Annotated in this window: 33 protein-coding genes (2 of these 33 cut by a window edge); 26 read left to right on the top strand and 7 right to left on the bottom strand. The window is 49.5% G+C overall.

Annotated elements, in window-relative coordinates:
* The 13 genes from PREMU_RS13935 to PREMU_RS13875 all read left to right on the top strand — a co-directional run.
* Nucleotides 1–215, top strand: the 3' portion of a protein-coding gene (locus PREMU_RS13935) for a beta-ketoacyl synthase N-terminal-like domain-containing protein (protein WP_007576273.1). 1,486 nt of this gene lie to the left of the window's left edge; only the last 215 of its 1,701 coding nucleotides appear in the window; its start codon lies off the left edge, out of view; it ends in the stop codon at nucleotides 213–215.
* 1 nt (nucleotide 216) lies between these two features.
* A complete protein-coding gene (locus tag PREMU_RS13930) occupies nucleotides 217–474 on the top strand; it encodes a phosphopantetheine-binding protein (RefSeq protein WP_007576271.1) in 258 nt (85 codons plus the stop codon).
* Nucleotides 475–2,241, top strand: a complete 1,767-nt coding sequence (locus tag PREMU_RS13925; protein ID WP_007576268.1) for a beta-ketoacyl-[acyl-carrier-protein] synthase family protein — start codon at nucleotides 475–477, stop codon at nucleotides 2,239–2,241.
* A complete protein-coding gene (locus tag PREMU_RS13920; protein ID WP_040559145.1) occupies nucleotides 2,241–2,594 on the top strand; it encodes an EamA family transporter in 354 nt (117 codons plus the stop codon). The genes PREMU_RS13925 and PREMU_RS13920 overlap by 1 nt, the downstream gene beginning before the upstream one ends.
* Nucleotides 2,595–2,624: 30 nt before the next feature.
* Entirely contained in the window at nucleotides 2,625–3,248 is a 624-nt protein-coding gene (gene lolA2, locus PREMU_RS13915; RefSeq protein WP_040558487.1) for a flexirubin biosynthesis/transport protein LolA2, read from the top strand.
* Nucleotides 3,223–3,672: a hypothetical protein gene (locus tag PREMU_RS13910; RefSeq protein ID WP_007576263.1), complete on the top strand. Its 450-nt coding sequence runs from the start codon at nucleotides 3,223–3,225 to the stop codon at nucleotides 3,670–3,672. Before lolA2 ends, PREMU_RS13910 begins: the two co-directional genes overlap by 26 nt.
* Nucleotides 3,647–5,164, top strand: coding sequence for a 1-acyl-sn-glycerol-3-phosphate acyltransferase (locus PREMU_RS13905; RefSeq protein WP_007576262.1), 1,518 nt, complete (start codon nucleotides 3,647–3,649; stop codon nucleotides 5,162–5,164). The genes PREMU_RS13910 and PREMU_RS13905 overlap by 26 nt, the downstream gene beginning before the upstream one ends.
* A 15-nt stretch (nucleotides 5,165–5,179) precedes the next feature.
* Complete coding sequence (locus PREMU_RS13900) at nucleotides 5,180–6,037, top strand: alpha/beta hydrolase (RefSeq protein ID WP_007576260.1); 858 nt, start codon at nucleotides 5,180–5,182, stop codon at nucleotides 6,035–6,037.
* A gap of 4 nt (nucleotides 6,038–6,041) precedes the next feature.
* Entirely contained in the window at nucleotides 6,042–7,178 is a 1,137-nt protein-coding gene (locus tag PREMU_RS13895; protein WP_007576258.1) for a 1-acyl-sn-glycerol-3-phosphate acyltransferase, read from the top strand.
* A complete protein-coding gene (locus PREMU_RS13890) occupies nucleotides 7,175–9,985 on the top strand; it encodes an MMPL family transporter (protein WP_007576256.1) in 2,811 nt (936 codons plus the stop codon). The genes PREMU_RS13895 and PREMU_RS13890 overlap by 4 nt, the downstream gene beginning before the upstream one ends.
* Nucleotides 9,982–10,212 carry an acyl carrier protein gene (locus tag PREMU_RS13885; protein ID WP_007576254.1) on the top strand — a complete coding sequence of 77 codons (231 nt, stop codon included), beginning with the start codon at nucleotides 9,982–9,984 and terminating at the stop codon, nucleotides 10,210–10,212. The genes PREMU_RS13890 and PREMU_RS13885 overlap by 4 nt, the downstream gene beginning before the upstream one ends.
* Before the next feature lie 8 nt (nucleotides 10,213–10,220).
* The gene (locus PREMU_RS13880) at nucleotides 10,221–11,576 is read left to right on the top strand and encodes a class I adenylate-forming enzyme family protein (protein WP_007576252.1); all 1,356 of its coding nucleotides are present in this window, start codon (nucleotides 10,221–10,223) and stop codon (nucleotides 11,574–11,576) included.
* A gap of 154 nt (nucleotides 11,577–11,730) precedes the next feature.
* Nucleotides 11,731–15,135, top strand: a complete 3,405-nt coding sequence (locus PREMU_RS13875; protein ID WP_007576251.1) for a trifunctional glycoside hydrolase family 18/polysaccharide deacetylase/glycosyltransferase family 2 protein — start codon at nucleotides 11,731–11,733, stop codon at nucleotides 15,133–15,135.
* 187 nt (nucleotides 15,136–15,322) lie between these two features.
* Here the strand turns inward: PREMU_RS13875 and PREMU_RS13870 are convergent, their stop codons facing one another.
* The 4 genes from PREMU_RS13870 to PREMU_RS15905 form a co-directional block, all read right to left on the bottom strand.
* Nucleotides 15,323–16,204 carry a discoidin domain-containing protein gene (locus PREMU_RS13870; protein WP_007576248.1) on the bottom strand — a complete coding sequence of 294 codons (882 nt, stop codon included), beginning with the start codon at nucleotides 16,202–16,204 and terminating at the stop codon, nucleotides 15,323–15,325.
* A 28-nt stretch (nucleotides 16,205–16,232) separates the two neighbouring features.
* Nucleotides 16,233–18,209 carry a RagB/SusD family nutrient uptake outer membrane protein gene (locus PREMU_RS13865; RefSeq protein ID WP_007576246.1) on the bottom strand — a complete coding sequence of 659 codons (1,977 nt, stop codon included), beginning with the start codon at nucleotides 18,207–18,209 and terminating at the stop codon, nucleotides 16,233–16,235.
* 8 nt (nucleotides 18,210–18,217) lie between these two features.
* Nucleotides 18,218–21,397, bottom strand: coding sequence for a SusC/RagA family TonB-linked outer membrane protein (locus PREMU_RS13860; protein ID WP_007576245.1), 3,180 nt, complete (start codon nucleotides 21,395–21,397; stop codon nucleotides 18,218–18,220).
* A 191-nt stretch (nucleotides 21,398–21,588) separates the two neighbouring features.
* Nucleotides 21,589–21,861 carry a glycoside hydrolase domain-containing protein gene (locus PREMU_RS15905; protein WP_336433294.1) on the bottom strand — a complete coding sequence of 91 codons (273 nt, stop codon included), beginning with the start codon at nucleotides 21,859–21,861 and terminating at the stop codon, nucleotides 21,589–21,591.
* A 337-nt stretch (nucleotides 21,862–22,198) separates the two neighbouring features.
* Between PREMU_RS15905 and PREMU_RS13855 the strand changes: the two genes are divergently transcribed.
* The 9 genes from PREMU_RS13855 to PREMU_RS13815 all read left to right on the top strand — a co-directional run bounded on the left by PREMU_RS13855 (nucleotide 22,199) and on the right by PREMU_RS13815 (nucleotide 44,620).
* Entirely contained in the window at nucleotides 22,199–25,972 is a 3,774-nt protein-coding gene (locus tag PREMU_RS13855; protein ID WP_007576243.1) for a TIM-barrel domain-containing protein, read from the top strand.
* Between the two features lie 319 nt (nucleotides 25,973–26,291).
* Entirely contained in the window at nucleotides 26,292–27,776 is a 1,485-nt protein-coding gene (locus PREMU_RS13850) for a hypothetical protein (RefSeq protein WP_007576241.1), read from the top strand.
* Between the two features lie 27 nt (nucleotides 27,777–27,803).
* Nucleotides 27,804–30,911 carry a SusC/RagA family TonB-linked outer membrane protein gene (locus tag PREMU_RS13845; RefSeq protein WP_007576240.1) on the top strand — a complete coding sequence of 1,036 codons (3,108 nt, stop codon included), beginning with the start codon at nucleotides 27,804–27,806 and terminating at the stop codon, nucleotides 30,909–30,911.
* Between the two features lie 40 nt (nucleotides 30,912–30,951).
* The gene (locus PREMU_RS13840; protein WP_007576238.1) at nucleotides 30,952–32,988 is read left to right on the top strand and encodes a RagB/SusD family nutrient uptake outer membrane protein; all 2,037 of its coding nucleotides are present in this window, start codon (nucleotides 30,952–30,954) and stop codon (nucleotides 32,986–32,988) included.
* A 35-nt stretch (nucleotides 32,989–33,023) separates the two neighbouring features.
* Nucleotides 33,024–34,091, top strand: a complete 1,068-nt coding sequence (locus PREMU_RS13835; RefSeq protein ID WP_007576236.1) for a BT_3044 domain-containing protein — start codon at nucleotides 33,024–33,026, stop codon at nucleotides 34,089–34,091.
* Between the two features lie 33 nt (nucleotides 34,092–34,124).
* Entirely contained in the window at nucleotides 34,125–35,939 is a 1,815-nt protein-coding gene (locus tag PREMU_RS13830; RefSeq protein WP_007576232.1) for a BACON domain-containing protein, read from the top strand.
* A 116-nt stretch (nucleotides 35,940–36,055) separates the two neighbouring features.
* Nucleotides 36,056–39,244: a M60 family metallopeptidase gene (locus PREMU_RS13825; protein WP_007576230.1), complete on the top strand. Its 3,189-nt coding sequence runs from the start codon at nucleotides 36,056–36,058 to the stop codon at nucleotides 39,242–39,244.
* Nucleotides 39,245–39,805: 561 nt separating this feature from the next.
* The gene (locus PREMU_RS13820) at nucleotides 39,806–41,113 is read left to right on the top strand and encodes a hypothetical protein (RefSeq protein WP_007576229.1); all 1,308 of its coding nucleotides are present in this window, start codon (nucleotides 39,806–39,808) and stop codon (nucleotides 41,111–41,113) included.
* 171 nt (nucleotides 41,114–41,284) lie between these two features.
* Nucleotides 41,285–44,620 (top strand): glycoside hydrolase family 95 protein, encoded by a 3,336-nt coding sequence (locus PREMU_RS13815; RefSeq protein ID WP_007576227.1) that lies wholly within the window; start codon nucleotides 41,285–41,287, stop codon nucleotides 44,618–44,620.
* A 409-nt stretch (nucleotides 44,621–45,029) separates the two neighbouring features.
* Here PREMU_RS13815 and PREMU_RS13810 read toward each other — a convergent pair whose 3' ends face one another.
* Both PREMU_RS13810 and PREMU_RS13805 read right to left on the bottom strand, forming a co-directional pair.
* Complete coding sequence (locus PREMU_RS13810) at nucleotides 45,030–46,514, bottom strand: sulfatase family protein (RefSeq protein WP_050796472.1); 1,485 nt, start codon at nucleotides 46,512–46,514, stop codon at nucleotides 45,030–45,032.
* Between the two features lie 189 nt (nucleotides 46,515–46,703).
* Complete coding sequence (locus PREMU_RS13805) at nucleotides 46,704–50,717, bottom strand: glycoside hydrolase family 2 TIM barrel-domain containing protein (RefSeq protein WP_007576224.1); 4,014 nt, start codon at nucleotides 50,715–50,717, stop codon at nucleotides 46,704–46,706.
* Between the two features lie 349 nt (nucleotides 50,718–51,066).
* Between PREMU_RS13805 and PREMU_RS13800 the strand changes: the two genes are divergently transcribed.
* From PREMU_RS13800 to PREMU_RS13785, 4 genes are all read left to right on the top strand, one after another.
* Nucleotides 51,067–52,281, top strand: a complete 1,215-nt coding sequence (locus PREMU_RS13800) for an MFS transporter (protein ID WP_040558485.1) — start codon at nucleotides 51,067–51,069, stop codon at nucleotides 52,279–52,281.
* Nucleotides 52,282–52,357: 76 nt separating this feature from the next.
* Complete coding sequence (locus tag PREMU_RS13795) at nucleotides 52,358–53,458, top strand: phosphotransferase enzyme family protein (RefSeq protein ID WP_007576221.1); 1,101 nt, start codon at nucleotides 52,358–52,360, stop codon at nucleotides 53,456–53,458.
* Between the two features lie 34 nt (nucleotides 53,459–53,492).
* Nucleotides 53,493–55,382, top strand: a complete 1,890-nt coding sequence (locus PREMU_RS13790) for a beta-N-acetylglucosaminidase domain-containing protein (RefSeq protein ID WP_007576220.1) — start codon at nucleotides 53,493–53,495, stop codon at nucleotides 55,380–55,382.
* 77 nt (nucleotides 55,383–55,459) lie between these two features.
* On the top strand, nucleotides 55,460–57,031 hold the full coding sequence (locus tag PREMU_RS13785; protein ID WP_007576219.1) for a Gfo/Idh/MocA family protein: 1,572 nt from the start codon (nucleotides 55,460–55,462) through the stop codon (nucleotides 57,029–57,031).
* Nucleotides 57,032–57,046: 15 nt separating this feature from the next.
* On the opposite strand, the gene PREMU_RS13780 is transcribed toward PREMU_RS13785, so the two are convergent.
* Nucleotides 57,047–57,671, bottom strand: the 3' portion of a protein-coding gene (locus PREMU_RS13780; protein ID WP_007576218.1) for a carbohydrate-binding family 9-like protein. It continues 32 nt past the right edge of the window; 625 of the gene's 657 nt are visible here — the last part of the coding sequence; the start codon falls outside the window, past its right edge; its stop codon occupies nucleotides 57,047–57,049.

Raw genomic sequence — 57,671 nt, 5'->3', positions numbered from 1 at the left:
CAAATATCGTGACGGGAGAGGTGGCCATCCGCAACCATTACCATGGTGAGACGGCTTACTACAGCATTCCTGAGAAAGATGATGCGCTGATAGGGCAGATCGTACGCTCAGCCTTCCTGGATACCGCAACCAGAAGCGTGATAGGAGGATGGCTCGAATGTGGAGCGGAAGACGAATTTGAAGCAGACATTTATTTAATTGAACATAATAGCTGATATGGAAGAGCTGATAGAAGAAATAAAGAAAGAGATTATCGAAGCGCTGAACCTTGAGGATATGCATCCGGAAGACATAGATGCCGACGCACCTCTGTTCAGCGAAGGCCTTGGGTTGGACTCGATAGACGCCTTGGAGCTCATCGTCCTCATGGAGAAACGCTATGGCATCCGGCTGGCGAACGCTTCGGAGGGAAAGGCTATTTTCAAGAGTGTACGCACTATGGCCGAATACGTGAGTAAAAACCGGAGAAAGTAGATGGGCAGCCGTATCGTCATTACTGGTGAGGGCATTGTCTGTGCCATCGGCACCGACAAGAACACTGTAGCTGCTGCACTCCGCGCCAACCACGGGGGCATCGGGCAGATGCGCTTCCTGGACTCTGTCCTTCAGGAGTTGCCGGTGGGAGAGGTGAAGCTCTCCAATGGCGATTTAAAGACTCGGCTCGGCATACCGGTGACAGACACTATAAGCCGCACCGCACTCTTAGGTATAGAGGCTGTGAGACAGGCTCTTGATCAGGCCCGCCTGCCAAAAGTGAAAGCTTTACGCACCGTACTGATATCGGGAACTACCGTGGCAGGGATGGACATCACCGAACAACGTTTTGCTTCGATGATAAATGGCAGTGAGGACGATGAGTGTCTCAAGCATCACCAGTGTGGCAGCTGCACCGCTGACATCGCCGGTTACTTCAGCGTTTTCAGCGACTTCACGACCTTCTCTACGGCCTGTTCCTCAGCTGCCAACGCCCTTATTCTTGGTGCAGAGATGCTGAAGGCGGGCGATGCCGATATCGTTGTGGCTGGGGGCACGGAGGCACTTTCCAAGTTTCACCTTAATGGTTTCAATGCGCTGATGATTCTTGATCACCAGGCGTGCAGGCCCTTTGATGCTGACAGAGCTGGGCTTAACTTAGGTGAGGGCGCAGCCTACGTTGTGTTGGAGCGTGAGGAAGCGGCGTTGAGGCGTGGCGCTACAGTGGACGCATGGCTTGCCGGTTATGGCAATGCGTGCGATGCCTATCACCAGACGGCATCGTCGCCCGATGACTTGGGTGCGCAGCTTTCCATGCGGAAGGCACTGACAATGGCGCAACTGCGTGCTGAGGATATACAGTGGGTGCATGCCCACGGGACGGGAACACCCAACAACGATGCCAGCGAGACAGTGGCTATCCGCAAGGTCTTTGCCGGTGCAGAACCGTTGGTGTCGAGCACGAAAGGCTTTACCGGACACACGACGAGCGCTTCGGGAGCCGTCTCGACAGTGATCAGCATTCTCGCCATGCAAGGAAATTTTGTGCCTGCCAATAAGGGATTCCACTCGGTTATGGCTAATGGCTTTTTCCCTACAATGGGACTCTCCGGCATTTGCCTTGACCATGTGATGGTCAACTCGTTTGGCTTTGGCGGCAACGACTCCACACTCATTCTCTCAAGTCAATCCTGTGGTGAGGATGTTGTGGCAATGCGCGGAGACGAGGAAATAGAGGTGGCGGCAAGTGTAGTTAGCAAGGGCGTGGCGGCTTTGGACGACATCAAGAAGTTTGTCAAGCCTATGGAGGTCCGACGTATGGGCAAACTGATGAAGAGTACGCTGCTCACGTCACTTCAGGCCCTTGCTGCCGCGGGACTTGACGAACCCGAAGCCATCATCACGGGCACAGAGTGGGGATGTCTGGAATACAGCGAGCGGCTGTTGCAACAGTTGACAGACGACGAGGATACGCTGAAACCGACCTATTTCATGCAGAGCACTCATAACACGCTCAGTAGCCTGATTGCCATTCATCTTCGTTGTCACGGCTTCAACAGCACCTTCTCACAAGGCGGAGAGTCGATGGAATGGGCAACCTATCAGGCACGTTTGCTGTTGCGTCTGGGCCGGTGCCGGTCGGTCTTGGTGGGGTGCCACGACGAGAGCACACCGTTGTTCAACATCCTTCTGCAGCGCATGGGGCAGCCCGCACGGCCCGACGTATGCTCAGAAGTACAAGTACTGCGATTGAACGAAAGAAGATGATGTGGAGAGTTCTACCCCTTGCGATTGCCCAAAGCGCTTTATTGGCAGGTGGTCAGGTGTTTCTGAAGTATGCCTTGATGAGGATGAAGTCCTTTGAATGGACGTGGGCTTTCTGGGGAAGTATGCTGACCAATTGGCAGTTTGCTGCTTGTGGACTTTGTTTTCTGTTGGCCTCACTGCTGTGGATGTACATGTTGAAGGTGTTTCCGCTGAGCGTGGCCTACCCGTTAGGCTCGTTGAGTTATGTGTTCGGTATGGTGGCCGCCATCTTGTGCTTTCATGAGACGGTGTCGGTTTACAGATGGATGGGAGTGGCATTGATTATGGCGGGATGCTGCCTTATCGTAAAATAAGAGATGGTGATCAGTTGATAGAAGGATAAAATGAGAAGATATATTTTGATGATAGGGCTGTTGTGGCTGTCGCTGACGGCCGTTCTCGCCCAGAATTATACGGAGCCGGAGGTGCGTCAGCGCATCAACGCCGCAGCTGCGCAAATGAAGAGCCTACAGGCCGACTTTGTGCAGACCAAGACATTGAAGATGCTCAGGAGTCAGATGGTGTCGCATGGACGAATGGCCTACAGCAGGCCCGACAAACTGAGATGGGAGTACACGTCGCCTTATCGCTATGTGTTTATTCTCAACGGGAATACAGTTTGGATGAAGAACACGCAGGGAAGCAATACGATTGACGTGGCCCAGAGCAAATTGTTTAAGGAGATCACACGCATCATGATGAGTAGTGTCATGGGGACCTGCGTATCCAACAGCCGCGATTTCTCTGTGTCTCTGCAAGGTGAAGGCGACAGTTGGAAAGCCATTCTGATGCCCAAAAAGAACCCGATGAAGCAGATGTTCAAAACCATTGTCATCTATTTTGATATGCGGAAATCACTTGTCAGCGGTGTGAAGATGATTGACAAGAATGGTGACGCTACCTCTATAGTCCTGAAAAACCAGGAAGTAAACACACCTGTCCATGCAAAGAACTTTAGCTTACATTAGTCTGCTGCTCTGTCTTTTTCTGTCGCAAGGCGCCGACGCCCAACATTCCTTTCCGACTCATGACGGCGACAGGCAGCTCTACAATGCATTCATTGAGACGCCGAAGGGACAACTCACGGGGCTCTGCATGCTCTTGCAGGACGAGGACTCCATCAAGGGAGCCATCGTCAACGAGTTTGGTGTGTCGGCGCTCGATTTCGTTTACAGCATCAAAGATGATCAGTTGAGACTGCGCGATGTCATGGCTATGATGGACAAATGGTATATCAGAAAGGTGTTGGAGGCTGACTTGAAGCACGTACTGCATGCTCTGAAACAAGGACAAACCCAATGGATGGATGAGAGGTACAAGATTAAATATACATTTACCCCAATAGACAACTCTCAGGACCAAGACAATGACGGTACAGAACTTCCCGACTGATCAAGAAGCGGTCAGACAGGCTTTGCACGACAGAGCCATTTGCATCATCATCCCTACATATAATAATGTGGGGACGATTGACTGTGTGGTCAGAAAGGCACTGGACTATTGTGGCGATGTCTATGTGGTGGACGATGGCAGCGATGACGGTACAAGCGAGGCTCTTGCAGCTATAGATGGTATTCGGCTGGTCGCCTATCGGCGCAACCGCGGCAAGGGTTACGCCTTGAAACAAGGCTTCCGTCAGGCGCTCAGCGATGGCTTTGCCTATGCCATTACGATGGATGCCGATGGCCAGCACTTAGCGAAGGATATCCCTGCATTCTTAGAAGCCAACAAAAAATGGCCGGGGACGCTTATCTTGGGAAGAAGGAACATCAGCGGTGCAGACCGTCCGCCGGGCAGCTCTTTTGCCAATAAGTTCTCCAATTTCTGGTTCTTCGTCGAGACACTGCATGCTTTACCCGACACGCAGACAGGCTTTCGTCTTTACCCTTTGAAGAAGCTTTATGGTTATCGGATGCTGACTTCGCGCTACGAGGCCGAGCTGGAACTCCTCGTTTTCGCATCGTGGCATGGCATAAAGATACACGCCATCCCCATCGATGTCTATTATCCGCCCAGGGAAGAACGTGTCAGTCATTTCCGCCCTGTGGTGGATTTCCTTCGCATCACCATCCTCAACACAGTGCTTTGCTGTCTGGCTGTTGTCTATGGCTTGCCACTTTGGGTGTTCAGAAAGGTGGCGACGCTTTTCCGTACAGTGTTGTCGGCCACGTTTTTCTCCATCATGATGTTCGTCTTCATCACTCCGTGGGTATGGCTCTACGTGAAATGCGGGGGAATGACTGAGAAGAAAAAGTGGCATCTGCACATGCTCATCTATCGGGTGGCGCGGTTGATCACACTTCGCATAGGGGTGCCTGGGGCCCGTCTTTCTTATCAAATCGATAAGAATGTAGACTTCAATCGTCCTTCCATTCTGATTTGTAACCATCAGTCACACTTCGATTTGATCTACCTTCTCTCCCTTACTCCGAAGGTCATCTTCTTAACTAACAACTGGGTTTGGCACAATCCGTTCTATGGTTTTCTGATTAGGCATGCCGAGTATTACCCTGTTACGGAGGGCATAGAAGAGCTTCTGCCAAGGTTCCGCTCATTGGTGGAGAGAGGCTATAACATTGCCATCTTCCCTGAAGGGACCCGTTCGCGGGATGGGAAGATAGGAGTATTCCATAAAGGTGCGTTCTTTGTAGCAGAACAATTAGGCATTGACATTGTCCCAATGTTTCTTTATGGTACTGGCAGAGTGTTGAAAAAGAAAACATATCACATGGAGAAGAGTCCCGTCTATGTTGAAGTGAACCGGCCTTACACGCAGGAAGAATTGAAGAAAATAGGGGATGTGCGGCTGCAGACCAAGCGTTTCCGGAAGTTGTATATCCGGCATTTTAGGGAGATTTCTGACCGCATGGAGCAGGACGTCTGATTAAATGGATAGCACATGACTGTAGATAAGAAGATAGTAACCATCATTTTCATCCTGCTTACCTCTATGTCCTGGTGTAGGGCGCAAGTCAATATATGGGAGAATACCAACGTGCGACATCGCGTAGAGCTCACTCCTTATCTGGTGAAGAAGCCTTCTTCGCCAGCCGTTATCATTTGTCCTGGAGGCAGTTATTTCTGGCACGATATGGAGAATGAGGGCAGTAAGACAGCGCGTTGGCTCAACGGGCAGGGCATCTCGGCGTTTGTCTTGCGTTACCGGACGGCTTATGTGCCGGCCTTCGTCACTCATTTCCGACTCCTGTTCAGAGGCAATCGCCATCCCGACGCGCTCAACGACTTGCGGCAATCAATGAGGTATGTTCGTTCCCATGCTTCACAATTTCGGATTGACAGTACCAAAATCGGTGTCATGGGCTTCTCGGCAGGGGGACACTTGGCGATGTGTTCAGTGGAGTTGTTACCAAGGAAGGAGTGGCCAGCTTTCGTCGTATCGGTCTATCCTGTGGTGAGTTTTGTAGATCCTTGCGTCCACAAACGGTCGCGTCGGGGGTTGCTTGGAGACAGCAGGACATGTAACAAGACTCTTTGCGAGGCTCTCTCCATGGAGCGGCATGTGCCTCAGGGCTGTCCCCCTGTGTTCTTGATCAATTGCAAGGACGACCCTATTGTTCATCCTCACAATGCGGAATTGCTGGATTCAGCGCTCACCACGAAAGGCGTGCCGCACGTCTATATTCAGTATCACACCGGCGGTCATGGCTTCGGGGCGTCTGAAGAGAAGGGCTCAGTGGAGTCGAGGCAATGGAAGAATGCGTTGATAGGTTGGCTGAAAACAATAAAAATCTTATAAGATGATGAACCATACAGAGTTTGATGATATACGTCCATACACTGACTCGGAGATACCGGCGGCGATGAATCGAATCGCGGGCAATGCTTCTTTTCCCTTTCTTGCCTTGTATGTCTATCCGGAGAGCGACCTGGAGGAGGTGCGTCAGAAGATCAGGTCTTATCATGATATTAAGAGCTTCCAGACAGAGACGATGCGCGTGATGAACGAGCAGGTCATCCGTCATTCCATCAGCGACTTATCCTGTGAGGGCATAGGGCGCGTCTCTAAGGATGAGAGCTATCTCTATGTCTCCAATCATCGCGACATCATGCTGGACGCGAGCCTGTTCCAGTATTACCTTTTCAAGAACGGTTTCGACACCACGGAGATCACTTTTGGCGCTAACCTGATGCAGAACCCGCTGATGGTAGACATCGGTAAAAGTAACAAGATGTTTCGGGTGGAGCGTCCAGGCGGCAGTTTTCGGGAGTTTTACAACAAGTCGGTGCATTTGTCGCGCTATATCCGCTACGTTATCTGTGAGAAACATCAGTCTGTCTGGATTGCACAGCGCAACGGACGTACAAAGGACGGGATGGACAGGACCGACCAGGGCATCGTTAAAATGTTTTGCATGAGTGAACAAGACGACAAGTTCCGTGCTATTTCCGATCTCCATATCACTCCCGTGGCTGTATCTTACGAGTGGGAGCCCTGTGATATTCTGAAGACTTTGGAACTCTACGAGTCCCAGTTTGCCAGGTACACCAAGAAGCCAGGGGAAGACCTTAACAGCATTCTCACTGGGATGTTTCAACGGAAGGGACGTGTTCATTTTGAGATTTGCGAGCCGTTGACAGAGGTGGAGCTGCGTGCTTGTGAAGAAATGACGAATAATGAGTATCACAAAGCCGTGGCCCACCTGATTGACCGGCGTATCGTGGAGGCCTATCGCCTTTATCCCAACAACTACATTGCTTATGATCTGCGATACGGCACCCAGCGGTTCAACAACAAGTACAAGGAGACTGAAAAGGTGGAATTTATGCGCCATTTCGACCAGTTAAACCGATATGACACTTGTGACATTGACCGATTGAAAGATATTTTCCTTGGCATTTATGCCAATCCGATCATCAACAAAGGCAGTATGCGATGACGAGACTCGTTTTGAGGATATTCGATTATTTCAGCATGCACAGAGGCAGGATGCTTCTTGTGCTGTTGCTGACAGTGCCTTTGTTGTGCATGCTGGTCTCCCGGATACATTTCAAAGAGGATATTTCCGATTTCCTTCCTCTTGGCAGCCGTAATCAGGAAGCCATGGCAATCTATCGTCAACTGTCCGGTGCCGACCGCATTCTTGTGCTTGTGGGTGGAAAAGACGATGCGAAGGCTGACCCTGACAGTATCGTTCAGGCTGTTGATGATTTTGTAGAAGCGGTACGGAAACACACAAACTTGAAAGCCGATGCCATTAGCTCACAGGTGGATATGGATCGTATGGCTCAGGCTGCCTCGTTTGTTTATGACAATGTTCCCTATTTTCTGACTCACGACGACTATGCCAGCATGGAGCGGAAACTAAGGAGTCGCCACTTCATCAAAGACCAATTGGCACTCGACAAGCAACTGTTGCTCTTACCTTCAGGCAGCTTTCTCTCTGACAATATGGGTAGGGATCCGCTGCATCTCTTCACGCCTGTGGTGCGGAAATTATCGTCACAGACCAGTCAGTTGGGCTATGAGCTCTACGATGACCATATCTTCATGCCCGATATGAAGCGTGCGCTTGTCATGATAACATCACCCTACGGCTCCAGTGAGACGGAGCACAACTATGCATTGGTTGGTCAATTAGAGAAAATCGTGGCGCAGACCGAGCACGATCATGCCACCATCTCCGTCCGTCTCACCGGTGGGCCAGTTATTGCTGTAGGCAATGCGCAGCGCATCAAGGCCGACAGCACGGTTTCGGTCACCATTGCGGTCGTGCTGATCTTGTTGATTCTCATTGTTTCATTCCGCAATGCGTGGAATATTGCACTTATCGCCGTGTCCATAGCATGGGGTTGGCTCTTCGCCTTGGCGGGGCTGTCGGCCATCAACAGCAATATGTCGGTCATTGTGGTAGGTATCTCGTCGGTGATCCTCGGCATCGCCATCAACTATCCTCTTCATCTCATTGCCCATCTCTCCCATACGTCGGACGTACGCAAAGCACTCAGGGAAATACTGATGCCGCTGCTTATTGGCAATATCACGACGATAGGTGCCTTCCTCGCTTTGGTACCCTTGAAATCGGTAGCCTTACGTGATTTAGGTCTCTTTGCCTCGTTTTTGCTCATGGGTACCATCCTTTTCGTGCTTATTTTTCTGCCGCATATCGTGCGCCATACGCAGCCGCAGCAGCGCGTTTTCCTCGGCAAATTGGGTGCCTGGCGGCCTGATAGGTATCCCAAACTCATTGTTGCCATAGCTGTGCTGACGGTTATCTTTGCGGTTTTCAGTTTCAGAGTGGGATTCGATGCGAATCTCTCGCACATGAATTACATGTCTGCCGAACAGCGTCATGACCTGGATTATCTGGCGCGGCAACGGAAGAATGCGACAAAGGACAAGGAGATCTACATTGTTTCGAGTGGTAAAACACTCGATGCCGCGCTGTCAGCCGACGATGCCATCCAAGGACAGCTCGCCCAACTGTGCAAGGCGGGAGCCTCTGTTTCAGGTGTCGGGCAATTTCTTTGTTCCCGGCGCGAACAGCGCGAACGGTTGAAAGCCTGGCAGATTTTTATTGGTAAATATGGAAAGCAGATAGCGGCCGCTTTGTCAGTTGAGGCTTCACGGCAAGGCTTTACGGCAGAATCCTTCTCCAAATTCAAAGCCATTCTTTCGCGAGATTATCCGTTGCGGGCACCATCCTACTTCAAAACATGGCAGGAAGCGGTGTTGCCCAATGGCATTGTTTATGACAAGACCATGGCAACTTACAACATTGTCAGTGTCGTTTCATTGCCTAAGACAGGCACTTCCAATGCATTAGCCCAGATTGGCCGACACATTGATGATGCCTCGCATTATCATTTCGAGATAGGTCAGCTTAACAGTGTCATTGCCAACAGCCTCTCCGATAATTTCAATTACATCGGATACGCATGCGGTCTCATAGTCTTCTTCTTTCTTTGGTTCTCTTTTGGCAACATCGAGTTGGCTGCCCTGTCGTTCCTTCCCATGGCTGTGAGTTGGGTGTGGATATTGGGAATCATGGGCCTGACGGGCACGGAGTTCAACATTGTGAACATCATTCTTGCCACGTTTATTTTTGGACAGGGTGACGACTACACCATTTTCATGACTGAAGGCTGTCAGTATGAATACGCCTACGGCCGGAAGATGCTGGCTTCCTATAAGCATAGCATTCTCCTCTCTGCACTCATCATGTTCATCGGTATGGGTGCGCTGATCATCGCGCGCCATCCCGCTCTCCATTCTTTAGCGGTGGTGACGGTCATCGGAATGTTCTCTGTGGTGTTGATGGCATGGATCCTTCCGCCCTTCATTTTTCGTTGGTTGGTCAGCAAGAGGGGTGTATTGCGAAACCGTCCGCTCACGCTGAAGTCGCTCATCTTTCCGAAACGTTATCCCCAGGTGTGCAGTCCAGGTGAGGCGATGGAGTATTATATCTCCTACGTCAAGGACGCTTATTATTATTGTGGCAGTGATGTCGTGAGAACCGTCAGGCAGTCATTGCGCCACTATTCTGCTCTTGTCCATGCTGATACTGTCGGACAGCTGAGCGTTGACGCAGGCTCTTATGGAGCCGTGGCGTTGGCAGCGGCCTTGATGTACCCCAATAAGACTATTATGGCGGAGGTTGACAACGAGGATGACGCAGCCGTATGCAGGCAGATAGCATGCAGAATCGCAAAAAACATTAAAGTAGAGAAACAACCCCAATCATGAAAGAAGAGATAAAGAAAATGTTGGAGGACATACTCCCTCTTGTGGACTTTGATTCCGACTTTTTGTTTTCAGAACTCGACTCCTTAGGCATTACCGCAATCCTGATGACGCTGTCGAAGGCTTACGATGTGGACTTGGAGCCGACAGATGTCACTCCGAGGAACTTCCGTAACCTTGACAGTCTTGTTGCCTTAGTCAAGTCCAAGCAGTCTGTCAATGGTAAATAACCGCGCTTATGTCGTTGTCTAAGACCCTTGAGGAAGCCATCCGCGAACATGCTTCCGTCTTGCCCGGCAAGACCGCCATTGTCTGTGAGAATCATCGCATCACGTATTCGGGACTCTGGGCTGAGATGTGCCGGCGGCGCGACGAGCTCTTATCGGGTGGATTGGGACATGGCCAGCTGCATATCTTCAGGGCCTTGCCGACCCCCGATTTCCTATACACCTATCTCTCTGTACACCTCTTGGGAGGCGTCGCTGTTCCGGTGGACAAGGACCTGACGGATGAGCTTTTCTCTGCTCTGCGACATTCTCTGGCGGGCAAGGCGCTGCCATGGTCTGCCGCTTCGCCTTTGGAGAATATTGCCGACGTGCTGTTCACCACTGGCTCCACGGGGGCACAGAAGGGCGTCATGGAGAGTTACCGCGCCCTCCTTGCCAATGCCGACAATCTCATTCAGGCACAAGGCTATGGCCCGGAAACCATATTTGTAATATGTGGACCGCTCAATCACTTAGGCTGCCTGTCCAAATTGTGGTCTACACTCATGGTAGGCGGTACGCTCATCCTGCTGGATGGTATGAAGGATATGACGCGTTTCTTTGAGGTACTCGGTTTCCCGGGCGGGCGCCTGGCCGTCTTTATGGTTCCTTCAAGCATACGGATGATGTTGATGCTGGGTAGAAAGCAGTTGTCTCTCCTATCAGAGAACATTGATTTCATAGAGACGGGCGGAGCCACCTTGGCGCAGAAAGACATGGAAGAGCTCTGTGACTTGTTGCCTCACGCGCGGTTGTATAACACTTACGCCTCTACGGAGACGGGCATCGTCTGCACTTACAATTTTAACCATGAGCCTTATGTGGCAGGGTGTGTGGGCAAGCCGATGGTCCACTCTTCAGTGATGATCGCTGACGATCACACTATCGCTTGTCAGGGTGCGACGCTGATGAGCGGTTACCTTGACGATGAACGGCTTACGGCTTCAGTGTTGAGAGACGGCACCTTATACACGCAAGATCTCGGAAAGATAGACTCTGAAGGTAACCTCTACATGCTGGGCCGCAACAATGACGTCATCAACACCGGCGGCTATAAAGTGTCACCGCAGGAGGTGGAAAATGTCGTAGCCTCGTTCCCTGGCATTATGGATTGCATTTGCTTGAGAGACTTATCTCCCCTTTTTGGCGAGACCGTCAAGCTGTGTTATGTCGTGGAGGAGGGGGCAACGGTCAATAAGAGAGATCTGGCACGCTTTATCGCGTCACGGCTCGAAACTTATAAGGTGCCGCGTGTCTTTGAGCAAGTGGATGCTATCCATCATACTTTCAACGGGAAGCCTGACCGGAAATACTATGCTGAGTTATAGCTTTTTAATCTCCCGTTAATCATTTTTACACAATGTTACAACGGCGGCCATCAGATAATCGTTTACCTTTGCACCGCAATTAGAGCAGTATTAGTGAACGGCTCTTGCAGTCATTCTTTTTTGTTATGTAAAAAGATTGTAGAGAAAAAGATTTATGGATAAGCAAGTGTTCCAGACCGATAGCCGTCGGAGGTGGATGCGGTTTAAATGGACGATGCGTTTCTTCGCGACTCTCGTTGCCTTGTTGCTCATTGTTTTTATTACGATGTTCTTTATGGAAGGCAGTCCAAACATGCCTTTCCGTCACGATTATCGTGGCGTGATGTCGGGTTCCAAGCCTTTCATGCGCGACATCAAACTGACAAAGACCTACCGTTCTCTCCGCGACAATTTCGTGGAGCGACATATGCACAACACTTACCTGGAGCACTTTGAGAAGAGCCACCGCTTTGTCGGACACGGGAAAGGGCTAACGCAGAAGTTCATCAACGAATGGACAGACCCGCGCATGGGCGTTCGCGCGGCATGGTTTGTCAACTGGGACCCGCATGCCCTGCGCTCATTGAAGCAGAACATGAGGAATCTGAATCTGGTGATTCCGGAGTGGCTTTTCATCAATCCCAAGACGTGTGAGTTGGAAATAAGGGTTGATAAGAAAGCCCTTGCCCTCATGCGTAAGTCGGGTATTCCCATCATGCCCATGCTGACCAACAACTACAAGAACGGCTTCCGGTCGGAGGGCATCGGCCGCATCATGAGGAATCCAGCCCTGCGCAAACGGTTCATCAACAGCATGCTCGTCGTCTGTCATCGCTTCCGCTTCCAGGGTGTCAACATCGACTTGGAGGACTTGACCATCAACGACAACGCACAGCTCACCAACTTCGTCAAGGAGCTTTCACAGCTTTTCCACGATAACGGCATGTATATCACCCAGGACATCCAGCCGTTTAATGACGACTACGATGTGCAGCCGTTGGCGAAGTACAACGACTACCTCTTCCTCATGGCCTATGATGAGCACAACACCGACAGCCGGCCTGGCGACATCGCTTCGCAGCACTGGGTGGAGCGTGCAACCGATTGGGCGGCGAAAAACATCCCCAACGACAAGCTCGTTCTCGGTCTCGCCGCTTACGGATACGACTGGCCGGATGGCGACAATGCAAGCACAGTGTCGTTCGATCAAACCATTGCCTCAGCGCTTGACGCAGGGGCTGACATCCACTTCAATGACGATTCGTACAATCTCTCTTACTCCTACTATGACGACGACAACCTGCTGCATCAAGTCTATTTTACGGATGCGGCGACGCTGTTCAACATGATGCGTTTCGGTGTGACCTATCATCTTGCCGGCTTCAGCGTGTGGCGTCTCGGCACCGAAGATCACCGGCTGTGGAATTTCTATGGCAAGGACCTGGCTTGGGAGCAAGTGAAGAAATGGAACATGAACAAGATGATGCGCCTGGTGGGTTACGACGATGTTAACTTTGTTGGCACGGGCGAGGTCATGGATGTGGAGTCGGAACCGAAGGAAGGTAAAGTCAGTCTGGCGATGGATCCCAATGACGCTATCATCACTGAGGAGAAATACCTGGGGCTGCCCTCTACTTACACGATCACGAAGTTGGGCCATTGCGGTCCCAAGGATTTGCTGCTCACCTTTGACGACGGTCCCGACTATCGGTGGACACCGCGTGTGCTCAGCACGTTGAAGAAATATCATGCGCCAGCCGCTTTCTTCATGGTAGGCTTGCAGATGGAGAAGAACCTGCCCCTTGTTCGCAGGGTCTACGATGAGGGCTACACCATAGGCAACCACACCTTCACCCACCATAACATGATTGAGAACTCGGACGCCCGCACCTATGCTGAGCTCAAGCTGACGCGCATGCTCTTGGAGAGCGTCACCGGACAGAGTACCATTCTCTTCCGTGCGCCTTACAATGCCGATGCCGATCCTACGCAACATGAGGAGATCGAACCGATGATCCTTGCCAGCCGCCGCGACTATCTCTTTGTGGGTGAAGAGGTCGACCCTAACGACTGGGAACTCGGCGTGTCAGCTGACCAGATCTATCATCGTGTCATTGACGGTGTGCACCGTGGCGACGGCCACATCATCCTGCTTCACGATGCCGGCGGCGTAACCCGCAAGCCTACTTTGGCAGCACTGCCGCGCATCATCCGCACCTTGCAGCACGAAGGCTACCATTTCATCTCTCTGGAGAAATATCTCGGTATGAGCCGTTCTCAGCTCATGCCGCCTGTACCTAAAGGCAAGACTTATTATGCCATGCAAGCCAACCTCACGCTGGCCGAGATCATCTATCACCTGAGCGATTTCCTTACCGCGCTGTTTGTGGTCTTTATCGTACTTGGCTTCCTGCGCCTCGGGTTCATGTACTACCTCATGGTGATGGAAAAGCGTAAAGAGCGTCGCCGTCATTACACGACGCTCACAGAGGACAACGCGCCAAAGGTCTCTATCATCGTCCCCGCCTACAACGAGGAAGTCAATGCCGTGCGTACGGTGGAGACCTTGCTCAAGGAGGACTATCCAAACTTCGACATCTACTTCGTCGATGACGGCAGCAAGGATCACACTCTGGACCGTATTCACGAGGCTTTTGACGGCAATGAGAAGGTGCACATCCTCGGCAAGCCCAATGGGGGCAAGGCTTCGGCACTGAACTATGGCATAGCCCGCACCTCGTCGGACTATGTGGTGTGCATTGATGCCGACACACAGCTGCGCCCCGATGCCGTGAGCAAACTCATGCAGCACTTCCTTGCTGACGGCGAACACCGCATCGGCGCCGTGGCAGGAAACGTGAAAGTGGGCAACCAGTGCAACATGCTTACGCGCTGGCAGGCTATCGAGTACACCACCAGCCAGAACTTTGACCGCATGGCCTACTCTTACATCAATGCCATCACTGTGGTGCCTGGGGCCATCGGCGCCTTCCGCAAGGAGGCCATCGAGAAAGCCGGTGGCCTCACCAATGATACCCTTGCCGAGGACTGCGACCTGACCATGCGCATCATCGAGAGCGGATATGTCATTGAAAACGAAAACTTCGCCGTGGCTATGACCGAGGCGCCGGAGAACGTGGCGCAGTTTGTCAAGCAGCGTGTGCGCTGGTGCTTTGGCGTGATGCAAACTTTCTGGAAGCACCGGGCATCACTCTTCAATCCGAAAAAACACGGTTTCGGACTGTGGGCCATGCCCAACATGCTGGTGTTCCAATACATCATCCCCACCTTCTCACCGTTGGCAGACATCATGATGTTTGTGGGGCTTTTCTCGGGCAACGCCTTGCAGATCCTGACCTATTACCTGATTTTTCTCGCCGTGGATGCCAGCGTGAGCATCATGGCTTATCTTTTTGAGCACGAACGGCTGTGGGTGCTGTTGTGGATCATTCCGCAGCGCTTTTTCTACCGCTGGATCATGTACTACGTGCTCTTCAAGAGTTATCTCAAAGCCATCAAGGGTGAGCTGCAGCAATGGGGCGTACTCAAGCGTACTGGCGACGTAAAGAGCCTTGCCTGACATATATAAAAAACGCGACTGCCTCTACACTGTAATCGCATCGCGTCTACAGTGTAAAGGCAATGCGATTACAGTGTAAAGGCGATGCGATTACGGCGTAGAGGCGATGCGATTACGGCGTAGAGGCAATGAATAAAAAAAGTGTATCATTTTCGATGATACACCTTCTTTTTTTCGTTGACGGTTATTACTTCTCGTTTTCAGGGTCGTAGATAGTCGTCTTCACTTCTTTCACGGAAAGCTCTGCGAGTGCTACCCATTGACTTCCTGATGTTGACGAGTCAATTCGGAGCCAGAGATAACGGAAAGGTTCAGCACTCACGATATGCGGCGAGTCGTAAGAGGCGGCCTTATCACCAGGTAGCCCTGTCAGTACATTTAATTGAAATGCTTTTGTCAGTGCATCGGTTGACTTATTGAACTCACTGGATCCTAAAACTGTAATCTGCTTTGGATTGTCCTTGTTGTTATTGTTACGGCAGACGTAGCTGAACATGACGCCCGTTACTTCTTTCTTGAGGTCCACCACTATGTAATGGGGGAAAGGCGAAGGACTTGACCAACTCATGTGGAAGAAACTGTTGTTATTTCCGTCAACGAGATTTCTGATGGGTCCTTCCGATGTTTCCTGATCATCGGTCCACAAGTCATCAGCCGTGAGGGTGATGGCATCGCCCAATCCTGCGTCTTTCACAGTAGGCAGCACGGCACCGGCCTGTGCGCTGACCGTGAACGGCGCGGTCTCGCCTCCGTCGTTACTGACAAAGGAGAACTGATAGTCCAACCTGCCATACTTGGCGTAGAGCCCATCGATAACGATAGAGTCAGCATAAGAACTGGCGTTCTTCACCACTTCGCCCTTTTTGGGATCGTTGTATTTCACCTTTACATAGTAGTAGTCAGGATGTGAAGGTTTTGTCCAATGGAAGACTACTTCTCCGGGCCTGGCAGTTGAAGTGATGGTGGTTTGGTCAATGATTGAGCTGGGCACTGTCTTGTCGTCGCTTGAGCATGATGAGAATCCTGCAAGGAGCGCAACAGCCAGCAAACTGTATATGGTCTTTTTCATTGTTGTTTTGAATTAATTACCTTTCTGATCAGTAGCCTGGATTCTGGACGATATGCACATTCTTGTTGATATCGGCCGAAGGTATCGGCATGAGATAATTGGAAGGAGATGCGAATTTACGCTCAAAGATGACGGTCTTCACCTTTGCGAAGTCAGTCAGCGTGGTAGCGTCAATGTCCATGCCTTGGGCTTTTACATTGAAGTATTTCTCTGCGAGAAGCCAGCGTCTCATATCCCAGAAGTTTTGATTCTCAAGGTAGAACTCGTTCATACGCTCGTTGCGAACAATCTCACGCAGCCCATCTTGTGTGGTGGCCTTTGATGGGTCTTTTGAGTAATTGCCCCATGCATCTTCTACGGTAGGAATGCCTGCACGTTCGCGCACCTTGTTGATATATTCACGGGCTGTGGAAAGGTCACCCGTCTCCACACAACACTCGGCATAGCCTAAATAAAGCTCCGCCAGGCGGATAACAGGCCATGGACGCTCATGGTAGTCGCCTAAGCCACTGGCATTCTTTGCGATGTCTGGATCCACAAACTTTTTATTGAGGAAGCCCGTAGGCGCATAGTTGTTGGAGCGGAGATTGTTGAGATCCTTACCCCTGCTGCAGTTTCCGCCGACGACAAAGCTCGTGATGAGCTCGCCATGAGTGCCATCAGAGAACTTCCTGTAATCGGCATCATCTCTGTAGGCGCCGTTGTTGCTGGAACTGAGAATCTCGTAAAACCCGTTTTGAAAGTCAATCCAGGCATAGAAACGGGGTTCACGGTCAAGGTCGAAACGCATGGTCTGACGCCCCAGGCATGCCTCATTCATATGTGTCGAATCCACTTTTACAAGATTCCAGGGGTGTGAGAAGTCGAGCGTCTTGTCCTCATCCATGGGCAGTCCATTCTTTGTATAGAAACGGCTCATCATGGCAATGGTGGGTGAGATGCCATTCCAGGAGTTGTTTCCATTCTTCCAGTTGAAAGGCATGCTTTTGTTTTGGAGACCGTAGTTGCCCTCACCACGTGAGTCGGCCAGGATGACTTCGCAATTGGAGCCGGCTTTTTCGCCTTCCTGTTCATAGTCGGTAGAGATATAGCGCAAGGCTCGTACGTGTGGGTCTGCCGGATAACCATTGGTGGAAATCTTATAATCGCCCCGTTTATACAAGTGGTAGCCGGCTGCCTCAGCCGCTGTAATGGCCTCTTTATAGGCATCGCGTGCCTTTACCCATTTGTTCGCATCGTAGGTGAGAGGCATGAGTGGTTTGCCCTCTTTGTCCTTGAAATCAGCATAAAACTTACTGTTGCCGTTGAACAATGGTGATGCGGCGTAGAGCAGTGTCTTGGCCTTCATGGCCTTGGCTGCCACGCTTGTGGCCAGACCAAACTCATTCGACTGCGTACCGATACGCGTTGCTGGAAGACCCTTTGCAGCCTCGTCGAAATAGTTGCAGATGGAATCCACACACACATCGTAGTCTGTTCGGGGAAGATAGTCCTTCGGATTGGTCATGGCATCGGGCTTTGTGGTAACTAAGATAATGGGGCCATAGCAACGTGTAAGCAGAAAATCGTAATAACCTAAAAGAAACTTTACCTGTGCCTTGTAGTCAGCCCTGTCTTTGGCCTCCAGCTCTGCGAAGTTGCCGCTCTTGTTGAGCTCCTCCTGGAAAGAGAGACACTGGCGGATGCCTTGGTATAAGGTGTTCCAGTAGGAGATGACCGGATCGGAGGCGGTATAATTGCCTTTGGGAAAGGCCGCGAAAGTTTCGTGCTCAAATGCTGTAACTACTTCATCACCCGTGAGCAGGTCAAGGGAGCTTGTACCGCTATTTGGCTGTGGCAGATAGCCATAGCAGGAGTATAGGTAGTTGAGTGCTGCCTGACGGTCTTTGGCCATGTCAGACTCAGATGCGTACTCCTTGGGCACGACATCAAGATAGTTACATGATGTCATCGTGAGGCCGGCAAGGAAGAAGCAGCCTATAATCAATTTATGTATTCTTTTCATGTCTGGAGTTAATTAATAGTGATTTGACAACCTACGTTGACGGTGAGCTGGGTGGGATATTTCGAAGTATAGTTGCCACCTCCCATCTCAGGATCCCACAGCTTGAACGGTGAGAAGGTGAGCAGATTGGTACCGTTGGCGTAGACGCGGATATTCTTGAAGCTATATCCGATCTCTGCATTCTTCAGTTTGAGAAAGCGTCCATTGCGCAGCCAGTAGGAAGACGAGGCTGTGTTGTTATTGTTGAAAGTTTCAGTCAGTCTTGGGAATGCCGCGTTGGGGTCTTGGTTGTCGGGGCTCCATCTGTCATCAGCGACAAACTGCAGTACGCCGCGGTGGGTCGATGTTCCAAAGGGCTGGATGTCTCTTAGAATCAGCGCCACGTTGCCACGGCCCTGGAAAAAGAAGGAAAAGTCCCATTTCTTATAAGAGACAGATGGCCCGAAGCCATAGATGAGCCTTGGTTCAGTGACACCCAGAGGTACCTGATCGTCGCTCGTGATTTTACCATCATATTTACCCTCAGCATCGGGTTGGTCCACATATTTGATGTCGCCCGGTGCAATGGTAATGTTGCCAAGGGTTGATACGGGGCCGTTGGTGACGTCGGCGTCGTCAATAAAGAGCCCGTTGGAAATGTAGCCCCATGCGGTCTTTACGTTTTTACCTTTGTACTTCATGGCTTCGCGCGTACCGGGTGCCTCGTCATAAACGGTTATCTTATTGTTGTTATAGGTCAGCGTGCCTTGGAACTGGATGGCGAGATCTTTGTTGATTGCCTTGTTGTAGCTCACCGCCAGGTCGACACCATGGTTGACTACTTCAGCAAGGTTGCCGTAGATCTTTGTGTTGGCTGTCCCAAGATAGTTAGGAATCGACAGCTTCTGCTGGAAGATGTTGGAGCGGCGCTCACGGAACCAGTCAAAAGTAATGCTTAGCGCATTGAATAGCTGTATGTCGAATCCGAGGTCGAGCTTGTGTCCCACTTCCCATGATACGTCATTGTTCCCAAGGCGAGTCCAGCCAGGTCCTGAATAGGAGACCTTGTTTCCTGGTATGCCAGTGGTGAAACTGCCGTTGCCTGTAAGAGTGATCACCTGCTGATAGATGAATCGCTCATATCCATACTGATCGTTGCCCACAAGGCCGTAAGTACCGCGGAGTTTGAAGTTGGAGATCACGTTTTGCAGAGGCTTCCAGTAGTTCTCCTCACTCATCACGTAGCCCAGACCAATCGAAGGGAAGAAGCCCCACCGGTGGCCTTTGGCAAACTGTTCGGAGCCATTGTATCCGGCATTGAACTCTACGAGATAACGATGGAGATAGTCGTAAGTGGCGCGTGCAGCAAAGCCCATCTTTCGAGAAGGAAGAGAGCCTAACAGATTAGTGAGGTCGTTGCCGTACCTGTTCGATTCATACTGGTTGATGTTCCACAGCAGCATTCCCGACACGGTATGGTTGCCGAAGGCGCGGTTGTAGTCGAAATAGGCCTGACCATAGTAGCGGCGGTCTCCGGCATTGGAGCCGGAATTGCTCAATACTGGCTGTTGGGGGTCGCCTACAGGCACGGTGGTATAGGTGTAGGAGCCGTCACTGTTCCTGGTATAGCCTTGCATGGTGTAGCGGTTGTAGTTCATGCCACGATAGTTGGAGCTCTTCGACCAGTTCTTGAACGAAGCCATTGCATGGAAAGCAAGGCCTTTGGTGATGAAGTCAAGCTTTTGATCGAAGTTGAGATTCGCCGTGATGGTACTGGCAAATGTGTCTTGATAGCCGTTGACAAGCTGTGCCAGCGGGTTCGAGCTGCCGCCGTTGCCAATCTGCTTAAAGCCCCAGTGCAGCCATCCGTCGTTACTCAGATCCTCATACATGATTGGGAAGAGCACGGGATTGGCTGCAATTACCTGCGAATAGATGCTGTTCATCGTGCTGCTGATATCGGTGTTGCCAGTCATTGGCCCGTGCATATTGTCAAGACCTGCATACAGGTGCAAGGCGATCTTCGATGACTTCGACATGTTGAAGTCGATGTTGTTTTGGAAAGCCAGTCGTGTATAATTGATGTTATTGTTGAACGAGAAGAAGTCCCTACTTCTGTTTTTCAGCATGCCTGTCTCGTGGCTGAGGTTGAGGTTCATGAAGTAGACGATTTTCTTCGTACCGCCACGGATGTTCATGTTGGCTTTCTGGTTGAAGGCTGTGTTTCTGAATATCTCCTTGTACCAGTCAACATCAGGAAAAACATAAGGGTTGACATGGTTGCGGGTGTTGGCTATCTGCTCGTCGGTATAGAGCGTGGAGCCTGTTCCTTCGTTTTTCACAGCCTCGTTGTATAGCTGCATAAATTCTGCGCCTTTAACAAATTTCGGCTTGGAAGTAGGCACGGTGACATTGCCTTCCACGCGGAAGGTGAGTTTTGGTTTCTCCAGGTCAGCACCGCTCTTGGTGGTGATGATCAGTACGCCGTTAGCACCTCGTGTACCGTACATGGCTGTAGCAGACGCATCTTTCAAGATGGAGAAGCTCTCGATGACATCCGGATCGAGGTGGTTAAGGTCGTCTTGAGAGATCTCCATGCCATCCATGACGATGAGCGGATTAGTGGCACCGCTGATCGTGGAGATACCACGAATGTAGAAGTTGGAGCCATTGGAGCCGGGCATACCGCTGCTCTGCGTAGCAATGACACCGGCCAGGCGGCCTGCGAAAGCATTGGAAATGTTTGATCCAGGTACGCGCAGGCCCTCCGGCTTCACCTGCTGAATGGATCCTACCACCGTCTCTTTCTTCTGTGTTGCACCGAAAGCAGTAACCACGACATCATTCAGCGTCTTGGTATCCTCTTTCATCTCCACAGACAAGACACGCTTGCCTTTCAGGGGCACTTCTTTCTTCTGGTAACCGATGTAGGTGAAGACCAGCACATCATTGTCACTGGCGACTTTCATGGAGAACTGACCGTTGACGTCAGTAGTTCCCATCAACTTTGGATTGCTCTTCGACACGATGGTAGCACCGATGACTGGCTGGCCCGTCTCGTCAAGCACCACACCCGTGACGGTATGTTCCTGATTAATGACCTGATAGGACGCAGTCTCAGGAGCTCCTTCGGCAGCCAAGGTAGTGATTGGCAAGCATGATGACATAGCTATACCCGCACTGCCCAACAAGTGAACGATTTTTTGCATACTTCTTTAGATTTAAGTGCTTTTTTGGTTTTAGATTAGAAACTGCTTCAAAATTAATGATATCGGATTATATAATCAAATATTATACTTATGAATGCCATCTTGTTAACTATATTTAGTATTTAAGTTTAAAGTGCACTATAATATAATAATGTGTATATGATAAAGGATACGTCATTTCTGTCTTTCTCCTATCGCTTGCTATCATCACGCAGCCTGGTGATGACAGCTGACCAGATGACGCAATAGGTGTCACCGGCGGGGAAGAGACGGTAGCGGGAGTCGGTGAGCGGATGGTTATCCCAGTTCATCCACGACCAATGCAAGTAGCCGTCGAGGCCTTTGGAAAGGCAATAGAGTGGGAGAAAGGCGGCATCGGAGGGCTTACTGTTGGTGAAGAGATTGGGCTCTACTTCCGTGCAGCAGGTGTAGCATGTCGAGACGAAGCCTTCTGACTTGCGCAGGGCGAGGTCTTCCGGAGAGAACGACTGGCCCCCCGCGCATAGAGGAAGATATTATGGCATCGCGTCTACAGTGTAATGGCGATGCGATTACAGTGTAAAGGCAATGCGTCTACAGTGTAAAGGCGATGCGATTACAGTGTAAAGGCAACATGGACTAAATAGTTACGCTGTGAGCTCTACAATTTAGAAAATTAATAATAATTTCATTGGCTTTAAAGAAAAATATATGTAACTTTGCGGTTATAAACCATCGTTGATAAAATTTACTATTCTACTTGATACAATTATCAAGCGCTTTTGAGTTATTCATAATATGAGAACGAAGAATCCTTTCAGCATGTTATTCTCATTCTTACTTTTGTCGTCAGGGGGCATAATGGCTGCCAACCCAGTTCCTGTGACGGGCATGCGGCAGATCAATCCCACGACTGTGGAGGTCATCTACGGCAATGGCCAGACAGCGACTCTGGACTTTTACGGCAAGAATGTCTTCCGCATTTTCCAGGATCCCCATGGCGGAATCATCCGCGATCCCAAGAGCAATCCGCCCGCCAAGATTCTTGTCGACAGTCCTCGTCAGGATGCTGGCGAGCTGCGACTCTCACATGACGGACAATCTGTGACGGTAGCCACGGCAGAGGTCAGCGTCAGCTTCGACCGCCATACGGGCCTGATGACCGTCACTGACCTGAGAAATGGCAAGGTGGTGGCAGAGCAGAGTAGGGCGGTGGACTTCCAGAACGGCAGGACCACACTGAGTCTGCGCAACCACGACGGGGAGTATTTCTATGGTGGCGGCGTGCAGAACGGAAGATTCTCCCATCGCGGACGGCGCATAGAGATTGTCAATACCAACAGTTGGACCGACGGTGGCGTGGCCTCGCCCGCACCTTTCTATTGGTCAACAATGGGCTATGCAGCCATGCCCTACACCTTCCAGCCAGGCGAATACGACTTTGGAAGCGAGGACAAGGCATCGGTCACTCTCACTCACGACACGTCACATCTGGATCTCTTCCTGATGGTGGACAGCACGCCCACGTCACTGCTGCGCGATTATTACCAGCTCACGGGCAATCCCGTGCTGCTGCCAAAGTTCGCTTTCTATGAGGGACATCTCAATGCCTACAACCGTGATTATTGGAAGGAGACGACCGATAAAAAAGGCATCCTCTTCGAGGATGGCAAGCGCTATGCGGAGAGCCAGAAAGACAATGGCGGCATCAAGGAGAGCCTCAACGGTGAGAAAAACAACTATCAGTTCTCCGCCCGCGCCGTGGTGGACCGCTACAAACACAACGACATGCCCTTGGGCTGGGTGTTGCCCAACGACGGTTATGGAGCCGGATACGGCCAGACCACGACACTCGACGGCAACATCGCCAACCTGAAAAGCTTCGGCGACTATGCCCGTAAGAACGGCGTAGAGATAGGGCTTTGGACGCAGTCGAACCTCCATCCCATCGATACCATCCCGGTCTTGCTTCAGCGCGACATTGTCAAGGAAGTGCGCGATGCCGGCGTGCGTGTGCTCAAGACCGATGTGGCGTGGGTCGGCGACGGCTATTCGTTTGGTCTCAATGGCATTGCCGATGTAGCGGGCATCATGCCTTATTATGGCAATAACGCTCGGCCTTTCATCATCACACTTGACGGATGGGCCGGCACACAGCGCTATGGCGGTGTGTGGACCGGTGACCAGACGGGCGGAGAGTGGGAATACATCCGCTTTCACATTCCTACCTATATAGGTGCAGGACTGTCCGGACTGGGCAACATCACGAGTGATATGGACGGAATCTTCGGCGGAAAGAACCCTATCGTCAACATTCGGGACTTCCAATGGAAGACCTTCACGCCCATGCAGCTCAACATGGACGGGTGGGGGGCTAATCCGAAATATCCTTCAGCCCTCGGCGAGCCGGCCACAAGCATCAACCGTTCTTATCTGAAGCTCAAGTCGGCGCTCCTGCCTTACACCTATTCGTGTGCCCATGAGGCCGTGACTGACAAGCCGCTGATCCGTGCCATGTTTTTAGACGACGCGTCCGATTTCACCCATGGTATCGCTACACGCTATCAGTACATGTATGGCCCGTCGTTTCTTGTGGCTCCCATATATCAGAATACGGCGGCCGACAAAGAAGGAAACGACATCCGGAACGGCATCTATCTGCCGGCCGGTATATGGTATGACTTTTTCTCCGGCGACACCTACGAGGGAGGACGCATCCTCAACGATGTTGCCGCTCCGTTATGGAAACTGCCGCTCTTTGTCAAGGCCGGCGCCATCATTCCGATGGTCAATGCCAATAACAACCCTTCGCAGATTGATCGCTCACGCCGCGTCTTCGAGCTCTATCCTAAAGGACAGTCTTCGTTTACGCTTTATGACGACGACGGTACGACAGAAAACTATCTCAAAGGAGACTCGGCCACGACCCGTATCACATCAGATCTAAACGGGAAGAGAGAGCTCACCGTCCGCGTTGAGAAGACACAGGGCAGGTTTAAAGGACAGGTTCTTCAGCAGGCGACAGAGCTGTTCATCAACTGCAACGGCCGTCCGGACAAGGTGACGGCTACGATGGGCGGCAAGAAAGTCACACTCAGGGAAGCTGCCTCCGGTGACAATACCTGGACTTTTGAAGTCGCGCCGGAGCTCAACCGCTTCTCTACTCCGGGCTCTCCAAGTGCCTCTGTCAGCATCAAGAAGAATGCCAGAATCGTTGTCAGGATAGCTCCGACGGATATTGCGGCCAATGAAGTGGTGGTCAACGTGAAAGGATTTGAACAGCTCAGAAAAGACAATGGATTGAAAAAGAGCCGTGGAAGTTTGGCGGCTCCGCAGCTCCTCAAGGCTGACGTGCAGCCCTATTCGGTCACGCCGAAATGGAAACGCGTGGACAATGCCGACTATTACGAGGTGGCATTCCAAGGGCAGATCTATTCGACGATTCGCGGCGAGGAGCAGCTGTTCGGCGACCTGACGCCCGCCACTGACTATGATTTCAAGGTGCGTGCCGTCAATGCTGACGGTGCCGGCGAATGGACTCCGCTGCACGTGCGCACGGCTGTCAATCCGCTAGAGTTTGCCATTCATGGACTCACAGCCACGTCGACAGCACGCGACATGGACGGCTTCGGCATCAAGCATCTCTTCGATTTTGCTACGACGGGCGACATCTGGCACACCTATTATTATAGTAAGGCGGTGCCGTTTGAATTTACCATCGATCTGCACAGCATCAATACGCTGGACAAACTGCAGTATTACCCACGCGCCAATGCCGGCAACGGGACGATTACACGTGCTGACATTCAGGTGAGTCGTGATGGAAAGACCTGGACTGACATGGGCGAACAGACCTGGGAAAGGGATGCCACGGTGAAGGAAGTGGTACTCACCGCCCATCCGGTGGCCCGCTATGTGAAGGTCAAGGTGCAGGAAGCTGTCGGTGGCTTCGGTTCCGGTCGTGAGCTCTATGTCTTTAAGGTGCCGGGTACGAAGACGCTGATACCTGGGGATATCAACAATGACGGGAAGGTGGACGACAATGATCTGACCTCCTACATGAACTATACGGGCCTGAAGAAAGGCGATGCCGACTTCGATGGCTATATCTCCGGCGGAGACATTAACAGCAACGGGCTCATCGATGCCTACGATATCTCCAATGTCACGACGAAGCTCGACGGTGGCGTCTATGATGACGGCAACAATGCTAAGCTGGCAGGTAGATTCTCCTATGAGTACGACAAGAAGGTGTACAAGGCAGGCGATGATGTCACCATCTTGGTGAAAGGCAAAGCCATGCAGGCTGTCAACGCGTTCAACTTTGTGCTTCCCTACCGTCCGCAGGATATGCGCTTCGTTAAGGTGGATGCCGTAGCGGCGAAGGAAATGAGAAATATGACTTATGACCGTCATCACAGTGATGGCTCTCAGGCACTTTATCCTACCTTTGCCAATGTGGGCAACCAGACTGTGATCAGTGGTGACGAGACACTCTGCGTGCTTCATTTCAAAGCTTTGCGTACCTTCACGGTGAAGCAGCAGGCAGCCAAGGGCATGATAGTAGATAAGTATCTGAACGAACTTGATTTCTGATCTATAAAGATGGCCGGCACAAGATGCCGACCATATAGTCAGTGTATATTGTTATATTTCCATTATTATAACAAGACCGAACGGACATTAATATCACATCTTCTCTTTGTTTTCGACTTGTTGAAAAGTACGCTATAAAATTAAACAAAATATTTATATTATATTTTCTTACCCCTTATAATTAACGTTTAGTGTTAATTATTGTCAAGAGATACGTTAAACTTAATTTGATTGTAATAGTATTATAAATAAAATAATTAATTTTGTAGAAACATATCAAAATAATTAAACTTCAACTTAAATACTAACATTGATCTATATGAAGAGTAAAAAAATTTTTTTAGGTTTGGCCTTGTTAGGATCCTTGACATGGATGTCATGCTCAGACAAGAATTCTGATTCGGGCAGGGTTGCTTTCGATCCTTCGAAAGCTATTGTAATAGAGGATTTCTATCCTGACAGTGGTGGTATAGCAACCCCCATGATTATCACAGGTTCGAATTTCGGCTCTGATACGACAGGGTTGAAGCTATGGTATGTAGACGAAGATGGAGTGAGGCATAAGGGTGGTCTCGTGTCATCCAATGGTGAGAGGTTGTATGCTTATGTGCCATCTGGTCTCACTTACAAGCGTAATATTAAATTGGAAGTAACACGTGATATCAACGGAGACACCATCTTTGGAAGAGCAGGCCGCGACTTCCGTTATATTACTCAGACGGCTGTGACAACGATTGTCGGTATGCAGACGACCGATGCGCACGCTACAAAGTGCGATAAGCTGCTTTCATCCAGTCTTTCAGCCCCGGGTTATCTCTGCGTGGACGATGAGGACAATATCTTTATTGTGGAGCATCGTTTTGATGATGGTTCTACAGGCTATATGGACTGTCGTAACGAAAAGAATGAGAATGTAAAGGGAATCGTTCTACGCGCAGATACCAAAAAGGATGAGCTAACGCTTTTGCAGGAGAATGGTTGGAACTCTTCAAAGATTAATGCCCCAGCCTATTCTACGGAGCCCGGCTTCGAGGGTATGTATGTGCCTGATGATGGCGGACGTGTTTACTGGTCTTTGATGAAAGGAAACGATTATGCTGTGAAGAAGACACAGTTTATCAATCCTGAGGGCTATTCCACCCTGGATGACAAGAACTACAAGTTCTGTTTCGTCATCAATAAAAACGATCACATGCTTTATACCGTGATGTATCATGGAGAGTTGCTGCGCATCAATCCTAAGACGCGCAGGGCTGAGCTTCTGCTTAAGAAGGTCGGAAAAGATAATGGTAAGAGCGGAGACGGAGGCGGTAACGATAGCTATTGTGCTTTCAGTCCCATCCAGCCTAACCGTTTGTTCATCTCTTTTTCCGATTGTCATGAAATATGGTATGTGGATGTCGACCAGCTTTCAGACAAAGACTCTCTTACCTATCACGGAGAACCTTATGCCGGCATAGCAGCTTACGGATCTGTCAACTATACCGAGGGTAAAGGATGGGAAGACGGCTCTCTCAAGAATGCAAAGTTCAACTATCCTCGTCAGATTTGCTTCACTAAGGATGGACGACTCTATATCGCTGATTCTCAGAACCACTGCATTCGTAGCATCGATACAACGCAAGGAGCTAATGCAAGGGTCACAACACCCATCGGTGTCCCTGGAAGTAGTGGTTATGCTGACGGAGGTGTTGAACTGGCTAAGTTTAATATACCAATGGGCGTTGCGGTGAGCTCTGATGGGGAAAAAGTCTATATCGCTGATATGAAGAATCAAGTCATCCGAGAATTGAGTATTAAGTAACCTATTTTTTTCAACTAACTATTATTTATGAGAAGAATATTATATGTCTTGTTTCTCTTACTTGCGTTCATGACTTACAGTGCGCATGCTTATTCTCAGAGCGCTCAAACCAGACAATTCTTTGTAGCCGGTACCGTCTTTGATGATACTGGTGAGCCGTGTGTAGGTGCCACGATTCGTATTAAGAACGTTCCGGGTAATGGCACTGTGACGGACCTTGATGGAAAATTCAAGATGAAGGTAGCTCCCGGAGCCACGCTTCAGTGTGAGTATCTCGGTATGGAAACGCAGACGGTGACGATCCTAAAGGATGAGCCTGCTCTTCAGATCCATTTCAAGTCGAGTAAAGGTAAGGATATTGATGAAGTCGTTGTTACAGGTCTTACTTCCCAAAAGAAGGTCTCTGTCGTAGGAGCAGTGTCAACAATTGATATGGACGAACTCCGTACGCCTGGTACTTCTCTCGTCAACATGATTGGTGGTCGTATGCCCGGTGTCATTACAATGCAGACTTCTGGTGAACCTGGACAGAACCTGTCCAACTTCTGGGTACGTGGTGTCTCTACCTTTGGTGCTGGAGCCAGTGCCTTGGTACTCATCGATGGTATTGAGGGTAGTCTGAATGACATTGACGTTGATGACGTGGAAAGCATCTCTGTGCTGAAGGATGCTGCTGCTACTGCCGTTTACGGTGTGCGTGGTGCCAATGGTGTGGTGCTTGTCACAACAAAGAAAGGTAGTAAGGATAAGATTCAGATTACTGCCCGTGCTACGGTTAAGCTCTCGCATATCAAGCGTTTGCCAGAGTATGTCAATTCCTATGACTATGCTAAACTCGCCAATGAAGCTCGTGCCGTGTCCGGTGAGTCAGACCTCTATACGCCTATCCAGCTCGACATCATCCAGAACAATCTCGATCCTGAGCTCTATCCAAATGTTAACTGGATTGACCAAATCATGAAGAAGAACTCTCTGCAGGAGAACTACTACGCCAGCGCTCGTGGTGGTGGTGATGTGGCTCAGTACTTCGTCTCTATCGGTTATCAGCATGAGGGTGCCGCTTACAAGCAGCAGGAGAACCAGTTCCATAAACCCCTGTCTTATGACCTCTTGACCTATCGTGCAAATATCAACATGAATCTCACTAAGAATAGTGAGCTCTATTTCGGCGTTGACGGAAATGTGTCCAACTATACCACTCCCGGTGGCAAAACAACCAATCAGGTGTGGTCTGACGTGCTTCAGCTCAATCCGTTGATGTTCCCTGTTACATACGCCGACGGCACACTGCCAACCTACGGTCAGAATGACCTTGTGTCTCCTTTCGCAGCCCTTAACTATCAGGGTTACAATTCTCAGGATAAGACACGTAACATGATTACGCTCAAGTTCACACAGCGGTTCACAGGATTTCTTAAGGGGCTCGTGGGGTCTGTACAGGTAATGAATGACCGCACTTCCAACTTCAATGAGCGACGTCTGGTCACTCCAGACTACTATCGTGCTACAGGACGTTCGTCTACGGGTGAGCTTATTAAGACTTTGCGTCAGAAACAGACGGATATGAGGTATTCAAGCTCTGATGTCACATGGCGTAAATACTATCTCGAAGCTAAGCTCGACTATAATAAGAAATTAGGATTCCACAATATTGGTGCCCTCCTCTTTTATTATATGGAAGACCAGAAGCAGTCAGACTGGGGTAGCTCTGATCAACTCGGTATCTCCGCTATTCCTAAGCGACGTCAGAACCTCTCCGGTCGTCTTTCTTACGGATACAACGATACATACTTTCTTGATGCCAACTTCGGTTATACAGGTTCAGACCTCTTTCCTAAGGGAGAACGTTTCGGTTTCTTCCCGTCTATCGCTCTTGGTTGGGTGCCGACATCTTATAAATGGGTACAGGAGACGTTGCCGTTCATCAGTTTTTTCAAGATCCGTGGCTCTTATGGTCTTGCCGGTAACGATAACATCTCGAATACACGTTTCCCGTATCTGACCATTATCAACAATAGAGCAGGTACGACATGGGGTTACAACGGCAGCGGCATTATTGAGACACAACAAGGTGCAAATAATCTCAAATGGGAGGTAGCTAAGAAGTTTGATATAGGTGTTGATGCTAACTTCTTCAATGACGCAGTGAAACTGACGGTGGACTTCTTCCGTGATACGCGTGACCATATCTTCCAGAGACGAGTCACACTGCCAGAATGGGCTGGTATGGTCACTTATCCGTATTCCAATGTCGGCCGTATGCACTCTTTTGGTTCAGATGGCAACTTCTCTTTTTACCATAAGATTAACAGAAACATGGACTTCACTATTCGTGCCAACTACACTTGGTCGCAGAACATCATCGATTACTACGAAGAGAACAAGTTGGCTTACGACTATCAGAGCCAAACAGGTATGCCTTATGGAATACTCCGTGGTTATATCGCAGAGGGACTCTTCAAGGACAAGGTGGATATAGCAACAAGTGCAGACCAATCGTCTTATCTCGGTACCGTCCGTCCCGGTGACATTAAGTATCGTGATGTCAATGGTGATGGCATCATCAACAGTGATGATAAGGTGCCATTGTCCTATTCAAATAATGTGCCGCGTGTGATGTATGGCTTCGGTGGTGAGTTCAACTATAAGGACTTCACATTGAGCTTGCTCTTCAAAGGCAATGCCGGCGTGAAATATTACCGTGTAGGCATGGGCTATGATGCCGGTTGGATTCCGTTCTATAATGGTGAGATGGGTAATGTGCTTAAGATGGTCAACAATCCCAAGAACCGCTGGACACCCGCTTGGTACTCCGGCGATCCCTCAACAGAGAACCCCAATGCTATGTTCCCGCGTCTGTCTTATGGCAGTAATACAAACAACGGTCAGCTCTCTACTTTCTGGCGTGAGGATGGTTCCTTCCTGCGCTTCCAAGAGCTGAACTTCCGTTATGTCTTCCGTCATCGCAAATGGTTGAAGGCTTGCGGATTGTCCTCTCTCGAGACCGACTTCGTCATCAATAATCTCTTCACGATTGACAGTGTGAAGTATTTCGACCCTGAGCAGGCTTGGTACAACGGTGCGGCTTACCCAATCCCGACGACCTACTCACTCCAGCTTTACTTCCGCTTCTGATGATCGTCATTTATGAACGATATAATAATAAGAAAACAGAATGAAAAAACATATTTTCCTTGTTGGAGCTGTTGCTACGCTGTTTACGGGCCTCTTTGCTACCTCCTCTTGTAGCTTCCTCGACCAGGACGACAACTTCAACGCCATTTTCAAGGAGGACTCCATCTTCCATTCCGCACAGAATGCCAATGGCTACCTCTATTATACGCCGACGATGTTTCCTGATCCCGGTAACATCTGGGGTAGCTCGTGGACCCCCGGTGAGACGGCATCAGACGAGATCTGTGTCCGTTGGCAGACCTCAGAATTCTGGGGTGCACAGTTCACTGTGGGTAATGTCAATTCTGAGAACGTGCCAAATTGGAGTCTGTGGTATCAGATGTACAAGGTCATCAACCGTTGCAACCGAATGTTAGCTAATGTCGACAAAGTCGGAGACATGAAAGAGGGTGACCGTACTGAGTACAAGGCTATGGTGCATTTCCTTCGCGGATATGCTTATTATAACTTATTGATGAACTGGGGCCCGTGTCTGATCGTCGGTGATGAGATTGTGTCTACTTCAGAGGGTGCAGAGTATTACGATCGTGAGCGTTCAACGATGGACGAATCGATCGACTATATCTGCAATGAGTTTGCTCAGTCGCTCAAGGGTCTGAAGAAACCTCAGGATCAGTCGACCGCTTATTTCGGAAGACCGACCAAAGGCACAGCCTTGGCTTTGATTGCCCGTCTGCGCCTTATCCAGGCTTCTCCTACGTTCAACGGAGGAATCTATGCCAAGCGTTGTTTCGGCTCTTGGCAGCGTAAGAGTGATGGTACTTACTATGTCAATCAGACCTACGATCCTAAGCGCTGGGCTGTCGCTGCCGCCGCTGCTCAGCAAGTTATAGACATGGGTTATTACAGACTGCATACCGTGGAGAAGAATAAAGACAATCCTTACCCGCTCGATGAGAGTGTTCCTACCGCTGCTTTCCCTGATGGAGCCGGCGATATCGACCCGTATCATTCTTTTGCCGACATGTTCAACGGTGAGGATATGGCTAAGGTAAACCGTGAGTTCATCTGGGCAGAAGAGTCTTCTTCTCCTGTCCTAACCTACACTAAGCACTCTTTCCCCGTTAACTATGGCGGCTGGGGTGGTATGTCTATTCCTCAGCGTGTCATCGACTGCTTCCTGATGAAGGATGGTAAGAAGCCTTCCGAGTCTCCTCTATATAAGGATGACCTCAGCGAAAAAGCTACAACGAAGACTTATGGTGATTGCAAGTTTGCCAGTGGTACGCCTATGATGTACGAAAATCGTTCAGCCCGTTTCTATGCAAGCATCGGTTTCCCTGGCCGTATCTGGCAGATGAACAGTTGTACGGATGGTAACTACAACAACCAGACTTTCTGGTACTCGACGGATGATACCAAGGCAGGAAAGAATGCTGCCGGTAATAACCCGAACGATTACAACGTCACTGGTTATGTGCCCTTCAAGTATATCCATCCCGATGATTCCTGGCACGGAAAGGACGGCGCTGCAACGATCAGCAAGCCGTTCCCCATCATCCGTTATGCTGAAGTATTGCTGGAATATTGTGAAGCCACTAATCATGTCACAGGGTCAGAGCAGGTACAGACATGGGATTCAAATGGTAACCTCGTGGATGTCACTGTGACTCACAATACCGATGAGATGGCAAAGCAATTCAATATGATCCGTTATCGTGTCGGTCTTCCTGGTGTAGATGCCGCAACGCTTGCCAGTGAGGATGCTTTCGATGCAGTCATTAAGAACGAGCGTCAGTGTGAACTCTTCGATGAGGGCTATCGCTACTTTGACACTCGTCGTTGGGGCACTTACTTCACGGATGACGCAGAGTCTTTCAACTGGAGAGGTCTAAACGTTTATGCATCGGGTAACATTAATGGAAAGAAAGATGGAGAATTCTTTAGCTTGGTCTCCATCAATGAGCAGAATATCCGTGATCGTAAAGCTCTCATGCGAATGGTGTTCCTCCCACTGAAACATTCTGAGCTCTTGAAGAGTCCGAAGATGGACCAGAATCCCGGTTGGTCACGTTAATTCTTGTACGTTAACTTTTGATAAATCTCTTGAAAATGAACATAATAAATTTTATAGGTCTGGCCTTTGTTGCAGCGCTTGTTACACCCATTGTGACCTCTTGCAACAACTACGACTTTGACCAGAACGTTTATCCCCACAAAGTGTCGTTGATGGCAGGAAGTGACCGCATCTATGACCGTACCACAGTCAACCTGTCTGCGGTGGAGGATGGGACGGCCTCTATCAAGCTAGTCGCCACGCTTAGTGGCTCTCTGCTTGCCGACAGAGACTATCACGTGACAGTGGCGCACGACGATTCCCTCTTCAATGCCTATAACAAATCGAACTTCGATGTCGACTCTTCAAAGTTTGCGCACCTCCTTCCTGCTGAATACTATGAGGATTCTTCTCTCTCCGGAACGATTTCGGCTGGTACGAACAAGTGCACGTTCGATATTAAGCTGAAAAATCTGGATAAGTTGTCACCGGATAGTACTTATTTCCTCGACTATAAGATTATTCAGCACGATGCCGAGGCTATCGCTACGGATAACAATAAGCTGGACTCGCGTCTCGACCATGTCCTTCTGAAGATTACGTGGAAGAATGACTATGCTTCAACAGCCACTGCGTATAACTATCAGTTGACAGGCACTCAGGTTATCAATAATAATACCAAGAGTGTAGCACGCCCGACGAATACAGTTCGTGCATTCTCTATCGATGCACATTCCGTACGCTTTCTTGCTGGTGACGAGAGTTATTCCGACTATACAAAAGCTTTGCATGACATCAATGTCAAGAGCATCATTGTCACAGTAAATAGCCAGACAGCTACTAATCCAGATGCTTACAATATCTCTATCAAGCCTTACAAGAGCGATTCTCTGGAGGTAGAGACGCTGACACCTTATGGTGAGTATGACAACACGTTCCTCCTGAATAAGATTGGCGGAAGTGCCTCTTCCAATGCCACTTATTATAAAGAGTTCCGTCTCCACTATAAGTACCGTATCTTGACAAACATTAAGCAGAAGGACGGTACATGGACGCCCGGCCCGTGGAAAGAGGTGCTCTGCAAGATGCGTTACCAGTACAATCCACGTGCTGATCAACTTTAATAGGATTCTTCCGAATTAATAATTTGATACACAATGAAAATAAATATTCAAACGATTCTGTCGGTCTTGTTTGTAGGTGCGCTTGGACTTGCATCCTGCTCTACAGACTATGATACAGACTTCACGGATAAAGAGCTGGAGGTGCCGCATTCTTCACAGCAGACAATTGCCTTTGACAAAGAAGGCGGCACACATGACATTACTGTCAAGACCAATGTGGCTCTAGATGAGTGGACTGCTACTTCCAATGCCATATGGTTGACAGTGGAAAAGAAATCGGATGGCTCCGGCGTAACCGTTACAGCTCCAGGCTATACAGGATTCAAGAAACGTCAGGGCAAGGTGACCATTGCTCATGGTGACAAGTCATCTTACGAGATTCAGGTTGTACAGATGGGTACACAGAGTGTGCTGACTGTGCCCGAACAAGATCCTTTCTTCAACCGTGACGGTGTCTACACGGCTTATCTTGAGAATTCAACGACCTCATTAGATATCCCCGTAGAGACCAACCTCAATATTGACCATATCGTAGTGCCTGATACTGTCAACTTCGTCCATCTCGATACAACGAAGACGGTTAAGGACAATGGAACGGTCAAACTACATCTTGATCTTGATAAGAACGCTACATCGTCTGACCGCTACTGCACCATGCAGCTACAGAGCTCTGACGACTGGGATGCTACAATCAATGTTCTCCTCGTTCAGTCGGCTAAGGGCCTGAAGGTTCGTGGTGTCTATCCGTCCAATACAACTGATAGGGTGGTGAGTGTCAATATGCTTGACCTTCCACGCACTTATCGTGTACCGTTCCAGCGTACATCTGCTGATGGCACTTATACCATCACGGTTCCAGAGGATGCCAAGAGTTGGCTGACTTATGACAGCAAGATCAATAAGACGAGTGGCTCTGAGCTTCGCTTCACGTCGAAGATCAACTCTACGGATGCTACACGTTCTGCCGATGTCGTTTGTACGCCATCAAGTGGTACTGCACAGTCGTTTACTATACATATCACGCAGGAGGCCTTCCAGAATATCAATCCTACAGGAGTCTCTAACCTGAGCGTTACTCCGGGTGCCGGCTCTTTCGCTATCAAGTGGACGGCACCAGATGAAGTTGACTACGATAAGATTATCGTCACAGCTACATCAAAGCTTACGGGTATTCCTGTTTCTACGAAGACACTGGACAACATAGCTACTTCTTGCACATTGGATGATGTTTACAGGTTTGCCGGCGACTACACGATCACCGTTACTACTGAAGGCTTGCGTGGTAAAAAGACACAAAACGTGGCTTCCAAAACGGCTGCTGTTGCTAGAGAGTGGACAGATAATGTTGAGGTGCCTTTGAAGGCTGATATGGTCACCACGAACTCTTTCAAGGCTGGTCATGAAGTGAGCTGTGCTGTTGATGGAAGCAAGTCTACCTACTTCCAGACGAGTACATCAGGCAAGACTTCTGATCCACATCCTTATATTGAAATCACGCTTGATGAGCCTATCACCGGTACGTTCTTCATCAACTTCGATGAGCGTAAAGTAAGCAGCGATGACCGAAATCCCAAAAAGGCAGAAATCTATGGATCTGCCAATGCTTTCACCTCTTCAGATAAAGCGCTGAATACTATCACCTATCGTTCTGTGAATGGTGTGGGTGAGCCTCTTGACAATGTCACAACGACAGCTAAGTTGACGCACCTGCTCTTCGTGCCAATTCAACACAAGAAAGGCACCAATATCCTTAATGGTGGCGGTACTTCTTATTGGTATCTCGCAGAACTTCATCTGTACCTCGTCCATAACGAGGCATGGAAGAAAGCACAACTCGGTATCAAGTAATTCTCTGAAATAATATCTCTGTCAGCAACAATAGTTGCTGACAGAGATATTATTTCTATGCATAACCTGATAAGTTTTTTGTTAGTATTCTAATATGTACAATTTTATTTTCTAATATGAAAAAGAATCTATTTCCAAAAACCTTGTTAGTGTCGCTAACTTTAGGAGCTACTCTTCCCGTGCTTGCTGCATCTCTACAAGGTTCATCGCTGCAGAAGGTTCAAGATGAGAACCAAACGATGAAGACGGGAGTCTACTACATCGTTAACGACAAGCGTGTGTCTGGAACTGACCTGCACGTTTATGTAAATGGTACGAAACTCTGGGCAAATAAATTCTCTACAGAGCCTGCCACCCATACGGATGTTTTTATCTTTCATTCAAAGGGCGATGGAAAGTACACCATTCAGAGTCTGAGAAATGGACAATATGTTCAAACGGCTTCTGATAATAATGTTGTCTATTCTACAGGCACTTCACCTTATCAGTTCTCGGTGATTTATCAGGAAAAGTCAAAAGGTACTGGTAAGTCGTATTTCAACATTTACAACGAAAAAGATAAAAGCGATTGGTGTTGGCACCTTGATGCCAATAAGCATGTTGTCCGTTGGCATCCGCTTCAGTCAGATGGTAATACAGGTTATATCTGTCCGAGTGAGTTTCGTCTGGATGAAGTGACCACGATGACGACCGACTCTATACGTGCCCTCCTTGCCAATAAGACAGGAGCTGTTGACCCAACACTTGATACGACCATGTATTATCAGATAGTCTCGGAGCCGTACAGTATCTCCATGCGTGACGATTATGTCAATGGACATCTGTCAACAGAGACATTCGATAAAGATGATTATCTCTTCTATTGGAAGCTGATAAAACTGTCTAACGGTCGTTATGCTTTCCGTAACGCTATCACGGGAAAGTATATCCTTAATCAGAATGGTGCAACAAGTAAGTTCTATACGACAACAACGGAAATTGGTAACGGATTCAAGGTGAAACAGAACTTGTCGGATCCTTACCTCCTTCTCTTTGAGATGTATGACAGTGACAACGTAGGTATCCATTGCCCGGAATCTCAAGGTTATAACCCTGTTGGTTGGACTGTCGGTTCTGAGGCTAATAAATGGCTGTTCAAGGTGGCAACGCTCGACACTGCCAAGTTTAAGACTCAGCAAGCGGCTTATGCTGAGCGTGTTGATCTGACAACCAATGCTAGTACGTATGCTAGCTTGATAAAGACTTACTTTACTGATGAAGCTTGCACAACGGTTACAGATGAAGTCAGGAACATGACGGACGATGACCTCAAGGCTAAGATGACCGCTGCTAAATTGGCGCCCGAGCTTCAGAATGTTGTTCTGAAGATGAAGGACCAAAGTTGGCAGAGTTACACAAGTGGCACCAACTGGGAGAAGAAGTACCGAATCGCTGACTACAATGTCTACAGCGAATACAACTATAATAACTGGGCACAGGCCATGGGATTGGGTAACAACTTTGGTGACCTGACGAATCCTACTGGCGTCACAGCGAAGGACGGCGATAATATCTTCATCTTCGTCGGCGACGATATCCCTGATGGTGCAACACTCGGTGCTCAGCTCGTGCCTTTAGGTTCTCGTACGGGTAATAACTACGAGTTGAAGAAGGGTCTGAACATCATTCTGAACCGTGGTGAGAAGAGTATCTTCATCAATTATATTGGTTATACCTATAATAAGAATAAGAAACTGTCTGATTTCAAGCCGCTCAATATTCATATCGAGGGTGGTAAGGTTAATGGTTATTTCGATGTGACGAAAGGTGATACCGATGATGACTGGATGAAGATGCAGGATGATGGCCTCGTCTGGGCCAAGGCTTTCCAGATGAAGGACACGATGATTGTCATGCACATGCCTGGTGCTGATGTTAAGCAGTATACGCCTGTGAAGCTTTTCGAACTCACAGAATTGTGGAACAGCATTGTTTCCCGTGAGGAATATCTCATGGGCTTCCGTGGAGCACAGAAAGAAAAATGCAACAATTTGCTCAATGCTACGGCTGTTGATCATGGATATATGTATGCATCTACCAGTGGTACCTATTATAACTATAATACACTCGGAACGGTACTCAATTATGATGCAATGAACAAGGGAGATGGCTCTCTGTGGGGTCCTGCTCACGAGTTCGGTCATAACCACCAGCAGCTCATTAACATGGCAGGTATGACGGAGATCTCAAATAACGTGTTCTCCAACATGATCCTTTTTACCTCCGGCCATGTGACCTCTCGTGCAGAGCTCTGTACTTATACGGATGTAGATGGAAAAAGATATGAAGGTGTTCCTGAAAGTAAAATTCAGACCTTTGCTGATAAGTACGCAGCCAAGAAATACTGGTTCGAATATGGCACGTGGGGCACAACTCAGATGTACTATAAACTTTATCTGATGTTCCATGCTGCCGGTAACGATACCACATTCTTCAATAAGTGGTTCCACTACCTTCGCCGTAACAAGATGAAGAATCGCAATACAGACCATTGCACCGGCCCTGACGATTACTTGAACTTTGCGTTGGCTTGTTGCGATGCCGCCAAGCAGGACCTCTCAAGTTTCTTCCAGTCATGGGGTTTCTTCTACGATGTAAAAGATGTGGTTATCGGCGATTACAGCAACACAACGATGAATACCACGAGAGCCCAGTGGCAGGCAGCTTTAGCGAAGATGCATACTTATCCGAAGGGCCCGGGCAACAACATGATCTTCATCGATGATCATATCCGAAAGACACCTGCTACTTATCCCGGACATGCAGCCGGTGAGTCGCGTGCTGACTATAATAATAATGTGAGGGTTGGTTCTATGGGTGACTTTGGCTCCTGGGATCAGTTCTGCCCCGACAGTCTCGGACAAGGCTGGGCTAACCAGGTAAGCATGAAGACCGATGCACAGGGTAAACGTACCTATACCTTTGTGCCGATGAACAATCATGTCGTCGGTTTCAAGATCTACAGCAGTGGTGATACGCTCATCTACTTCGCCAACACGAAGACTTTTACTATCCCGGCAGCCGTGATGAAGAAGGCCAATAATGATGTGAAGGTGAAAGTTTGTGGTTCTGATGGTTCTGAGGTAGACCCAGGTGTTGCTCCTTCTACCGATATTCGCAAGGTTGCCGTGACTGGCAACGCCAAGGTTAATGTCTATACCATTTCAGGTATACTAATCAGAGAAGGTGTAGATGCTGCTACTGCTACTGACGGCCTCGTGCGAGGTGTTTATCTTGTCAATAGAAAGAAGATAGTAATCAATTAGGCTTCTTTCCGTTTACTTACAACAAGTGGTCATCGGACCGCTTTTCCATTGTCTGTCGAACGTCAGCCGATTGTTTGTCGAACGTCGGCTGATCGCAAAAGGATAAAAATAGAACGTAATCTAATGTTATGCCGGTACGCTACAGAGGACAGGGCTTGCCAATATCTATTTCTTTGAGTGCTGACGGAACTCGGTTCGTTACGTAGACTTCATCCTCGCTTGATCCTTTCTGTGCTTGTGTTATCGGTTACGTAGAACTTGCGAAGGATGCCACGGTCACGGAGTTGCCAATCTATATAAATGGTACGCCTGCAACATCTATCCATGGCGTGTTCCATTCTACACCTATATTCAATAACGTGTATGGCATTGACGGAACATATACGTATATGAAGACACCAGCAGAATAATAAACTATTAATAACTGTATACGATAAATAATATAGTTAAAACTATAAAAATAAATAGTCAAAAGTATTGGATTTAATTCAATAATTTAGTAGTTTTGTTCACGAAAAAGTAGAAATATAATCTAAATACAATTTAAACTAAATCCGTTCTATGAAAAAAGTATTTACTCTTTTAGCAATGAGCCTCATTTCTCTGGCTACATTTGCAGTCGATTACCTTCCGACTCCGACGAGCGGCGAAAAGTATTACATCACTATCGGCTCGAGCCATGCAGGCTATGTCACTGCCGGTGATGATGGTGCTGTTTGTACAGCAAAAGTTGCAAGTGCTGAAGATCAGGCTAAGCAGACCTGGACCTGCACGCAAGCAGAAGACGGTACCTGGACTTTCACACTGAATGTCGATGGTCAGACATGGACATTGTATACCAATTCTAACAGCCGCTTGGCAGCTGGTACTGATGACAATGTTGCTGACAACTTCAAGGCTTTCACCTTGACAACAAGTGATGATGAGGCCTATAGCACTATTCAGATGTTGGAGACTGTTCCTGATAACGGTCAGGCTTATGCCAACATCTTCGGTGGTCAAAAGCTTGGCAACCAGTATGGTCCTTGGTCTGTTCCTGATGGTGGTTCTCAAGTTTATTTCGTTGACCCTTCTGAGGTCGAGATTCCTACCTGGAACTTCGATTTCAAGACCTTCAATGCTTCAGACAATAGCACTCGCTATTTCATTGAATTCGCCCGTACCGATTGGAGATCAAAAGTTCAGCCTCCTTATGGTGACGAGGGTCTGACCGGTTCTAATCTTGTTTTAAGTGTTGACAACGATACGCTTATTGCAGACTCTGTTATTGTCGGCGACGCAGCTTTTGCTTCAAAGATTTGGCATGTCGTTTCTTTCGATGCTGAGTCTCATGCTATCAAGCTCGTGAACGAGAACGGTCAGTACATTACTTATAAGGATTTTGAAACTCCTTTGGTATCTGGTAATAAGCTGTTTAATTGGAATGAAGCGACAAGCTCTTGGGTACGTACAAATCAGAGTGGCGGCGGTGAAATGAAAGCCGGCTACATGACCACTACCAATCCTGATGAAACAACTCTTTATGTGTTCAAGAGCAATTATGGTTCTGAGAACTATGCAATCGGCGACACGGACGATTCTTCATCAAAGAACTTCATCAATGCTTGGGGTAACATAGGCTATCACCATCCGATGGGTAAGTGGACTGCAGACGATCAGAACTGCGCGCTTAAGTTCGTGCCTATCATAGAGGTCCTCTCTGCTGATCAGATTCCTTCTGTTCCGACAACAGGCATTAAGACCATCACTCCTGCAACAAAGGCTGCTGACAGCACCGTTTACACTGTTGACGGTCGCGTAGCAGGTAAGAGCCTGAAGGGTCTGGCTAAGGGCCTCTACATCGTCAATGGCAAGAAGGTTGTGAAGTAATTCCTTTTCCAAGTGTTAACAACTTCAAAATGATTTCATAATATCAATATTAAAAGGTGGTGAAAAGATTGTGTTTCGCCACCTTTTTCTCTCTCATAACAATTTTTTTATCTTTGTCGTGTTTCGTATAACAGCAATGCGCTATATCCTAACAAATAGACTCGAAAATCAATGAAAATTCAGAAGTGGTTTTACGTCGCTTTATTGGCTACCGCTTTACCTTCAACGACCTGTCTGGCTCAAGATTACCCAAAAGTCAGTACAACCGGTGATGAGTATTGGTACTATGTGAAGTTCCTCCGTACCGGTAATGTATTGGAGAATGAGGGAAGTGATAAGCAATGTAAGACAGCTGTTGCTAAAATTTCAAAAGAGAGTTCACGACTCTGGAAGATTGTTTCTACAGGTGCAAGTAACGAAAAAAAATATCAACTTGTCTCAAAAGCTCGTAACACTATTTATGTGAATGGTTCAAACAAGAACAGTTCACGTTTCTCTACAAACAAGACAGCTACAGGTACGAACGCCTTCCAGATATTTTACAGTACAAACACAAGCTATGGTTATGATGCTTTAGAGATTGCCACTGACTCTACGGCTAATATCGCTATGAACCAGGTTGGTGAGGTTAAAGCCGGACAGCTTATCGGCCTTTGGAATAAGGGCGATATGAGCAATGTTTTAAAGTTCTATTCTAAAGAGAATATGGAGTTTGACTATTCTATGCCTCAGATTTCTACTGCTTCAGATCTTCATTACTACTTTATTCAATTCCAGAACGGAAAATATTATCTTGCGGCAAACGGCCTGAAGAACAGTTGTATCGTTGGTACACTGTCAGGTAATGACAGAAATGCTATACTTTGGCGCGTTTACCAGATCGGTGATAAGTATAGTTTTACCAATAAGTTAGGTCAGACCCTTTATATCACTAAGAATAGTTCGCCGAAGACTATTAATGTAGAGAACGATAAGAGTTCAGCCGACTCGCTTTTCTATATCGTTAAGTCTTCGAATACGCTTGGCGGCTTTGAGATTGGTACAGCCACGAGTGGTCAGAACTTCTTCAATATATATCAAGGAAACAAAGTTGGAAATAAGATTAGTGTATGGAATTTGGGGGACAATGGCAATGTCGTACGTTTCATTCCTGAGTCTGACATTGTCTCGGTTATAAGCATTGCTTCCTATACCCCGAAGAATAAATACACTTTGTGGTATACGCAGCCGGCTGAGAACTGGATGACCTCCTGTCTGCCCATCGGCGATGGACAGTTCGGTGCTACACTTATGGGGCAGATTGCGGTCGACGACATACAGTTCAACGATAAGACACTATGGAGTGGCAAGCTCGGCGCCCGCACCAGCTCTGATAACTATGGCTTCTACCTCAATTTTGGCAACCTCTATATTATGAGCAAAGGTATGCATTCAGCCACCAATTATGTACGCTATCTTGATATCAACGATGCGATAGCAGGTGTCAACTTTACTTCTGATGGTGTCGATTACCAACGCTCTTATTTTGCCTCTAATCCCGATAGTTGTATCGTTATCCGTTACAAGGCTTCTCAGAATGGTCACATCAACGCCGTGCTGAGACTCAAGAATCAGAACGGCAAGGATTCATGCTATAATATTGACAATAGTCAACAGGCGACGATCAGCTTCAATGGCACCATCGCCCGCCAGGGAGACTCGGGCGTGACGGTGGAACCAGAGTCATATGTCTGTTCTGCCCGCGTTGTCATCGATGGCGGCTCACTGAAAAAGAATAGTGCAGGCCTCATTGAAGTGATCGGCGCCAACAGTATGATCATTTATCTGCGCGGTCTTACCGACTATGATCCAGATGCTCCGCAATATGTATCCGGTGCTGCCTTGCTGCCTACACGCGTAGCTGCTATCGTGCAGAAAGCGCAGAAGAAAGGCTATGAGACACTGCTTGCTGCCCATAAGGCCGATTACAAGCAATGGTTTGATCGTTGCCAGCTTACGTTGTCCAATGCAAAAAACAATATTCCGACACCAACACTTATTGCCAATTATAAGAACGATCCAAAGGCTAACCTCTTCTTGGAGGAGCTGTATTTCAGCTATGGCCGCTATTTGTTGATCAGTTCCAGCAGAGGTGTCTCTCTTCCGGCTAACCTTCAGGGTATCTGGAACAACAACAACACGCCGGCATGGCATGCTGACATCCACTCGAATATCAATGTGCAGATGAACTACTGGCCGGCTGAGCCTACGAACCTCTCCGAACTCCACATGCCTTTTCTCAACTATATTTACCGTGAGGCTTGTGTCAAACCTACGTGGCGTCAGTATGCCAAAGATATGGGTGGCGTGAATGCTGGCTGGACACTCCCGACGGAAAACAATATCTATGGTAGTGGCACCACTTTTGCCCCAACCTATACCATTGCCAATGCATGGTATTGCCAGCACCTGTGGCAGCACTATCAGTATACGCTTGACAAGGACTATCTAAGGCGTCAAGCCTTTCCGGCGATGAAGAGCTGTGTGGAATATTGGTTTCAGAAACTCGTCAAGGCAAACGACGGTACATACGAATGCCCTGATGAATGGAGCCCTGAACATGGACCAACGGAGAATGCTACGGCACATAGCCAGCAACTGGTGTGGAACCTATTCAACAATACCCGTAAAGCGATAGCTGTTTTAGGCAAAAGCGTAGCTTCTAAAGAATTCCGCAATAAACTCAATAACTATTTAGTAAAAGTAGACGATGGCTGCCACACTGAGAAGAATCCACTTGACGGCAAAACTTATCTGCGCGAATGGAAATACACCTCACAATTCAATAATCCGCAGAAGATCGGCATTTATGAATATAAGAATCACCGTCATATCTCTCATCTCATGGGTCTCTATCCCTGCGACGAGATAGGGCCGGACATTAACAGAGCGATTTTTGATGCCGCCAGAACATCACTCATCGCCCGTGGTGACGATCACGGAACCGGATGGTCACTCGGGCATAAGATGAATCTCAATGCGCGCGCTTATTTAGGCGACCACTGCCATAACCTCATCAAACGCGCTCTGCAACAGACCTGGACCACCAGTGTCAACGAGGCTGCGGGAGGCATTTACGAGAATCTGTGGGACGCCCATGCGCCTTATCAGATTGACGGTAACTTTGGTTTCACCGCAGGTATCGCTGAGATGCTTTTGCAAAGCCGCTTTGATAAGTTAGAAATTCTGCCGGCACTTCCAACAGAGTATTGGCTCAAAGGCTCCGTCTCAGGATTGAGGGCTGTGGGCAATTTTACCGTTGACATCACCTGGGACAATGCGATCGCCCAAAAGATTACCATTGTATCTCATTCGGGTACGAAGTGCGTGGTCAAGTATAAAGGCATTGAGAAAGATTATCGTATTACTGATAGTAGTGGGAGAAAAGTGAAAACGGAAACGGTAAAAGCTGGAGAAATCAGCTTCCCCACGTTGAAAGGCGGAATATATACGATTGATAGGATTTAATAGGACGCGCATTCAATGTCCTGAAAAGATATTTGTATCGGGTTGTCCTGATGTGTTGCACTCTGATCTTGAAGTATCTTTTCAGAAGACAGTCCGCTATAGAGAATTTGCACGGACATAAATTCTATTTCCCGCTTATTGGCCTTACAAGTACCATGAAACTATGCTTCCGCAAGAGAGGAAGATAGCGGGCAGTCCTATACTGTGTAGAGCTATATCCAACCAGAATCTTAAGCGCGCAGGGTATACTTGTTTATCTGATGAATCTACCAAATGACTACCCAAGATGGGAACTGCCGTATGCCGAACGGCACGTACGGTGGTGTGAGATGTCGGTGAACACGAAAGTAGGAGATAAGCACCTATGACTGGTGTTTACCTCCCACTCGATTGTGTACCAGATCGATGGCTACTTCTTAAATCTGATTGGGTCATCGTACTGCGTTTGCAGACGAAGGAGCTCCCTTTTGAGTTGTTGGGTAATCTTCTCCATTCCTGGTTTACCATAGAGATTGTGCATCTCTTCCGGGTCTTTCTTCAGGTCAAAGAGCTCCCACTCGTCGATGTCGTTGTAGAAATGCATGAGCGAATAACGTCCTGTGCGCACGCCATAATGACGGCATACACTGTGTTCGGCGGGGTATTCATAATAATGATAGTAGAGCGATTTACGCCAGTTCATCACTTTCTTGCCTTCGAGGAGCGGCAAGAACGACATACCCTGAATGTCTTTTGGTACTTTGATGTTGGCAAGCTGCAGGAATGTCGGGGCGTAGTCGATGTTCTGTACCATCTGCGTGATGTCACCGTGCTTTCCTCCTGGTATATAGACGAGCAGCGGCGTGCGAAAACTTTCCTCGTACATGAAGCGCTTGTCGAAGAATCCATGCTCACCCATATAGAACCCCTGGTCAGATGTATAGACAATCATGGTGTTGTCGAGCAGGTTGTTGTCTTTTAGGTACTGGATGACACGTCCTACATTGCGGTCGATGGAAGTGATGACACGGCAGTAGTCGTGCATATACCGCTGATATTTCCATTCGGCAAGAGCCTTTCCCTTGAGGGAATCGCGCTTGAATTTCTCTATGATGGGCTTATAGTGACGGTCCCATTGCGCACGCTGTGAGGGTGACATGCGATTGTAATTGTTGAATCCCCATGTCTCCAACTCTTTATCATTGGTGTGCACATCAGGGTCGTACATCTTCAGATCATATACGGGATTCATGTCCTTGATGATGTTCATCTTTTGTTTTTGCGCCGCCAGACGCCCCTCATAGTTATCGTAGAAGTTATCGGGCATGGGATATTTCCGGTCGTTGTATAGATCGAGGTCGCAAGTGTCCGGTGCCCAGACACGGTGCGGCGCCTTGTTGTGGAGGAGCAGGCAGAAGGGCTTGCTCTTGTCGCGTTTATTGCTGAGCCAGTCGAGAGCCACATCGGTAACGATGTTCGTGACATATCCCGGTCTTCTGATCCGCTTGCCGTTACGGATGAAGTCAGGGTTGTAGTAGTCGCCCTGTCCGATGAGGATGTCCCAATAGTCAAAGCCTGTAGGCAGCGATGTGAGATGCCATTTTCCGATCATCGCAGTCTGGTATCCGGCCTTCTGCAAGAGTTTCGGAAAGGTCTGTTGTGAGCCGTCAAAGGTCTTCGTGTTGTCTGTGAATCCATTTTTATGGCTGTGCTTTCCCGTGAGCATGCAGGCACGGGAGGGCCCACTGAGCGAGTTGGCCACAAAGCTATTGGTGAACCGCGCTCCGTGGCTGGCGATCCAGTCGATGTTGGGTGTCTCCACGAAGCGGTTGTCATAAGCGCTGATGGTCTGATAACTGTGGTCATCGCTCATGATGTAGATGATATTCATTGGCTTCTTCGCCGTTTGCCCCATGCTCACTACTGCATAGCCGCAAGTGAGCAAGCCTGTAAGAGGTAAATATAGTTTTTGCATTATGTTATAAATTATTATTCTTTGGGAGATGAAGAAAATAGACTTTATAGACTATTATAGATTTTATAGATTACTATAGACTACTAAGATTATTATGGACAATATAGACTATGATAGACTTTGTCACTATTATTTCTCTAAAACCTTAAACTCTGCACCCGAAGCAAAGTCTTGACCGCTCTGTTCGCTCAGTGCTGTGAGGCGGACGTAGCGTGCCTTGACAGGCTGACTCAACATCACTGCCTTCTCATTACGATTGTTGGCAAAGGCCCCTTCTGCCACAGGATTGCTCCACGTCTTCCCGTCATTGCTCACCTGTATGCGGTATTTTTTAATATTTCCATTGTTGCTGTCTTGTCTTGGCAGATAGCTGAAGCCCTTGACTATCTTCTCCGCACCGCAGTCGAAATCGACCCAGTGGGGATAGTTGGCTACGGTGACGGAATACATGGTATGCCAATAGGTGTCCGGATTGCCGTCTACGAGGTGGTCGGCATCACCCTCGCCGCTCTCCACGCTGGAGGCATAGACCACCTTCAACGGTATGTTCTCGATGCGGTTGAAGGTCTGTGTGGATGTGAGCCATTCGTTGCCTTTTGTCCATGCTGTAACGGTTCCGCCATGTCTTAGGTCGAAGGCGCCGGTGTATCGTTCTGCCTTCCTCATGTTACCCACCTTATAATAGATGTCGCTGGTGGCGTCATTGGCGTCGATGGTCACTTTCCCCTCGGCATTGCGAGTAATAGTGAGCGGTGTGAGACCGTTGAGGCTGACGTCAGCAGCATGCGACATTTCGTCGATATTATTGCTTCCGACAGGACGGATAGCGTAGCCGAAGGTGTGGGCAGTCGCCATGACCTGGTCTTGAGGCAATGGAGCGCCCTGTCCGCAACTGTTGCCACCCAGGCCGGTGATGGCCATATCAATGTGCAAGAAGGTCGCGTTGCTCTCAGGCAGCTCATAAGGATGGTTGGCCATGGCGATGTCGTTGTCCGACCACGGCAGTGCCGAGAAGCTCATTTTGTCGTTGGCTACGAAGATGGCTCCATGCCCATCGACATCGGTCAGCGACAACCAGCGTGTGTCCTGATGGTTGCCGGTGTCTTGCGGTTTGGGGAAAGGCACAAACTCGTCGGCTACTTCTTGCTGCTCATAGAGTCCTATCATCTGTCCTGTCTTGCGGTCGGGATAGTTGTCTATGGGGCCGCGGCCATAATAGTTTAAGAGGCGGTATTCTTCTGGGATCTGAAGTGTATAGCCGAGTTTGGCCAGAGCGAGTGAGGGCTTATTGCTGTTGATGGCGCTCTTGCTCTCAATGCTGCCGTCGGCGAAGACCGTATAAACCACCTGTGAGGTGAACATGAAGTCGTCTCTGCCGAAAGGCTTCTTCTTCAGTTCAATGAGCTTTTTCCAGTTGGCATCGCCGCCTTCGAGGCGATAGCCATAGGGCGCCTGCGACGTGACGTCAAAAGCCACTGACACCGATCCGTCGGCATTACGGTGTGTCTTCCAGCCTGTGCACCGGTGCTGAAGATTGTTTAGGCCGTTGGCATACCAATCCTCATAAGCCCAGTTGTCATTGTTGACCCATGCGCGGAAAGCGTTGAGCTCGGGGCCGCATCCATCGGGGATGACGGTCTTTGCGCCATAGCTGAGGTTGTAAATAGTGCCTTTCGAGAGATCGAAGGTGGCCGTGAAGTTGTCGCCGCTAAGCTGCAGGCGTCCATTCTGCGCCTTGCCGAGGTTCACCGATCCTTTCACGGTCAGCGCCGGCCGCGTCTGTGCGGTGGCCACAGAGAGCTGCTCTTCAGCCTGGATATAGCCGGCCTTTGCCCATGGCTCGTCATGCTTCAATCTGTAGGTGACATGCAGCAGATAGTCCTTCCCTGTCTCAAGTCCCTCGTACAGTCCTTTGATGGTCACGCGTTTGTGGGCACGTGGGGCGACGCTGCCCAGGTCGATGGTCCCCTGCCTGACCGTCTTCCCGTCAGCTGTGAGCCTCCAGGCGGCATTGTAGCCACTGAGGTCGTCGGTGTAGTAGTTCTTGTTGAAAATGTCGAGGATGCCTTTGTCCTTGTCGGCCCATGTCGTCCCGATGTATTGGTACACCTTCTTCACCTCATAATACTGTGGCTTGGGCGTCTCGTCACCGAAAAGGATTCCGTTCATGACGAACTGTCCGTCATTGGGGGTATCGCCGAAGTCGCCGCCGTAGGCCAGGTAGCGACGTCCGTCCTTAGTATAGTTGTACATGCTCTGGTCAATCCAGTCCCAGATGGCGCCGCCCATGAAGAAGTTGGTCGACTCGATAGCTTTCCAGTAGTCTACAAGATTTCCCTCGGCATTGCCCATGGAGTGTGCGTACTCCGAGATGTGGAAGGGATACTTGATGTCCATTTGTCCTTTGACAGCGTTGCGTGTCCATGCGATGCTTGGATACTGATTGGACCCCATGTCGACGATATCGTTATTTCGCTCGTATTGTACGGGTCTGGATACGTCGAAACGCTTCAGGGAGTCATAGGCGGCGACGAAGTTGTGACCTGGCCCCGCCTCATTTCCGAGGCTCCAGATGACGATGCAAGGGTTGTTGACCAGCTCATGTGCCATGGTCATCACGCGGTCCACGTGGGCCGGCCTGAACTCCGGTACATGAGACAGGGAAGCCTTGCCGTAGAAATATTCGTGGCTTTCGAGGTTGGCCTCACTCTCAAGATAGATGCCGTACTTGTTGCAAAGGTAATAGAAGTAAGGATCATTGGGATAATGAGAGGTGCGCACATGGTTGATGTTGGCTCGTTTCATGGCCATCACCTCGCTCTCCATTTGCTGGCGGGAGACTACTTTTCCAGTTGCAGGATTAGTGTCGTGGCGGTTGACACCTTTGAGTTTCAGCGTCTTGCCGTTGACATAGAAATATCTTCCGGCCAGTCCGAACTCATCTTGCGCTGCCGGCGTGTCTTTGATCTCTACTGTCCGGAATCCTGTTTGCGTGCTGATGGTCTCGATGACCTTTTTTCCTTCCATGAGCTCGCCTACGAGTATGTAGACATTGGGCTGCTCTGCGGTCCACGGCAGCGCGTTGTCCAGAGTGAGGGTCTGCCTGAGGTCTGTTTGGGCGCCCTTTGGGCAGGCAACGGCGAGCGGCGTGTCGAAAGTGGCCGCGAGCTCATTGTCGTCAGAGTAGAGCTTGTTGCGATAGAGCGACCATCTCACGCGGAGCTTCCCTGCATTCTTGCCTGAAAGGTTCTGTAGCGTGGCGGTAATGTCGAGCTTACCGGCATGACCATCGTAGGCAGGGATAGCCTGCAGGTCGGCGATGTGCACCTTGGGCGTGGCGGTGAGGCTCACGTTGCGGAAGATGCCTGGCAGCCGGAACATATCCTGTGCTTCCAGAAAACTGCCGTCGGAGGAGCGGTAGACTTCCACGGCCACCTCATTGCGGCCCTTACGAAGAAAGCGCGTAATGTTGAAGCGCGCGGCGTCGCGCGAGTTCTTGGAGAAGCCTATGTAGTGCCCGTTGATCCAGAGATAGAAGAAGGAGTCGACGCCATCGAAGTTGATGTAGACCTCTTTGCCGTCCCAGTCGGCCGGAAGGTCAAAGGCTCGTCTGAATGATCCCACCTCGTTACGGTAGGTATAGGTGGTGTAGTCTTTAGGTGGTTCGCGCATCACGCCTTTCTTCCAGTCACCGGGTTGAATCTCATATTTGAAGATGACCCACTGGTTGACATAGATAGGAACGCCATACTTCAGTGATCCATCTTTCCCGATGCCGGCTATATTCCAGCTCACGGGAACTTGCAGGCGATCCCACCCGCTGTCGTCGTAGCCGTCGGTGTAGAAGTCTTTTGGGCGCTCATCAGGGTTCTTGGCAAAGTGGAAGCGCCACTCGCCGTCAAGCGAGCGGAAGAGTGAGGAGTGTTCAGGCAACACCTTGCGTGCTTCGTCAACGGTCTGGAAATTATGGAACAGTGCTCTTGCCGGCAACTTGTTGTAGCCTAAGCTTTGCGGTGATTGCCATTCATTGCCCGTTGGAGCTGTCGCCTGCCCGTAGGCATAGCCCTCCAAAGGGTGATAGTTGGCTAAAGCGGCCATGGCAGTGGCTGTCAGTAGTAGTGTAGAGAATAAGCGTTGATGCATGTTGGCTGTTTTTACGGTTTTATGCTACAAAGTTACAAATATATTTTAACTACGGAAAATATTCCTCATAATTTTATGAACGTGCGCGTCTATTTATTAATGTGTTATGAAAGTTTCAAGATTGATGCCTTTATGGCAGAGTTTTGCGTCTACACTGTAAAGGCATTGCGATTACAGTGTAAAGGCGATGCGATTACGCCGTAAAGGCATTGCGATTACGCCGTAAAGGCGATGCGATTACACTGTAAAGGCGATGCTTAAAAAAACAATAATATTTTTATGAACGCTTGTTAACTAAAAAAATAATATTACCTTTGCACAACCAATAACTATATTGTTTATACCTAATATGAATCAAAAGCACAGTTATCTGCTGCCCCTTGCCATTATCGGGCTATTTTTCTTTTCCATCGGTTTTGCCTTAGGCATCAACTCTTATCTGATGCCTGTGTTGAAGAATGCGATGAACATCTCCGGTGCGGCATCGAGTCTGCTGCTTGCTGCCACGTTCATTCCTTTTCTTCTCTTTGGCATTCCCGCCACGTGGTGCATCCGCCAAATCGGCTATAAGCGCACGATGGCCTTGTCATTTCTCATCTTTGCCATTGCCTTCGGGTTGTTCATCGTCGCTGCCCGCCAGCAGTCCCTGGTCTGGTTTCTGATAGCCAGCTTTGTCAGCGGTGCCGCCAATGCCGTGCTTCAGGCCTCGGTCAATCCTTATGTTACCATTCTCGGCCCATTGGATTCCGCAGCCCGCCGCATCTCCTGCATGGGTATCTGCAACAAGTTGGCGTGGCCGGTGACCACCCTCTTCATCACGCTGGTCATCGGTAAGGGTATCGGTGACACTCACTTAGGCGACCTTTATCTGCCGTTTGCCATCATCATCGCCATCTTTGTCGTGTTGGGAATTATCGCGCTTATGGCTCCACTGCCAGAGGTGAAGGCTGCCGGAGAGGACGGCGAAGCGTCCGAGGCGGGCACGACAACAGCCTCGTATGCCGACGGCAAGACGAGCATCCTGCAGTTCCCGCACCTGTTGCTGGGTTGCCTGGCACTGTTTCTCTATGTCGGTGTGGAGACCATCTCCCTTGCCACAGCTACGGGCTATGCCCAGAGTCTGGGCCTTAAGGGTGACAATTATGGTTTCATTCCTTCCATCGGCATGATTGTGGGTTACATCTGTGGCATCCTTTTCATTCCCAAGTACCTGTCTCAGGCAGCCGCCATGCGCATCTGTGCCATCATCGCTGTCGTTGGTAGCGTGGCCGTGGCCTTGGTGCCCGACCCGACGGTGTCGGTCTATTGCATCTTCTTCATGGCCCTGGGCTGCTCGCTGATGTGGCCTGCCCTCTGGCCCCTTGCCATGGCCGACCTGGGCAAGTTCACCAAGTCGGGCTCTTCCCTGCTCACCATGGCCATGGCCGGTGGCGCCGTCATGCCTTGGGTGCAGGGCCTCGTACAGGACGCCTTCTCTTATCAGGCCTCTTATTGGGTGTGCGTGCCTTGCTTCCTTTTCATTCTCTACTATGGATTCGCAGGATACAAGATCCGCACCAAATAAATAGGAATACACATTATTATATATAGTAACCATCACGAGGTACCGATGTCTACGGCACTTCATATCACGAACTATCATGGATCAGCAAACACTTTCACATATCGTCGCACGGTTTGCCATGGAGGGTACTGTGGCCGATATCCGCCCATTAGGTAATGGCTTGATCAACGACACTTTTAAGGTGACGACAGCCGAGGCCGACAAGCCGGACTACGTCTTACAGCGCATCAATACGAATGTCTTCACCGACGTGGACATGCTCATGGATAACATTGCCGCAGTGACACGTCATATCCGCCGGAAACTTGAAGCCGCCCACGAGACCGACATCGACCGCAAGGTGCTGCACTTTATGCCTGCGGCCGACGGCAAGCTCTATCACCGCGAGCCCGACGGGACAGTCTGGAGACTGATGGTCTTCATAGCCAACGCCAAGACCTTTGAAGCCGTCACGCCGGAGTATTCTTATTATGCCGGTCAGGCTTTCGGCCACTTTGAGGATATGCTTGTGGACATTCCTGGGACCTTGGGCGAGGTGATTCCCAATTTCCACAACATGGAGTTCCGTATGCAACAACTCCGTGCGGTCATGGCTGAAGACCCTGCCGGCCGCCTGAACGAAGCTGGCGTGCAGCAGTTGCTTGCACTCATCGACAAGGATGCCGAGGAAATGTGCAAGGCCGAGCGCATGTATCGCGAGGGTGTTCTGCCCAAGCGCGTCTGCCATTGTGACACGAAGGTCAACAATATGATGTTTGACGAGCAAGGCCGTGTGCTTTGCGTTATCGACCTCGACACCGTCATGCCCTCGTTTGTCTTCTCCGATTATGGCGACTTCCTGCGGTCAGCTGCCAACACCACGGCCGAGGACGATCCCGACATGAGCCATGTGGCGTTCAATGAAGAGATTTACAAAGCGTTCACGCGTGGCTATCTCGAAGGCGCCTGCTTCCTTACGCCAGTCGAAATAGAGAATCTGCCCTATGCCGTAGCACTCTTCCCCTTCATGCAGAGTGTGCGGTTCCTTTGGGACTATCTCAGCGGCGACCACTACTGGAAATGCAATTATCCACAACACAATCTTGACAGAGCCCGCAACCAGATGCGGCTCTATCAATGTGTCAGGGAGCACGACGCGATGATGAATGGCTTCACCACCGATTGCCTGAAGAAGTAATGAACAAGAAAAATCTAACAGAAGAATATAAAGCATGAGACTAAGACACATGTTAGTCGCCCTGTTGTTGACATCCGGCTTGTCACTCAGCGCCGCAACAACTTTCACCATTTATCCGGTGCCTCATGAGCAGATAGCGCAGGAGGGGACGGCTACGCTGACGAAGACTGTCACCGTGGTCTGCGGCGAACCCATCGATGAGGCTACGCGTCAACGGGCCGCACAGGTGCTCAAGGAGCACGGTCTGACCTGCCGTTTCGCCTCTTCACCTTCTAAGACAACGACGAATCTGATTCTCGGTGTCAACGGCGACAAAGGCGCTGCCGACAAGGCGGTGAGCCAGTTGCGACTTAATCGAGCGGTGTTCGCTTTGCCCAAGTACGACCGCCACATCCTCTCAGTCTCAGGTAGCGGCAAGGCGGCTTCGGTGGTGATTCTTGGTGAGAACACCGATGCCACCTTTTGTGGACTGGCCTCGCTGGAGCAGATGCTTGACCAGCAGCGTGGCTCGCTGTCGTGTGTGACGCTCTACGACTATGCCGACGTGAAGAACCGTGGTGTCATCGAGGGTTACTATGGCGTGCCTTATACGGAGGAAGTGACGGAGGATCTCTTCCGTTTCATGGCACGATACAAGATGAACTCCTATATGTATGGCGCCAAGTCGGATCCCTATCATTCGCAGTATTGGGAACAGCCTTACCCCTTGACCATCACGCCCGAACAAAAGAAAATCGGCATGATGACCCAAGACATGATGCGTCGCATGGCGAAGACAGCAACAGCCAACAAGGTCAATTTCATCTGGGCCATCCATCCTGGAACCAACTTCTTCGATGCGAAGAGCGACAGAGTGCTCGATAAGATTATGGCTAAATTCTCTTCGATGTACAAGCTCGGCATGCGTCAGTTCGGCGTCTTTGTCGATGATTGCGGTGTGCCTGATGATACAGCCAGTTTGAATCTCGGCGCGCGTCGTCTCACTGCCTTGCAGACGCGTGTGGACCGGCTGTGGAACCGTAAAGGAGTAGCGCCGGCTGACACTGTGAAACCCCTCAACTACGTGCCGCAGCTCTATGCCTATTCATGGGTGAGCAAGGAAAAGGCTGCGCGCTTCTTCCGGTCGCTGAGTTCTACGCCGAAGAAAACGGTCATCTATATCACCGGAAGAGCTGTATGGACGGTGCCCAACAATGAGGATCCCGCCCTCGTGAGTTCCTGGCTCGGACGTGAAGTCGGCTGGTGGTGGAACTATCCCTGCAACGATAACGACATGGACAAGATCTTTGTGAGCGACACGTATACCAATTTCCACGATGAAGCGCACATCGACAACGAGGCCCGACTTACTGACAGCCTGGCGGTAAAGACCCTTATCAGTAATCCCATGCAGCAGGGAGCCGCCAGCAAGATAGCGCTGTTCAGTATTGGTGACTATGCGTGGAACAATGCGGCTTTTGACAACACGCGGAGCTTTAAGGCTGCTGTGCCTGCGGTGGTGGGCAAGGAATTTGCGGGAGCTTTTACGACAGTGATGCCCTATCTGCGGCATTATGACTACGACTCTCCATGGCCTACGCTGGACCAGATGCGGCGCTTGCAGGCTGCGTGTGGGAAGCTCAAGACCATGGCCGACAGCAAGGACGAGGGCACGCGACTGTTCTATGCCGACATCCAGCCATGGCTCACGAAGGTCAGTGACATGGCAGACTGCGCTGTGGTGCTGCTCACCAAGGACAGCCGCACACCGGAAGAAGTCAGCCGTGCGGTAGAGACCGTTGCAGAAATGGATAAGAATGAGAGGTACAATGTGGAGGTTCTCAATGGCATGGGCAATGACATCAAGATAGGGCAGCGACAGGCGGCACCCGCGCAAAGAGTGTTGCTGCCGATGCTGAAAAAGCTTGCTCAGAGTGTGAAGTAATTGTTTTTGAAGTTGCTCAGATCTATTATTTAGTTATTATTGCAAAGTCATTACCTATTATTAACAATCATACGATTATGCGATTAACAAGAAAGACAGTCTTCTCTTTTATGCTGACGATGTTGACATTGCTGTTTCCTGCTGTCAGCTTTGCCCAGTTCAACTGGCCTTACCATGTGGAGAAAGGACAGGCAATTACTGAGGTGCCTGTACGCCCTGCCGGCCAGCAGAATGTCCTTAATCTCACTACACCGAAGATGAGTGTAGTGCGTGTGGGCTTCGTGGGCCTTGGCATGCGTGGTCCCGGCGCGGTGGAACGCTGGACCTACATCAACGGCACGCAGATTATGGCCCTGTGCGACCATGAGAGAGACAGGGCTGAACGATGCAACGAAATCCTTGAGAAAGCCAGCCTTCCACCGGCTGACATCTATTATGGTGAGGATGGATACAAGCAGTTGTGCGAGCGCAAGGACATTGATCTGGTGTACATAGCTACTGATTGGCTGCATCATTTCCCCGTGGCCAAATATGCTTTGGAGCATGGCAAGAATGTCGCTATCGAGGTGCCTTCGGCCATGAGCCTCGATGAGATTTGGCAGCTCATCAATCTCAGTGAGAAGACACGTTTGCATGTGATGATGCTGGAGAACTGCTGCTACGACTTCTTTGAGCTCAACACGCTCAATATGGCACAGCACGGCGTCTTCGGTGACGTTGAGTATGTGCAGGGGGCTTATCGCCACGATCTTTCACCTTACTGGGATCAGTATTGGAAGAAAGATGCTAACGACAAACTGGGTTGGAGACTCGACTATAATCAGAAGTTCCGCGGCGATATCTACGCCACTCACGGCCTCGGCCCCATCGCTCAGGCCTTAGATATCCATCGTGGCGACCGTATGAAGACGCTTGTTGCCATGGACACTAAGAGCATCAATGGCAAGGCTTGGGTAGAAAAAATGTCGGGTAAGAAGTGTGATGAGTTCGCCAATGGCGACCACACCGTTACGCTTATCAGTACAGAAGATGGGAAAGTCATAGAGGTACAGCACAACACCATGACGCCGGAGCCCTACAACCGTATGTACCAGATAGTGGGAACAAAGGGCTTTGCCAATAAGTATCCCATGGAGGGCTATGCCCTGTCCAGCGCACAGATGCAGGCTTGTGGCGTGCAGCCGTCTCAGAAAATGAGTGGTCACGATTATATGAATCAGATAGACTTCAACGCTCTTGTCGCAAAATACCGCTCGCCGATAGTTGACAAATATGAGGCCATGGCTAAGAAGGTGGGCGGCCACGGTGGCATGGACTTTATCATGGACAGCCGGCTCGTATATTGCTTGCAGCATGGTCTGCCCCTCGATATGGATGTTTACGACCTGGCTGAATGGTGCTGCCTCGCAGAGTTAGGTTCTATCTCGATGAACAACGGCAACATTCCCGTGCAGGTACCCGACTTCACACGCGGTGCGTGGAATGTCCAGAAAGGCTTTCACCATGCTTTTGCCTCACCAGAGGAAGAGGCTGCAGTGGACAAGGCCAGTGAGGAATTCACGGCTAAGCTGAAAGCCAAGGGTGCCAAATACTGGAAGAAACATGGCACCAAGACAACAAACGGCAAGAGCAATCAGATGAGTCTCTGATGCCCTTACCGACGATTATTCAAACGATAACGTCCCAAAGGCCTCCGGCTGATGAAAGTCGGGGGCCTTTGTATGAATGGCATTCCAGGAGAGAAAATGCGGTTTCGGCAACTTGTCTCCGCATTTATAGAAGTTGCCTTTCGCCTGAAGATGGTTCAGCGAAAGACCTTTGTCTTGGAAGAAAAGCGCTGTGGGAATCACCAGTGTCAGGGTCCAGACTTCCGGTGCCGACTGTTCCTCCAGCTGTCCTTCACCCAGGGAAGACCAGCGGTCTACGGCATTCACGATGTCAATAGGTGCTTGTACGCGTGCCTCACGGCCTCTGCCACATGCTGCCAGAAGGGCTCCACGGCAGTTGCATTCCATATTATAATAAGCGCCGTCAGTCTTGGGTTGGAAGAAGAACTCGCAGCAGGAGTCTTCCCATGGGCGGCCGTTATTGCGGGCGGCCATGGCCCTTACGGTCTCTTCCCTTACCCTGTATTCCAGAAAGATGCGCCTGCCATTATGCGCGATGCGAAAGGCTACTTCTGGCTGATAAGGATAGTCAGCCGCCCAATTGTTGCAGCCGATGGGGTTCCATTCTACAGCATAATGGTCTAAAGTTTGATGAATGTCTTTAGCATTTACGTTTTGCTCA

The organism is Hallella multisaccharivorax DSM 17128 (genome assembly GCF_000218235.1).
GTDB lineage: Bacteria > Bacteroidota > Bacteroidia > Bacteroidales > Bacteroidaceae > Prevotella > Prevotella multisaccharivorax.
The sequence above is the reverse complement of the archived record's forward strand: the minus strand, read 5'-3'. Positions and strand labels throughout refer to the sequence as shown.

Excerpts from the sequence above, each read along its gene's own strand:
- PREMU_RS13805 (WP_007576224.1), bottom strand. The coding sequence starts at position 50,717 with ATGCATCAACGCTTATTCTCTACACTACTACTGACAGCCACTGCCATG.
- PREMU_RS13835 (WP_007576236.1), top strand. The coding sequence starts at position 33,024 with ATGAACATAATAAATTTTATAGGTCTGGCCTTTGTTGCAGCGCTTGTT.
- PREMU_RS13860 (WP_007576245.1), bottom strand. The coding sequence starts at position 21,397 with ATGCAAAAAATCGTTCACTTGTTGGGCAGTGCGGGTATAGCTATGTCA.
- PREMU_RS13790 (WP_007576220.1), top strand. The coding sequence starts at position 53,493 with ATGAGACTAAGACACATGTTAGTCGCCCTGTTGTTGACATCCGGCTTG.
- PREMU_RS13815 (WP_007576227.1), top strand. The coding sequence starts at position 41,285 with ATGAAAATTCAGAAGTGGTTTTACGTCGCTTTATTGGCTACCGCTTTA.
- PREMU_RS13925 (WP_007576268.1), top strand. The coding sequence starts at position 475 with ATGGGCAGCCGTATCGTCATTACTGGTGAGGGCATTGTCTGTGCCATC.
- PREMU_RS13830 (WP_007576232.1), top strand. The coding sequence starts at position 34,125 with ATGAAAATAAATATTCAAACGATTCTGTCGGTCTTGTTTGTAGGTGCG.
- PREMU_RS13825 (WP_007576230.1), top strand. The coding sequence starts at position 36,056 with ATGAAAAAGAATCTATTTCCAAAAACCTTGTTAGTGTCGCTAACTTTA.
- PREMU_RS13820 (WP_007576229.1), top strand. The coding sequence starts at position 39,806 with ATGAAAAAAGTATTTACTCTTTTAGCAATGAGCCTCATTTCTCTGGCT.
- PREMU_RS13870 (WP_007576248.1), bottom strand. The coding sequence starts at position 16,204 with ATGAAAAAGACCATATACAGTTTGCTGGCTGTTGCGCTCCTTGCAGGA.
- PREMU_RS13905 (WP_007576262.1), top strand. The coding sequence starts at position 3,647 with ATGACGGTACAGAACTTCCCGACTGATCAAGAAGCGGTCAGACAGGCT.
- PREMU_RS13910 (WP_007576263.1), top strand. The coding sequence starts at position 3,223 with ATGCAAAGAACTTTAGCTTACATTAGTCTGCTGCTCTGTCTTTTTCTG.
- PREMU_RS13930 (WP_007576271.1), top strand. The coding sequence starts at position 217 with ATGGAAGAGCTGATAGAAGAAATAAAGAAAGAGATTATCGAAGCGCTG.
- PREMU_RS13890 (WP_007576256.1), top strand. The coding sequence starts at position 7,175 with ATGACGAGACTCGTTTTGAGGATATTCGATTATTTCAGCATGCACAGA.
- PREMU_RS13785 (WP_007576219.1), top strand. The coding sequence starts at position 55,460 with ATGCGATTAACAAGAAAGACAGTCTTCTCTTTTATGCTGACGATGTTG.
- PREMU_RS13840 (WP_007576238.1), top strand. The coding sequence starts at position 30,952 with ATGAAAAAACATATTTTCCTTGTTGGAGCTGTTGCTACGCTGTTTACG.
- lolA2 (WP_040558487.1), top strand. The coding sequence starts at position 2,625 with ATGAGAAGATATATTTTGATGATAGGGCTGTTGTGGCTGTCGCTGACG.
- PREMU_RS13800 (WP_040558485.1), top strand. The coding sequence starts at position 51,067 with ATGAATCAAAAGCACAGTTATCTGCTGCCCCTTGCCATTATCGGGCTA.
- PREMU_RS13855 (WP_007576243.1), top strand. The coding sequence starts at position 22,199 with ATGTTATTCTCATTCTTACTTTTGTCGTCAGGGGGCATAATGGCTGCC.
- PREMU_RS13895 (WP_007576258.1), top strand. The coding sequence starts at position 6,042 with ATGAACCATACAGAGTTTGATGATATACGTCCATACACTGACTCGGAG.
- PREMU_RS13850 (WP_007576241.1), top strand. The coding sequence starts at position 26,292 with ATGAAGAGTAAAAAAATTTTTTTAGGTTTGGCCTTGTTAGGATCCTTG.
- PREMU_RS13880 (WP_007576252.1), top strand. The coding sequence starts at position 10,221 with ATGTCGTTGTCTAAGACCCTTGAGGAAGCCATCCGCGAACATGCTTCC.
- PREMU_RS13885 (WP_007576254.1), top strand. The coding sequence starts at position 9,982 with ATGAAAGAAGAGATAAAGAAAATGTTGGAGGACATACTCCCTCTTGTG.
- PREMU_RS13900 (WP_007576260.1), top strand. The coding sequence starts at position 5,180 with ATGACTGTAGATAAGAAGATAGTAACCATCATTTTCATCCTGCTTACC.
- PREMU_RS13865 (WP_007576246.1), bottom strand. The coding sequence starts at position 18,209 with ATGAAAAGAATACATAAATTGATTATAGGCTGCTTCTTCCTTGCCGGC.
- PREMU_RS13920 (WP_040559145.1), top strand. The coding sequence starts at position 2,241 with ATGTGGAGAGTTCTACCCCTTGCGATTGCCCAAAGCGCTTTATTGGCA.
- PREMU_RS13810 (WP_050796472.1), bottom strand. The coding sequence starts at position 46,514 with ATGGGGCAAACGGCGAAGAAGCCAATGAATATCATCTACATCATGAGC.
- PREMU_RS13875 (WP_007576251.1), top strand. The coding sequence starts at position 11,731 with ATGGATAAGCAAGTGTTCCAGACCGATAGCCGTCGGAGGTGGATGCGG.
- PREMU_RS13845 (WP_007576240.1), top strand. The coding sequence starts at position 27,804 with ATGAGAAGAATATTATATGTCTTGTTTCTCTTACTTGCGTTCATGACT.
- PREMU_RS13795 (WP_007576221.1), top strand. The coding sequence starts at position 52,358 with ATGGATCAGCAAACACTTTCACATATCGTCGCACGGTTTGCCATGGAG.